At 57.3% G+C, this 54775-nt stretch carries 57 protein-coding genes and 2 pseudogenes (2 of these 59 cut by a window edge); 39 read left to right on the top strand and 20 right to left on the bottom strand.

Annotated elements, in window-relative coordinates; translation table 11 throughout:
- Positions 1–38: the start of an alpha/beta fold hydrolase gene (locus tag ACUTSW_RS11260; RefSeq protein ID WP_445584406.1), read on the bottom strand. The gene continues 808 nt to the left of window position 1, outside the view; the window shows 38 of its 846 coding nt (coding positions 1–38); the start codon lies at positions 36–38; its stop codon lies off the left edge, out of view.
- A gap of 65 nt (positions 39–103) precedes the next feature.
- Here ACUTSW_RS11260 and ACUTSW_RS11255 point away from each other — a divergent pair, with 65 nt between their 5' ends.
- Positions 104–1012 (top strand): LysR family transcriptional regulator, encoded by a 909-nt coding sequence (locus ACUTSW_RS11255; RefSeq protein ID WP_445584405.1) that lies wholly within the window; start codon positions 104–106, stop codon positions 1010–1012.
- A gap of 22 nt (positions 1013–1034) precedes the next feature.
- On the opposite strand, the gene ACUTSW_RS11250 is transcribed toward ACUTSW_RS11255, so the two are convergent.
- Positions 1035–2711 (bottom strand): alpha-keto acid decarboxylase family protein, encoded by a 1677-nt coding sequence (locus tag ACUTSW_RS11250; protein WP_445584404.1) that lies wholly within the window; start codon positions 2709–2711, stop codon positions 1035–1037.
- An 892-nt stretch (positions 2712–3603) separates the two neighbouring features.
- Here ACUTSW_RS11250 and pagP point away from each other — a divergent pair.
- The 3 genes and pseudogenes from pagP (at position 3604) to ACUTSW_RS11235 (ending at position 5215) form a co-directional block, all read left to right on the top strand.
- Positions 3604–4197 carry a lipid IV(A) palmitoyltransferase PagP gene (gene pagP, locus ACUTSW_RS11245; RefSeq protein WP_174523945.1) on the top strand — a complete coding sequence of 198 codons (594 nt, stop codon included), beginning with the start codon at positions 3604–3606 and terminating at the stop codon, positions 4195–4197.
- A gap of 172 nt (positions 4198–4369) precedes the next feature.
- Complete coding sequence (locus ACUTSW_RS11240) at positions 4370–4855, top strand: DUF2501 domain-containing protein (protein WP_062869793.1); 486 nt, start codon at positions 4370–4372, stop codon at positions 4853–4855.
- Positions 4856–4952: 97 nt separating this feature from the next.
- Positions 4953–5215: pseudogene (locus ACUTSW_RS11235) on the top strand (putative hemolysin).
- A 35-nt stretch (positions 5216–5250) separates the two neighbouring features.
- On the opposite strand, the gene ACUTSW_RS11230 reads toward ACUTSW_RS11235, so the two are convergent.
- Positions 5251–5868, bottom strand: coding sequence for a hypothetical protein (locus ACUTSW_RS11230; RefSeq protein WP_241921218.1), 618 nt, complete (start codon positions 5866–5868; stop codon positions 5251–5253).
- A 173-nt stretch (positions 5869–6041) separates the two neighbouring features.
- On the opposite strand from ACUTSW_RS11230, the gene ACUTSW_RS11225 reads away from it, so the two are divergent.
- Complete coding sequence (locus ACUTSW_RS11225; protein WP_041417696.1) at positions 6042–6824, top strand: DeoR/GlpR family DNA-binding transcription regulator; 783 nt, start codon at positions 6042–6044, stop codon at positions 6822–6824.
- A 1-nt stretch (position 6825) separates the two neighbouring features.
- A complete protein-coding gene (locus ACUTSW_RS11220; RefSeq protein WP_445584403.1) occupies positions 6826–7209 on the top strand; it encodes a VOC family protein in 384 nt (127 codons plus the stop codon).
- Here ACUTSW_RS11220 and ACUTSW_RS11215 read toward each other — a convergent pair whose 3' ends face one another.
- Positions 7210–8118 carry a LysR family transcriptional regulator gene (locus ACUTSW_RS11215; protein ID WP_062869798.1) on the bottom strand — a complete coding sequence of 303 codons (909 nt, stop codon included), beginning with the start codon at positions 8116–8118 and terminating at the stop codon, positions 7210–7212. It abuts the gene before it with no gap.
- A 126-nt stretch (positions 8119–8244) separates the two neighbouring features.
- On the opposite strand from ACUTSW_RS11215, the gene ACUTSW_RS11210 reads away from it, so the two are divergent.
- From ACUTSW_RS11210 to ACUTSW_RS11185, 6 genes are all read left to right on the top strand, one after another.
- A complete protein-coding gene (locus tag ACUTSW_RS11210) occupies positions 8245–9126 on the top strand; it encodes a pirin family protein (protein WP_062869799.1) in 882 nt (293 codons plus the stop codon).
- A 121-nt stretch (positions 9127–9247) separates the two neighbouring features.
- Positions 9248–9874 (top strand): isochorismate family cysteine hydrolase YcaC, encoded by a 627-nt coding sequence (gene ycaC / locus ACUTSW_RS11205; protein WP_004949145.1) that lies wholly within the window; start codon positions 9248–9250, stop codon positions 9872–9874.
- 444 nt (positions 9875–10318) lie between these two features.
- Positions 10319–11485: a type I restriction endonuclease gene (locus tag ACUTSW_RS11200; RefSeq protein WP_062869800.1), complete on the top strand. Its 1167-nt coding sequence runs from the start codon at positions 10319–10321 to the stop codon at positions 11483–11485.
- 309 nt (positions 11486–11794) lie between these two features.
- Entirely contained in the window at positions 11795–12127 is a 333-nt protein-coding gene (locus ACUTSW_RS11195) for a hypothetical protein (protein ID WP_445584402.1), read from the top strand.
- A 70-nt stretch (positions 12128–12197) separates the two neighbouring features.
- Positions 12198–12662 carry a thiol-disulfide oxidoreductase DCC family protein gene (locus tag ACUTSW_RS11190; protein ID WP_445584401.1) on the top strand — a complete coding sequence of 155 codons (465 nt, stop codon included), beginning with the start codon at positions 12198–12200 and terminating at the stop codon, positions 12660–12662.
- A gap of 87 nt (positions 12663–12749) precedes the next feature.
- Entirely contained in the window at positions 12750–13004 is a 255-nt protein-coding gene (locus ACUTSW_RS11185) for a hypothetical protein (RefSeq protein WP_004949148.1), read from the top strand.
- Here ACUTSW_RS11185 and ACUTSW_RS11180 read toward each other — a convergent pair.
- The 3 genes from ACUTSW_RS11180 to ACUTSW_RS11170 form a co-directional block, all read right to left on the bottom strand.
- Entirely contained in the window at positions 13001–13552 is a 552-nt protein-coding gene (locus ACUTSW_RS11180; RefSeq protein WP_445584400.1) for a GNAT family N-acetyltransferase, read from the bottom strand. The two genes, ACUTSW_RS11185 and ACUTSW_RS11180, sit on opposite strands and share 4 nt — an antisense overlap.
- A gap of 100 nt (positions 13553–13652) precedes the next feature.
- Positions 13653–14402 (bottom strand): DUF2076 domain-containing protein, encoded by a 750-nt coding sequence (locus tag ACUTSW_RS11175; protein ID WP_445584399.1) that lies wholly within the window; start codon positions 14400–14402, stop codon positions 13653–13655.
- A 125-nt stretch (positions 14403–14527) separates the two neighbouring features.
- Positions 14528–15313: a helix-turn-helix transcriptional regulator gene (locus ACUTSW_RS11170; RefSeq protein ID WP_445584398.1), complete on the bottom strand. Its 786-nt coding sequence runs from the start codon at positions 15311–15313 to the stop codon at positions 14528–14530.
- A gap of 181 nt (positions 15314–15494) precedes the next feature.
- Between ACUTSW_RS11170 and ACUTSW_RS11165 the strand changes: the two genes are divergently transcribed.
- A complete protein-coding gene (locus ACUTSW_RS11165; protein WP_063198143.1) occupies positions 15495–16265 on the top strand; it encodes a class I SAM-dependent methyltransferase in 771 nt (256 codons plus the stop codon).
- A gap of 57 nt (positions 16266–16322) precedes the next feature.
- On the opposite strand, the gene aqpZ is transcribed toward ACUTSW_RS11165, so the two are convergent.
- The gene (gene aqpZ / locus ACUTSW_RS11160; RefSeq protein WP_004949160.1) at positions 16323–17018 is read right to left on the bottom strand and encodes an aquaporin Z; all 696 of its coding nucleotides are present in this window, start codon (positions 17016–17018) and stop codon (positions 16323–16325) included.
- A gap of 446 nt (positions 17019–17464) precedes the next feature.
- Here aqpZ and ACUTSW_RS11155 point away from each other — a divergent pair, with 446 nt between their 5' ends.
- Positions 17465–18826, top strand: coding sequence for an esterase-like activity of phytase family protein (locus ACUTSW_RS11155; protein WP_445584397.1), 1362 nt, complete (start codon positions 17465–17467; stop codon positions 18824–18826).
- Positions 18827–18867: 41 nt separating this feature from the next.
- Here the strand turns inward: ACUTSW_RS11155 and ACUTSW_RS11150 are convergent, their stop codons facing one another.
- Positions 18868–20049: a low temperature requirement protein A gene (locus ACUTSW_RS11150; RefSeq protein ID WP_445584396.1), complete on the bottom strand. Its 1182-nt coding sequence runs from the start codon at positions 20047–20049 to the stop codon at positions 18868–18870.
- Positions 20050–20358: 309 nt separating this feature from the next.
- Between ACUTSW_RS11150 and ACUTSW_RS11145 the strand changes: the two genes are divergently transcribed.
- Both ACUTSW_RS11145 and ACUTSW_RS11140 read left to right on the top strand, forming a co-directional pair.
- Positions 20359–20643, top strand: coding sequence for a YdgH/BhsA/McbA-like domain containing protein (locus ACUTSW_RS11145; protein WP_006323877.1), 285 nt, complete (start codon positions 20359–20361; stop codon positions 20641–20643).
- Positions 20644–20889: 246 nt separating this feature from the next.
- Positions 20890–21447 carry a class I SAM-dependent methyltransferase gene (locus ACUTSW_RS11140; protein WP_197912106.1) on the top strand — a complete coding sequence of 186 codons (558 nt, stop codon included), beginning with the start codon at positions 20890–20892 and terminating at the stop codon, positions 21445–21447.
- Here the strand turns inward: ACUTSW_RS11140 and ACUTSW_RS11135 are convergent.
- The gene (locus ACUTSW_RS11135; RefSeq protein ID WP_445584395.1) at positions 21444–21908 is read right to left on the bottom strand and encodes a GNAT family N-acetyltransferase; all 465 of its coding nucleotides are present in this window, start codon (positions 21906–21908) and stop codon (positions 21444–21446) included. The genes ACUTSW_RS11140 and ACUTSW_RS11135 overlap by 4 nt on opposite strands.
- A gap of 212 nt (positions 21909–22120) precedes the next feature.
- Here ACUTSW_RS11135 and ACUTSW_RS11130 point away from each other — a divergent pair, with 212 nt between their 5' ends.
- The 5 genes from ACUTSW_RS11130 (at position 22121) to ACUTSW_RS11110 (ending at position 26385) form a co-directional block, all read left to right on the top strand.
- Positions 22121–23236 carry an ABC transporter substrate-binding protein gene (locus ACUTSW_RS11130; RefSeq protein ID WP_445584394.1) on the top strand — a complete coding sequence of 372 codons (1116 nt, stop codon included), beginning with the start codon at positions 22121–22123 and terminating at the stop codon, positions 23234–23236.
- A gap of 94 nt (positions 23237–23330) precedes the next feature.
- Positions 23331–23849 (top strand): GNAT family N-acetyltransferase, encoded by a 519-nt coding sequence (locus ACUTSW_RS11125; protein WP_445584393.1) that lies wholly within the window; start codon positions 23331–23333, stop codon positions 23847–23849.
- Positions 23850–23966: 117 nt separating this feature from the next.
- Complete coding sequence (aroL, locus tag ACUTSW_RS11120; RefSeq protein WP_004949177.1) at positions 23967–24491, top strand: shikimate kinase AroL; 525 nt, start codon at positions 23967–23969, stop codon at positions 24489–24491.
- A 178-nt stretch (positions 24492–24669) separates the two neighbouring features.
- The gene (locus tag ACUTSW_RS11115; protein ID WP_445584392.1) at positions 24670–25716 is read left to right on the top strand and encodes an aldo/keto reductase; all 1047 of its coding nucleotides are present in this window, start codon (positions 24670–24672) and stop codon (positions 25714–25716) included.
- 81 nt (positions 25717–25797) lie between these two features.
- Positions 25798–26385 (top strand): TetR/AcrR family transcriptional regulator, encoded by a 588-nt coding sequence (locus ACUTSW_RS11110; protein ID WP_445584391.1) that lies wholly within the window; start codon positions 25798–25800, stop codon positions 26383–26385.
- Here ACUTSW_RS11110 and ACUTSW_RS11105 read toward each other — a convergent pair.
- Positions 26342–27103, bottom strand: coding sequence for a helix-turn-helix domain-containing protein (locus ACUTSW_RS11105; RefSeq protein WP_445584390.1), 762 nt, complete (start codon positions 27101–27103; stop codon positions 26342–26344). The two genes, ACUTSW_RS11110 and ACUTSW_RS11105, sit on opposite strands and share 44 nt — an antisense overlap.
- A 98-nt stretch (positions 27104–27201) precedes the next feature.
- On the opposite strand from ACUTSW_RS11105, the gene ACUTSW_RS11100 reads away from it, so the two are divergent.
- The 3 genes from ACUTSW_RS11100 to ppnP all read left to right on the top strand — a co-directional run bounded on the left by ACUTSW_RS11100 (position 27202) and on the right by ppnP (position 28458).
- On the top strand, positions 27202–27606 hold the full coding sequence (locus ACUTSW_RS11100; protein ID WP_445584389.1) for a nuclear transport factor 2 family protein: 405 nt from the start codon (positions 27202–27204) through the stop codon (positions 27604–27606).
- A 47-nt stretch (positions 27607–27653) separates the two neighbouring features.
- Positions 27654–27854: a YaiA family protein gene (locus tag ACUTSW_RS11095; protein ID WP_062869817.1), complete on the top strand. Its 201-nt coding sequence runs from the start codon at positions 27654–27656 to the stop codon at positions 27852–27854.
- Between the two features lie 316 nt (positions 27855–28170).
- Positions 28171–28458, top strand: a complete 288-nt coding sequence (ppnP, locus tag ACUTSW_RS11090; protein ID WP_004949189.1) for a pyrimidine/purine nucleoside phosphorylase — start codon at positions 28171–28173, stop codon at positions 28456–28458.
- A gap of 100 nt (positions 28459–28558) precedes the next feature.
- On the opposite strand, the gene ACUTSW_RS11085 is transcribed toward ppnP, so the two are convergent.
- From ACUTSW_RS11085 to ACUTSW_RS11070, 4 genes are all read right to left on the bottom strand, one after another.
- Positions 28559–28762, bottom strand: a complete 204-nt coding sequence (locus ACUTSW_RS11085) for a hypothetical protein (RefSeq protein WP_071990223.1) — start codon at positions 28760–28762, stop codon at positions 28559–28561.
- A 55-nt stretch (positions 28763–28817) separates the two neighbouring features.
- Positions 28818–29159 carry a hypothetical protein gene (locus ACUTSW_RS11080; RefSeq protein WP_434462460.1) on the bottom strand — a complete coding sequence of 114 codons (342 nt, stop codon included), beginning with the start codon at positions 29157–29159 and terminating at the stop codon, positions 28818–28820.
- A 346-nt stretch (positions 29160–29505) separates the two neighbouring features.
- Positions 29506–30417 carry a recombination-associated protein RdgC gene (gene rdgC / locus ACUTSW_RS11075; RefSeq protein ID WP_006321205.1) on the bottom strand — a complete coding sequence of 304 codons (912 nt, stop codon included), beginning with the start codon at positions 30415–30417 and terminating at the stop codon, positions 29506–29508.
- A gap of 88 nt (positions 30418–30505) precedes the next feature.
- On the bottom strand, positions 30506–33118 hold the full coding sequence (locus tag ACUTSW_RS11070; protein WP_445584388.1) for an ATP-binding protein: 2613 nt from the start codon (positions 33116–33118) through the stop codon (positions 30506–30508).
- Between the two features lie 141 nt (positions 33119–33259).
- Between ACUTSW_RS11070 and ACUTSW_RS11065 the strand changes: the two genes are divergently transcribed.
- The 6 genes from ACUTSW_RS11065 (at position 33260) to ACUTSW_RS11040 (ending at position 39418) form a co-directional block, all read left to right on the top strand.
- Entirely contained in the window at positions 33260–34780 is a 1521-nt protein-coding gene (locus tag ACUTSW_RS11065; protein WP_445584387.1) for a sugar ABC transporter ATP-binding protein, read from the top strand.
- Positions 34781–34808: 28 nt separating this feature from the next.
- Complete coding sequence (locus ACUTSW_RS11060) at positions 34809–35798, top strand: ABC transporter permease subunit (RefSeq protein ID WP_330762980.1); 990 nt, start codon at positions 34809–34811, stop codon at positions 35796–35798.
- Positions 35799–35841: 43 nt separating this feature from the next.
- Positions 35842–36783: an ABC transporter substrate-binding protein gene (locus ACUTSW_RS11055; RefSeq protein WP_004949201.1), complete on the top strand. Its 942-nt coding sequence runs from the start codon at positions 35842–35844 to the stop codon at positions 36781–36783.
- Positions 36784–36845: 62 nt separating this feature from the next.
- Positions 36846–37532, top strand: a complete 687-nt coding sequence (locus tag ACUTSW_RS11050) for a D-lyxose/D-mannose isomerase (RefSeq protein ID WP_062869821.1) — start codon at positions 36846–36848, stop codon at positions 37530–37532.
- A 12-nt stretch (positions 37533–37544) separates the two neighbouring features.
- Positions 37545–38405, top strand: coding sequence for a ketose 1,6-bisphosphate aldolase (locus ACUTSW_RS11045; RefSeq protein ID WP_445584386.1), 861 nt, complete (start codon positions 37545–37547; stop codon positions 38403–38405).
- Positions 38405–39418 (top strand): carbohydrate kinase family protein, encoded by a 1014-nt coding sequence (locus ACUTSW_RS11040; RefSeq protein WP_445584385.1) that lies wholly within the window; start codon positions 38405–38407, stop codon positions 39416–39418. Before ACUTSW_RS11045 ends, ACUTSW_RS11040 begins: the two co-directional genes overlap by 1 nt.
- On the opposite strand, the gene ACUTSW_RS11035 is transcribed toward ACUTSW_RS11040, so the two are convergent.
- Positions 39393–40133 carry a response regulator gene (locus tag ACUTSW_RS11035; protein ID WP_004949209.1) on the bottom strand — a complete coding sequence of 247 codons (741 nt, stop codon included), beginning with the start codon at positions 40131–40133 and terminating at the stop codon, positions 39393–39395. The genes ACUTSW_RS11040 and ACUTSW_RS11035 overlap by 26 nt on opposite strands.
- Before the next feature lie 192 nt (positions 40134–40325).
- Between ACUTSW_RS11035 and mak the strand changes: the two genes are divergently transcribed.
- The 3 genes from mak to ACUTSW_RS11020 all read left to right on the top strand — a co-directional run bounded on the left by mak (position 40326) and on the right by ACUTSW_RS11020 (position 41952).
- On the top strand, positions 40326–41234 hold the full coding sequence (gene mak, locus ACUTSW_RS11030; protein WP_073440795.1) for a fructokinase: 909 nt from the start codon (positions 40326–40328) through the stop codon (positions 41232–41234).
- Between the two features lie 101 nt (positions 41235–41335).
- A complete protein-coding gene (locus tag ACUTSW_RS11025; protein ID WP_013811708.1) occupies positions 41336–41569 on the top strand; it encodes a type II toxin-antitoxin system Phd/YefM family antitoxin in 234 nt (77 codons plus the stop codon).
- Positions 41566–41952, top strand: coding sequence for a type II toxin-antitoxin system VapC family toxin (locus tag ACUTSW_RS11020; protein ID WP_445584384.1), 387 nt, complete (start codon positions 41566–41568; stop codon positions 41950–41952). The genes ACUTSW_RS11025 and ACUTSW_RS11020 overlap by 4 nt, the downstream gene beginning before the upstream one ends.
- 2 nt (positions 41953–41954) lie before the next feature.
- Here ACUTSW_RS11020 and licT read toward each other — a convergent pair whose 3' ends face one another.
- Positions 41955–42797 carry a BglG family transcription antiterminator LicT gene (gene licT / locus ACUTSW_RS11015; RefSeq protein ID WP_445584383.1) on the bottom strand — a complete coding sequence of 281 codons (843 nt, stop codon included), beginning with the start codon at positions 42795–42797 and terminating at the stop codon, positions 41955–41957.
- A 274-nt stretch (positions 42798–43071) separates the two neighbouring features.
- On the bottom strand, positions 43072–44439 hold the full coding sequence (eat, locus tag ACUTSW_RS11010) for an ethanolamine permease (protein WP_062793276.1): 1368 nt from the start codon (positions 44437–44439) through the stop codon (positions 43072–43074).
- A 423-nt stretch (positions 44440–44862) separates the two neighbouring features.
- Here eat and ACUTSW_RS11005 point away from each other — a divergent pair.
- Positions 44863–45171: pseudogene (locus ACUTSW_RS11005) on the top strand (helix-turn-helix transcriptional regulator); the annotation flags it as partial.
- Here the strand turns inward: ACUTSW_RS11005 and sbcC are convergent.
- Positions 45168–48422, bottom strand: coding sequence for an exonuclease subunit SbcC (sbcC, locus tag ACUTSW_RS11000; RefSeq protein WP_445584382.1), 3255 nt, complete (start codon positions 48420–48422; stop codon positions 45168–45170). The pseudogene ACUTSW_RS11005 and the gene sbcC overlap by 4 nt on opposite strands.
- On the bottom strand, positions 48419–49651 hold the full coding sequence (sbcD, locus tag ACUTSW_RS10995; RefSeq protein WP_445584381.1) for an exonuclease subunit SbcD: 1233 nt from the start codon (positions 49649–49651) through the stop codon (positions 48419–48421). The genes sbcC and sbcD overlap by 4 nt, the downstream gene beginning before the upstream one ends.
- A 224-nt stretch (positions 49652–49875) precedes the next feature.
- On the opposite strand from sbcD, the gene phoB reads away from it, so the two are divergent.
- The 5 genes from phoB to brnQ all read left to right on the top strand — a co-directional run.
- Complete coding sequence (gene phoB / locus ACUTSW_RS10990; protein WP_004949222.1) at positions 49876–50565, top strand: phosphate response regulator transcription factor PhoB; 690 nt, start codon at positions 49876–49878, stop codon at positions 50563–50565.
- Between the two features lie 24 nt (positions 50566–50589).
- On the top strand, positions 50590–51906 hold the full coding sequence (gene phoR / locus ACUTSW_RS10985; RefSeq protein ID WP_445584380.1) for a phosphate regulon sensor histidine kinase PhoR: 1317 nt from the start codon (positions 50590–50592) through the stop codon (positions 51904–51906).
- A 16-nt stretch (positions 51907–51922) separates the two neighbouring features.
- Entirely contained in the window at positions 51923–52861 is a 939-nt protein-coding gene (locus ACUTSW_RS10980; protein ID WP_445584379.1) for a PstS family phosphate ABC transporter substrate-binding protein, read from the top strand.
- Between the two features lie 212 nt (positions 52862–53073).
- Complete coding sequence (locus ACUTSW_RS10975; protein WP_445584378.1) at positions 53074–54180, top strand: cobalamin-independent methionine synthase II family protein; 1107 nt, start codon at positions 53074–53076, stop codon at positions 54178–54180.
- Between the two features lie 448 nt (positions 54181–54628).
- Positions 54629–54775 carry the 5' portion of a branched-chain amino acid transport system II carrier protein gene (gene brnQ / locus ACUTSW_RS10970; protein ID WP_445584377.1) on the top strand. It continues 1173 nt past the right edge of the window, so only the first 147 of its 1320 coding nucleotides appear in the window; its start codon is at positions 54629–54631; the stop codon falls past the right edge of the window.

Raw genomic sequence — 54775 nt, 5'->3', positions numbered from 1 at the left:
ATGTGCCGATTGAGCAGGGTAGGGAAGTCGTTCATCATGATCTCTCCATGGGTTGGCTGTACTCAACCTACGCATTCTCTTTTCATGACGCCAATGACAAGTTATGGTGAATAAATCCCACTTTTGTCATGGCGTGCTGATGACCCCGCGTTTATCCATTGATGCATTACGAGCGCTGCAAAGCGTCATTGATACCGGCAGCATGACGCGCGCCGCGCAACAGCTCAATCTCAGTCAGTCGGCGGTGAGCTGGAAAATCAAACGGCTGGAGGAACAACTGGGGCGCATTCTGATCGATCGTCAGGGCGGCATGTTGACCGCCACCGCCGACGGCGAGGCGCTGCTGCTGCACGGACGGCGCATCCTGCAGGCTCACGATCGGGCGCTGGCCCACTTTTCATCTTCATCATTGCAGGGCGTGGTGCGTTTTGGCGCCACGGAACAGATGCCGCTGGCCCAATTGGCCGCTTTGCTGACGACATTTACCCATCAGCATCCGCAGGTTGACGTGCAGTTGGTGATTGAACAAAGCCAGGTATTGCGTGCTGCTCTCGCGAAAGGGGATCTCGACCTGGTGCTGCATCAGCAGTTCCGCGATGCCCTGAGCACCGAGGATGTGGCGCTGGAAAGCGAACGCATTCATTGGTGCGTACCGCCTGGATGGCATTACCAGCCGGGCGAGAGGGTGAAGCTGGTGAGCTACGGGCCGGACTGTTTTTACCGCGGCCTGGCGGAGGAGCGCCTGAGCGCGGCGGGCATCGATTACCGGGTCTGCGTAGAGTGCCCCTCGATAGCCGGCATGCTGGTGGCCATTTCTGCGGGCATGGGGATTGGCCTGCTCAGCCAGCAATGTCTCGATCGCCGGGTGCAGGTCGATGCCGGGTTTGAACGCAGCATGCCGTTGCCCGAAGTGGTGAATGCGCTGCGCCTGGGGGCCAAACGGCATCATCCGCTGCTGCAAAGGCTGCAACAACGGATCGTACAGGCGCTGGGGAAAACAGCCGCTTCCTGAGAAGCGGCGGATAACGGCGCGGTTAGGCGCGGCGCGGGTTGGTGAGGCCGAAGTTGAAGTTATTGCAGCGGTTGCAGAACTCTTTCATCACCGGCGGAGTATCCATCATCGGCACCTTGACTTCGATAAAGGCCAGCCGATCCTGGCGTGAAGCCTGTTCCAGCGCCAGCTCCAGTTGTTGAGTGGTTTCGACCGCCACGCTGAACGGCGTAGCCTGGGTGTTGAGCACCGCCGGCAGTTTGGCGTAATCCCAGGGGCCAATGTCGTTGTAAGACGAATTCTCCCCGAGAATGTAGCGCTCTATGGTGTAGCCGTCGTTATTAATCAGGAAAATGATGGGTTTTTGCTCATAGCGCAGCAGGGTGGAGACCTCCTGGGCGGTGAGCTGGAAGGAGCCATCGCCAATAAACAGCAGATGCCGACGATGTGGCGCGGCCATCAGGGTGCCGAGCAGCGCCGGCAGGGTATAACCAATCGACCCCCAGATCGGCTGATTAACCACTTTCACGCCGTCCGGCATGCGCATGCCGCCAATCGCCGCCCCTGAGGTGCCGTTCTCCACCACCAGCACGTCATCCGCCTGAATAAAGCGCTGCATCCGTTGCCAGAAATAGGCCTGATCGAGAGCCGCTTCGCCCGGCGTCGCCAGCCTGTATTTTTGTTCGGGGAGCGGTGCCAGCGGCGGGGGCGTTATGCCTTTATCCAGCGCCAGCAGCGCTTGCAGCAGGTCCGCCGCCGCTACCGCCGGGTAGGAGGTATTGCCCAGTTTCAGCGAGAAAGGCTGAATATCAATTTGCGCGCCGGCAGGGATTTGATGCGAGAAATAACCGGTGGTGGAATCGACCAGGCGTACGCCGAAGGTCAGCACGCAGTCGGCGTTCGCCATGTGCTCGTACAACTCGGGGCGCGACAGGTCGCCGCTGTAACCACCCATCCAGCCCGCGGTGGTTTCCGGGATAATGCATTTTGCCGTCGGCATGTTGGTGAGTGGGATCGCAAATTTATGGGCAACCTCGATCACTAATTGCTGAAGCTGAAAGCGATCCACCATTTGGTCGACCAGAATAATCGGTTTTTTTGCCTGTTTGATGCGCGCCAGCAGTGCCATCGCCGCCAGTTGGACATTATATTGGTCGCTTTGCGGTAATTGTGGTGGCGTGCTCGTCTGGGCTATTTCAATTTCTACATCGCAAATATCGGAAGGCAACTGTAAATAAACCGGTTTCTTTTCCGTCCAGGCGCGGGAAATAACGCGCGGAATTTCCACTGCCGCATTTTCCGGTGTGATTAACGCTTGGGCGACGGTGAACTGTTTAAAGCAGTTCATGACGTTATCAAAGTTACCGTCCGCCAGCGTGTGGTGCAGCAGTTCATGATTTTTCATCGCATGCAGCGGCGGGGTGCCGGACAGGCAGATCACCGGTGCGGATTCGGCATAGGCGCCGGCAATGCCAGACAGCGCGGCCAGGTCGCCAACGCCGTAGGTAGTGATTAGCGCTCCGGCACCTTTCAACCGCGCATAACCGTCGGCGGCATAAGAGGCGTTCAGTTCGTTACAATTACCGATAAATTCAAGTTCGCCTTGCTGTTCAATCAGTTCCAGCAGCGCCAGGTTATAATCGCCGGGCACGCCATAAATACGATCGATGCTCAGGGTACTGAGCTGTTGCAGAATAAAGGCTCCAATAGTGATCTTCATGTGTTTCTCCGGATTTTATCTCTTTTCTTTTATCAGGCAGAAATCAGCAAAATACATTGCCGGCGATGTCGTGTGGCGAATGAGTAAATAGCCCGCTCTGGTGCAAACGGTTTTTTCTCGCTGGCTTTAACCATTATTTAAACACCCCACTTGTTCAAGTTAGGGCTGCGGTGGGGTGAACGGCGGGATTGTATTCGGGGGTTTACGTTGTCGGTAATCAATATTAAAAATAAGGTTATTGGGCGGTGGCATTTTTCATTGCATCTGATTGAACAGTAAAATCGGGATAGGGCGCGCAGATAATGGGGCGTTCGGCAATCTCTCGGTACTTTTGCCGGCAGGGGTAATCCCCTTTTTTTATTACCGCGACTTTTTTGCTTTTCTCGTTTTGTTTGCCGCAATAAATAACTCTTTTTAAGTATCCCCGGTGGGGAGCTCATTAAATTGCAGGTTGTTATCCGCAGGCGATGAAAGCGTATCTTCAATAGTGCTTTGATGTAATGGCTCCTTTACAGGGGGGCTATATTCTGGCGAGCCGTCTGTTTGCTGGGGGCAGCCCGCCCAGCGGGCTTTCAGCCGCGGTTGCAAACGGGGTGGCCATCACATTCCTGTTCCGGGCGACAGTAACGATTTCGCTACACTTTGCTTAAAGACGAAGATCGGCCAACGCGGGGGAGACCTCCATTATTGCGGAGTTTTCCGACAGACGGGGTATTGGGGGATCAGTAGGCTGAGCGCCCGTAACAGGACTCACGGAATGATATTCCTTGCCGACGGTTAAACTTAACCGAGTTGCAATGAGGTGGGAAAAAAATCTTGGATAAATAAGATACAGCTTGATCTTGCTAATGCGATCGGTAAGAATCCCCGGCCTTAATTTTACAGGAGCTTTATGATGTTTTTTAAACGGACAATTATGGCTTGCTCGATGGCGTTGATGTTTCCTGCACTACCTTCTTACGCAGAGGTTGGTGCAGGAAATAGCAATTCCGTACAGGCTGAAAAACCGGGGCTGTGGCAACGTTTCACCGATAACGTATCGGAAACCTGGAATAATTCGCCGAATAAAGACATCTATCTGCCGGCCATCACCTGGCATAACCGCTGGACTTACGATGACGAGCACATCGACAAGTACAATGAGCGGCCCTGGGGCGCTGGTTATGGCATCTCGCGCTACGATAGCGACGGTGACTGGCACGGCATCTATCTGATGGCGTTCAAGGATTCGTTCAACAAGTGGGAACCGATCGGCGGTTACGCTTACGAGAAAATCTGGCGGCCGCTGGATGACAAGGATTTCCGCCTGGGATTGGGCTTTACCGCCAGCATTACCGCGCGGGATAACTGGAACTACATTCCTATCCCGGCGCCGTTGCCGCTGGCGTCGATCGGCTATAAACAGCTGACCTTCCAGGCGACCTACATTCCCGGCACTTATAACAACGGCAACGTGTTCTTCGCCTGGCTGCGCTGGCAGTTCTGATTTCCAGCGGGCCGTTGGGTCCGCTGCTCTCCCCCCAAAATTACCTGAATTCTGAAAAACGGCTGCTGCAACAGATAAAAGGAACTTGTCGGCAACGGTGGCGTCGGAAGAGGTGACCCGGCGCATTGCGTAGAGCGCGCCGTTTTCGGGAAATAACAGGAGCTTTACCCCCATGAATACCAAACATCGTTTACTGTTGGCGCTGACCTTGACCACGGCTATGACCTGCGGGGCAGCGCAGGCTGCCGGACTGATGGATTCCATCAGCAGCGCCGCCGGTGAACTGACCAAGTCAGGGGGCAGCACTGGCGGCACCTCGCTGTCTTCCCTGACCGGCCTGCTGAATGGCGGCGATAAAGCGCTGAGTTCCGGCAGCATGACCAACGCTGCCGGCATCCTGCAATATTGCGTGAAAAACAATGTGTTGTCGGCCAATGGCACCGAAGCGGTGAAAGACCAATTGCTGAGTAAGTTAGGCATCAGCAGCACGGAAAACGCCAAAAGCCAGGACTACCAGCAAGGGTTGGGCGGTCTGTTGAAAACCGGCGAAGGCAAAAGCCTGGATCTGAACAACCTGGGCGTTTCGCAAATCACCGAGAAAGTGAAGCAAAAAGCCTGCGATCTGGTGCTCAAGCAGGGCGCGTCCTTTATTTCCTGATAGCCTGAACGGCGGGGGCTGCGGCCACCCGCCGTTTTTATTTCCCCGTCGTATTTCAAGCTGCAACGTGAAATTCATGGGGGCGATAAGAGCAAAAATGAAAAAAATTCTAATGGCCTCCCTGTTGGCAGGGGGACGCTGCTACAAGGTTGTGCGGTAAAAACGCCGGAGGCGCCGCCACCGCCGCAGGTGAAAGCGGTCGGGATGGCAAACCCGGCAGACGTTTATTGCACCGAGATCGGCGGCAAGCTGAACGCCAGGCACAACGCCGACGGCCAGTATTCCACTTGCACCTTGCCGAGCGGCCAGGAAATCGAGAGCTGGGAATTGTTCCGGCGCGATCACCCGGTGAAGAAGTAAGCCTGACGGCATCGGAGCCTTCATCTGGTGCCGTATCAGAACTCGCGATCGCTGATGGATTGGAACTCGATGCCGCTGTTCGAGCCCATCTTCAGCGGCATCCGCCAATCGCTGTCTTTGCCCAGGGTGAACGCTTTGGAGCGGAAGTTGCAGCCGCTCTTGATGTTCTTGATTTTCATCACGTGTTCCGCTGTTGAATCGATTTTGACATCGAAGTTGCCGGCGGCGGGAATAAACACCTCCGCCAGCTGTTGCGGCGCTGCGGGCGTTTCCAGCCTGACCAACACCGCAAAATCGTTGCCTTGATTGTCCAGCGTCAGACGATGCAGGCCGGCATTGGCCCGGCGTTCCGGCTGATGCAGATAGCCTGCCGAGGCTGGCCAGGCTTGCCCGGCATTGTCGTGCAACGGCCCGCCGCACTGTTCACGCGCTTCGCGCAGCGGCATTTCACGCAGGCTTGCCCGGTTGTAATCGATGGGGGTGGTCGTCACAAATTCATCGTCATGTTGATGTGCGCGCAGATAACGTTTGGCGCTGAATACCCCAGCGGCAATCAGCATAAAGAAGATAAAAATCGTCAGGCGATTCCTGAAGAGGGATCCGAACAGCCTGCCCGGTAATTGAAATAGCCACTTCGCGATTTTCAACAGCATCTTTTTCCCTTAGCGCCCAAGCCGTTACGTTCTGCGGTAACGATGCTTGCCTCAGTATAGCCAACATCTTGCCGACGAAAATCCCTCCCCGGCATTTTTCTTTCTCCTGATTGTTGTACGTTTTTGTTCGTTTGTGTACATTCGTGATCGGTTATTCACCTTTGAGCCGTAAAATGTCCAAACTGTTACCCAATGAACGTCATGACGCGATCCTCGCCACCTTGCAGCGCCAGGGGCGGGTGCTGGCGGCTGAAATGGCGGAACGCCTGAATACCACCGAAGCCACCATTCGGCGCGATCTGCGCCAACTGGCGGCGCAAAACCTGTGCAAGCGCATTTATGGCGGCGCGCTGGCGCCCACGCCGGCATCCGGGCCGATGAGTGAACGGCTGCATTTAAGCGGCGACGAGAAGCAGGCGCTGGCGCTGGCCGCGCGGGAGTTGGTGACGCAGGGGCAGATCATTTTCCTTGATGCCGGCAGCACTCATCTGTATCTGGCCGACCTGCTGCCGCGCGACCAGCGGCTGACCGTCGTCACTAACGCACTTTCCATCGCCGGTAAAATGTTGGAGCGGCCGGGGATCCGCACGATTTTAATCGGTGGCGAACTGGATGCCGAGGTGGGCGGCTGCGTGGATGCGAAAGCCGCGCAGGAAATTGACGGTTTTCATTTTGATATGGCCTTTATCGGCATCTGTGCCTACGACCCGGCCAGTGGCTTTTCGGCGCTCAATTACCAGGATGCCCAGTTCAAACAGCGCCTGCTGACGCGCTCGGGCAACGTCGCGGTGCTGTGCACCCGCGACAAACTCAACACCTTCGCCCCTTACACCTTTCTGCCCGCCGGGCGAGTCGATTATCTGGTTACCCTGAGCGGCGGGCATCCGCAACTCGAACAGCAGGTGATCCAGGGAGGCGGCAAGGTGTTGTATGGCGATTCACCTAACGGAGACTGAGATGAAAATAGCCCATGTTGCACTGTGGACCCGCGATATCGATGCCCAGATGGCGTTCTGGCAGCGCTATTTCAACGGCGTTGCCGGCGAGGAATATGTTAGCCGCAACCGCCCAGGTTTTGTTTCCCGCTTTGTCAGCCTGGCTAGCGGTCCGCAGTTGGAAATTATGCGCCTGCCAGATCTGCTGCCGGCGGAACAGGCCAACGAGCGCGTGGGCTGGGCGCATATCGCGCTGTCGGTCGGTGGCGAGGGCCAGGTCGATATGTTGGCGCAGCGCGCCCGGCAGGAGGGTATCCTGCAGGCACCACCGCGCTGGACCGGCGATGGTTTTTATGAGGCGATCATCCGCGATCCCGACGGTAACACCATCGAAATTACCGCCTGATCACTCTTCCTCGAGGATCGCGAACTGCCGGGACAAATAATCGAGCAGCAACCGAACCGCCGGCAGCAGCCCACGGCGCGACGGATAGACCGCATGCACAACGCCGCCCTGCGGTTGCCAACCGGGCAGCAATGGCACCAGCTCACCGCGCAGCATGTTGTCGCGCATCATCATCGACGGCAACTGCACAATGCCGACGCCGGCAATCGCCGCGGTACGCAGCATCAGCATATCGTCGGTAACCAGCCGCGGCCTGTGCTCCCATTCCACTTTCTCACCGGCCGGCCCGGTCAGTTGCCACTGGTGCTGTGCCCGCGCCGGCCCAAGATCGAGCGTCGGGTATTTATCCAATTCGTCAGGCCGTTGCACCGGGCCAAGGGTCCGAACCAGCGCGGGGCTGGCGGCGATGTACCAGATGCGTTGAGCCAGGATCTTCAACACCAGATCGCTGTCTTCCAGCGGCGGCGGCCGCACGCGGATCGCCAGATCCAGGCCTTCGCCCACGACGTCCACCCGGCGATTGGTGGCTTCCAGATGGACCGTCACTTTGGGGTAATCGGCCATAAAGGCCGCCACCATACTGCCGACGCGGGTATGCAGGAGCGCCACCGGGCAAGACATGCGCACCGTTCCGCAGGGCTCCGCGCGGGTTTGCTCAATGGCCTGCTGCGCGGCGTCGGCCTCCACCAGCATCGCCTTGCAGTGAACATAATAGTTCTGACCGACTTCGGTGACGGAGAAACGCCGGGTTGAACGCTGGATCAGGCGTACGCCCAGGCGCTCTTCCAGCAGCGCCACGCGGCGGCTGAGCTTGGACTTCGGAATGCCCAACGCCCGGCCGGCCGGTGCAAATCCCTGATGATCGACCACGCTGGCGAAATAAAACAGATCGTTCAAATCGGTGAACATCGCCCGTCCCTATCGTTCCATATGTAGAACGCTGAGTGTACATCTTGCCTACTACTGCGGCAAATGGCGTTCAATTAGACTTCTGACATCAACCTAAGGTCGCGAGACCTGAAACAGGAGTTCAAGATGAAAAAGATCCTCGGCATTTACGACAGCCCTGAAGCTCATTGGGTCGGCAACGGTTTCCTGGTGAATTCGCTGTTCTCCTACAACGATTTGGGGGCGGAAATGAGCCCGTTCCTGCTGTTGGATCATGCCGCACCAACCAAATTCCGTTCCGCCTCCGGCACCCGCGGCGTTGGTCAGCACCCGCATCGCGGGTTTGAAACGGTGACCATCGTGTATCAGGGGGAAGTGGAGCACCGCGATTCCACCGGCAGCGGCGGGGTGATTGGCCCCGGCGACGTGCAATGGATGACCGCCGCTTCGGGTATTTTGCACGAAGAGTTTCATTCACGGGATTTCTCGCGCAACGGCGGCACCATGGAAATGGTGCAACTGTGGGTCAATCTGCCGGCCAAGGACAAAATGGCCGAGCCGGGTTACCAGACGCTGCTGAATGCGGATATTCCGGTGGTTCCGCTGGCGGACGGCGCAGGGCAGGTGCGGGTGATTGCCGGTAACTTTGGCGGCCACGCCGGCCCGGCACGCACCTTCAGCCCGCTCAATGTGTGGGACATGAAGCTGAACGCCGGCCACACCACTACGTTGACCGTGGAAGAAGGCCATACCCTGGCGTTGGTGATGCTGCACGGTGCCATTCATGTTAACGGCGAGGAAGTGGTGCGCGAAACCCAAATGGTCAGGTTTGACCGTGCGGGCGATTCGATCACTATCGAAGCCAACAACGATGTCGCCTTGCTGGTGTTGAGTGGCGAACCTATCGATGAGCCTATCGTCGGCTACGGCCCGTTCGTGATGAACAGCGACGCTGAGATCCAGCAGGCTTTCAGCGATTTCAACGGCGGCAAGTTCGGCACTATGGCGGCTGAGTACGGGGCGAGTTAAACCATCCCTGCTGGCCCGGAGCAAGTTCTCCGGGTCAGACACTACACTTAAACCTTTGCGCTCCCGGCGTTGTGGCCGGGGCGCTATATCCGCAATAATCAAAACCCAACAGGAGTAAACCATGGCTGCAAATTACAAACGCCTCGACAAGGATCAGGCCGCCGTATTGCTGGTGGATCATCAGGCAGGGCTGCTTTCGCTGGTACGTGATATCGATCCCGATCGTTTTAAAAACAACGTACTGGCGCTGGGTGATTTAGCGAAGTATTTCAACCTGCCAACCATCCTGACTACCAGTTTCGAAGAGGGACCGAACGGCCCGCTGGTGCCGGAACTGAAGGCACAATTCCCTGACGCACCTTTCATTCCTCGCCCGGGGCAGATTAACGCCTGGGATAACGACGACTTCGTAAAAGCGGTAAAAGCCACCGGTCGCAAACAGTTGATTATCGCCGGCGTGGTCACCGAGGTATGCGTGGCGTTCCCGGCGCTGTCCGCCCTCAGCGAAGGCTTTGAGGTGTTTGTGGTCACCGACGCCTCCGGCACCTTCAACGAGCTGACGCGTCAGTCGGCCTGGAGCCGAATGGAAGCCGAAGGCGCGCAACTGATGACCTGGTTCGGCGTGGCCTGTGAGCTGCACCGCGACTGGCGCAACGATGTGGAAGGGCTGGGCGCGCTGTTCTCCAATCATATCCCGGACTACCGTAATCTGATGACCAGCTACAGCACGCTGACTCGCGGTAAATAAGATCTGATGGAGCGCAGCTGTAAGCTGCGCTCCACGCAGGAAATAAACTTTGTGATGTTGAGTTATTGAAATATTTTATTAAATAAATCTGTCTGTTATCCCTTCCATTTAGCTTATCTCCTTCCTGATACCGATGAAATTTGACAAAAAACGCGTAAAAAAAACGGCATTTAATTGTCTTTGGAATTATTAATTTGCTATAGATTTATTTGGTTAAAATACATAGCCGATTATTTCTGTTCGTGCATCAATTTTTTCAAAATGGCTTTGCTCAAAGTCTGGCCCTTCTGCTATATATTTAATGTTTAAAGATTAATGTGATTTTATTTCAGAAATAAAAATGAGTGGGCAGCCTATTAGGCGGTTCATGTGAAAGTAGTAAATTTTTCTGCAGATGTCATTTTAAGAAATGACGGACTTTTCACACAGCAAGAGGGATGGTTGATGAATGCATTCAGAGATAAACTCAAAGCACATGTGAATCATGTGGCTACGGTCGGCCAACATTGCAATACGGAAGAAACAACAAAGCAGGCACTGATTTTGCCACTATTAGAAATTCTTGGTTTTCATCCTTATGACCCAACGAAAGTGAAGGCAGAGTATGGTGCTGATTTCCCAGGAGTAAAGGTGGGTGAGCGGGTTGATTACTCTCTTTTCTGTCATGCGGTGCCTGTTATGTTTATTGAAGCTAAATCCTTCAATCAAAACCTAACAAACCATAGCCCACAGCTTTCACGTTACTTTAATGCTACCCCAGAAGTCACCGTGTCTGCGATCACCAACGGAAAAGAGTGGCGTTTTTTCACCGATCTTAAAGATAAAAATATCATGGATGACGCGCCATTTCTGAAGATAGATTTTAATGATTTGAATGATTCTGATATTGAACAGCTTTATAGGTTTAGGCATGATCAATTCCAGCCTGAGGCTCTCAGAACGTTGGCTGAGGAGAGCATTTACTTAACATCATTCACAAAAACAATCAGTGCAAGCTTAAGGGATGTGGACATGGATTTTGTCAGGTATGTGGCAAATCGATCTAATGTTCAGCGTCAACTTAACCAGCGTTTTCTTGAAACTATAACGCCTTTGGTTCGTTTGGCGGTTGAGAAGGCGGTGAGTGCAATGGTTGTTTCCGGTCTGTCTGTAACTTCTGAAAGTGCAGCCCTCTCTGAAAGCGGCCCGAAAAGTGAGGAAAAGAACAACACTGACCCACTGGCGCCGATTATTGATCCAGAAAACAGCAAGATTGTTACTACCCATGCTGAAAGAGCTTTATTCGACAATGTGGCGATGATTCTCGGAGAGAGCGCAGATCTGACAGCAAAAGACACTGAGAGTTATTACAGTATCTTGTTCCAGGGGAAGACTACTCGATGGATTCTACGTTATTTTGATAGTAAACAAAGGCCTACCATTTTACTCCCTTTGGAGATCAATGAAGAGAGGCATGCTGAAATCATCCGCGCCGGTTTAGAACTCGCTGCTGGGGGACATATCATCATTGATAGGCCAGAGAATATTTTGCGACTGACGGGGTTGATCATCGATTCTTATCATTATTGTATTGACGATGAAAACTTCCGGCAGAAGAAAAAATCACAGTAGTAATAACCCGTTAGGCTAGATTTATCCGTTAATAACAAGCGGTCTCAGCCTGTGCATATGAGTGGTAGGTGCTTTATAAATCCGGTTTAACTGACGAACCCTTTTTCTAGTGTTTGCAATTTCTAGTGTTTGCAATAAGGAATGATCAAATAAATTTCCCATGATCTTTACAAGATCCTTAAGCTTTGATCACGTTGGCGTCAGGATGTAAGCAAAGATCATCGGTGTGAAAAGGTCGTGAAAAGCGGCTTTCTCATCTGCCGGGGGCGGGGTAGGTTAAACCTAATCCCGGCAAATGAGGTCAATATCATGAAAAATGCACGCAAAGTACTGGCACTGCCTTTCCTGGCCGCCGCGACGCTGTTCAGCGTCAGTGCGCTTTCCGCTCCGGCTCCGACAGATAAAAATGCGCCGCCAGCAGGACAAGACTTCCGCTTGCCGTCTTTCCCTGAGGGGCATATGCCCAAACCTGGCTTCTGTCACGGTGGGGAGGTGTTCTGCGCCACCTCTGCCAGCGACAACCCGACCGAAACCATCAATAAGCTGACCTCGGTGATCCCGGCTGGCAGCGCCAAGCATTATGAGGTACGAATTTCGGTCGTGGCATTGCCGGATACGCCGCCAGCACCGCCGGCCCCTTAAAGACCGCATCAGTCTGCTGGCTCTGGGGGGGAATGCGCGCTAGTCTGGGGTGATCACCTCAGGAGGCAGGATGAATTCGCCAAAGCTCCCCCCTAATCTCTCTTCTTATCTACAGCCTGGCGATCGGGTGCTGTTATTCGATGGCGAATGCAATCTTTGCCATGGGTTGGTGAGATTTCTGATCCGCGCCGATCGACAAGCCAAAATCCTGTTGGCGACGGTGCAATCGGCGGAAGGGCAGGCGATCCTGCGCTGGCTGGGGTTGCCCACTGACTCTGTCGATTCCATCGTTTATCTTGAGCAGGGGCACCATTGGCTGCGTTCGGAGGCGTTTTTTCAGGCGTTGCGCCAGCTTGGTTGGCCAGTTCGCCTGTTGGCGTTGGCACGCTTTCTGCCGCAACGGTTGGCCGATGGGGTTTACAATGCGGTGGCGAGCAATCGCTACCGGCTATTTGGCCGCAATGACGGCACCGCCTTGCCCGGCGCCGATCTGCCGGGGCGCTATCTGCATTCCGGCTCCCGCCGCTCCCGCTGAGCTTTACGCTTCTTTACCCTTTAATTGCTTGAAATATCAGCATACTGGCTCCATATAATGGAACGTTCAGCCAAAAAAGGAGTGCGTATGGGAATCAGTGAAGAAGAGCATCTCCGCCGTTTAACCCACGAAAAGAACGCTGTGGGGAATTCGGCGAAATGGGTAGCGATAGTTTCAGCCGTTTACTTTGCCCTGATGGTGTTTTACGGCCACCCGATTGGTGTGATGGCCATGTCCGGGGTGATCTTTATCGTTTCTACCGCCATCTGGTTGAAGAAGCGCAAGAAAGTGAAATCCTATCGTCGGGTGCTGGCGGAAATCAACGACGACGCCTCCGTTTAACCGCCCTGATAGTCGCTGCGCATCAGGGTATAAATCAGGCTTGGCTCGGCGCCAGGCACGTCGTTTAGCGTATCCACCAAGCGCAGTCCCGCTTTTTCCAACACGTGACGTGAGGCCTGGTGGTTTGCACGCACGGTGGCGGAAATCTCATTCAACCCCAGGAGTTCGAAGCCATATTCGAGCGCAGCCAGCGCCATCTCCGTGGCCAATCCCATTCCCCAGACCTGCGTATCGAAGCGGTAACCCAGATTCACCGTGCGCTGCGCGCCGAGCGGATGCCACGACAGCCCGCCGAAGCCGATGATCCACTCCGGCCGTTCACGTAGCGCAATCGCCCAAGAGCCATAACCGTGTTGCCGCCATGTATTTATGCGTTCAGTAAGCACCTGCTTAGCCTGCTCTTCGCTGACGACGGGGCCGGCAGGGTTGAAGCGCTGGGTTTCAGGATCGCCGAAAATGGCGTAAAACCTGGCCAGATCGTCGGCCACCGGTGGGCGCATTACCAAGCGGGTGCTGATATAGGGATCGGTAGGGGACATCTTCGGCATGGATTCTCGTAACCTGCTGTGATTGGGCAGGTTTAACTGTAGACCAACTGCGCGGGGGAGAAAACATAAACCCCCTCTCCGGGCGGAGAGGGGGGCAGAATCAGATAAATGAATCGTCGTCGCTGTAGTCGTCATCCGCGAAATCGGCGCTGTCGTCGGCTTGATAACCTGCGTTCTGGAAACCGTTGTCCTGATTCAGGAAGCGGCTGTCGCCGTTGTTAAAGGTGTCGAGGTTGTTGGATGCGTCAAACTCCCTCATTGCGCTGTCGTCCACCGGCTGTGCCGGCGTTTCGTCGATAATGTTCACAATCTCTTGCGGCTGCGAATGGCGGAACATGCCGGTCAGCATGTCGGCCAACACCACGCCACCCGCCACACCTGCCGCAGTTTGCAATGCGCCGCCGAGGAACCCGCCGGCCCGAGAAGGCGCAGCCGCTTGCTGTGGTGCTTGTTGTGGCTGCTGCTGCGGGGCATAACCCGCCTGCGGCTGATTATTCCAGGCTGCATTATTCTGCTGTTGCGCCTGGTACTGATCGCGCGGGCTTGGCGTATTGCGGCTGCCACCGCCGAACAACCCGGCCAGGAAGCCGCCGCTGCTCTGTTGGCTGGCGCTATTTTGCTGCTGCTGAGCGATCTGGTTCTCCAGATCTTTTACCCGCTGGTCCAGTTGCTTCAGCGCCGCTTCCTGAATGATCATCGCCTGCGCCATATAATAAGGCGCAGAAGGTTGTTCACGGATGTGCTGGTTGATGAGCTGCTCTGCCTGGAGATCCCTCTGGCCCGTCTTGGTCTCGGCTTCTTTCAAGCGGCCAAACAAACCATCGATAAGGCGTTGTTCTTCAGATTGCATAGGGTTACCTCAGGAGATAAATAACAAAGCTTGATGATGATTATCATCGGTAGCTATCACCCTAGCGCGTTTGTGTTAACCAATAAATAAATGGTGAGTAAACCTGTTTATGAATTTGTTACCAGTTACGCCAAAGGGATCAGCATGACCAGCTTCAGCGCGCTGTTTTCCGCCGGATGAAAGGTCAGTTGCCGATAGTGCAGCGCCCCCTGCTGCGGATGAGTGAACCCCCGTTCGCCGCCCTCGCGCGCCATCACGTCATGTTGCTTCCACCAGTGATTAAAGGCTTCGCTGTTGTGCGTCATGTTGCGCACGAAGGCGCGCATCGCTTCGGTATTCTGGTGATGGCTGGTTTCCGCGCGAAACTCGGCCACCACGCGCCGAGCGCGATCGTCCCAGTCGCAGACCAGGGTCTTCGCCAGCGGGTGGAAAAACATAAAGTGCAGCAGATTGGGCGTCTTGGCCTGGCCCAGCCAGCCGCTGAACAGGGTTTCCGCTTGCGAATTCCAGGCAAGGATATTCCAGGTGAGATCCAGCAGATAACAGGGGACTGCCACTTGGTAAACGCTTTGCAAAACGGCGCTGTTGGCGATGTCCTGATGCTGTTCCTGCTCGGGATCGGCCACCCGTGCCAGGGTAAACAGGTAGTGACGTTCGGCATGCCCCAGTCGTAACGCTTTGGCAATACGCGCCAGCGTATGCGGAGAGATGGACACCTCGCGCCCCTGCTCTATCCAGGTATACCAGGTGGCGCTGATGCCGCTGATTTGCGCCAACTCCTCACGCCGCAGGCCGCTGGTGCGGCGGCGTGGTGCGCTGGGCAGCCCCAACATGTCTGGTGTGATGCGCTCGCGGTGGGCGCGCAGAAAGGCGCCGAGGGCTTTGGGGCCGGATAAGGCTTCGGATTGCATAGGGGGGTACCTGCTCATACTAGGATAACTGCTTATATTGTACCCGTATATCAGCCTGATTATAGTGGGTTGTATCCCGTAATTGTTTGTGGCCGCCAGCGGCGCTCAGGTGCAATGACGGAAACACCCTAATAGAAAGCCATCCGGCACGGGCGCAAGCCCGACAATAACAGGAGCAAACATGAGCATCAGCAACAGCCATAAAAATGCGGTCGATCGTCAGTTCGGCGAGCAGGCCAGCGCCTACCTGACCAGCGCGGTGCACGCGCAGGGCAAAGATTTGCAACGCCTGGCAACATTGCTGGAACCCCATGCCGATGCCAGGCTGCTCGATCTGGGCTGTGGGGCCGGGCACGCCAGCTTTACCGCGGCGGCGAAAGTGGCTCAGGTCGTGGCCTATGATTTGTCCGCACAGATGCTGGAAGTGGTTAGCCAGGCGGCAGTGGATAAAGGGTTGAGCAATATTCAGGTACAGCAGGGCGTGGCGGAATCGCTGCCGTTTGACGATGCCGGCTTTGATCTGGTGATCAGCCGTTACTCGGCGCACCACTGGCATGACGTGGGCCAGGCGCTGCGCGAAGTTAAACGCGTGCTGAAACCGGGCGGCATGGCGATCTTTATGGATGTGGTGTCGCCGGGGCACCCGCTGTTGGATATTTATCTGCAAACCGTTGAAGTGCTGCGTGACACTTCGCATGTGCGCAATTATTCGCCGGGTGAATGGCTGAGCCTGCTGACTGAGGCTGGGCTGGTGGTGCGGGAGGTCACTTCGGATCGGTTGTATCTGGAGTTCGGCAGTTGGGTGGCGCGCATGCGTACGCCGGAGCATTTTGTTACCGCCATTCGCGCGTTGCAGCAGGGCGTTTCTGAAGACGTGCTTCAGCACTTCGCCATTCAACCGGACGGATCCTTCACCAGCGACATTATGATGTTTGAAGCGGCGAAAGCCTGAAAACAGCAGGGCAGCCGATAAGGGCTGCCCTGTTAGACGCAATCAAATACCGCTTAATTACTTCTTGTCTTCCAGCAGGCAGCGATAAATCAGGCCGCCGACGACACCGCCGATTAACGGCACCAGCCAGAATACCCAAAGTTGTTGCAATGCCCAGGTGCCCTGGAATATTGCCACGCCGGTACTGCGCGCCGGGTTAACGGAGGTATTGGTTACCGGAATACTGATTAAGTGAATCAGCGTTAATGCCAGACCGATAGCCAAAGGGGCAAACCCTGCAGGCGCACGCTTATCTGTCACGCCGTGAATAACAATCAGGAAGAATGCGGTCAGGACCAATTCAATAACGATGGCGGATTGCAGAGAATAGCCGCCCGGTGAATGTTCGCCGTAGCCGTTGGAAGCAAAGCCGCCGCCGGTTGGATCAAAGCCCGCTTTGCCGCTGGCAACCAAATACAGCACGGCCGCTGCAGCGATACCGCCGATGACCTGAGCGATCACATAGGGGATGACGTCTTTGGCCGGGAAACGGCCGCCGGCAAATAATCCCACGGTAACGGCCGGGTTAAAGTGCCCGCCAGAAATATGCCCAACGGCATAGGCCATTGTGACTACGGTCAGACCAAAAGCGAGTGCCACACCGGCAAAACCAATACCCAGTTGTGGAAATGCTGCAGCTAATACCGCACTGCCACAACCACCAAACACCAACCAAAATGTGCCAAAAAATTCAGCAAATAGTCGCTTTGACATAAACTCCATCCTACGGAAAATACTAACGATCGTTAGCACTAAAAACTATAGAACACCTTTCTCAATTAATGCAGGTTTCTATCAGCATTTTCTTAATGCACCTTAATGACGGCGGGTATTAAATCCCCGTAAATTAGTTTTGTCTATGCGACTTCGGCTATATTTTTTCGAGTTTTGGCGCGTTTGATTATTTTTTTATCTTTCTTATAAGAATTTACCCTAAGCTTAAATGTTGGAGCTGTTGTTAGCGGGATCCGACCCTTGGTAAATTTAATTTTCCATCTGCTTTTTCCATTCAATTCGCCGATGTTAATTGTTAATTTCTATTTGCCATGTTTAATTAGCACTATGATTCATGACATTAGCGGGGCTGTCATCAGAATGTCACGCTAGGTTAATACCTTAGCAAGCTGCAAACTTCACTCCCTTAACTCTGAGCCATAACCATGAAAATAAAACCGGTTTCGCTGTTAATTACCTCGTTGTTTCCTCTGATCTCTTATGCCGCCGACGTTGAGGTAGAGCGCTATGTCGTCAGCTTCCCCGGCGGTGAGCACGTAAGCTATCAGGGCGCTTTCGCCAAGCATTTTCCGCAGGGATTACCGGTAGGTATCGGCTCCGGCCTGGTGTTCAATGGCCGTGAGGGCAATGATCTGCTGCTGACCACCGTCACCGATCGCGGTCCTAACGCCGATGCGCCTGCGGTCGGCGAACAGGAGGCCAAAATCTTTGCCAACCCGAAGTTCGTTCCCTTGCTGATGGATATTCGCGTTGGCAGCGGGAAAGCCGTTGCCGGCAATCAGCGCCCATTGCATGACGAACAGGGGCCTGTCAGCGGGCTGCCGCTGCCGGGCGGACTGATTGGTTCCACCAACGAAGTGGCGCTGAGCGATACGCTCAAAACCTTGCCGAGCGATCGGCGCGGGCTGGATACCGAAGGCATCACGGCCGACGGTAACGGCGGCTACTGGTTGTGCGACGAATACGGCCCGTTCCTGATCCATATCGACAATAAAGGCAAGATCCTCGCCAAATATGGCCCTGCGCCGCAGAAAGGGGAGCAGGGGGTGGCCGGCGGCTTGCCGAATATTATCAAGTGGCGCCAGCCTAACCGGGGCTTCGAGGGTATCACCCGCCTGCCGGATGGCCGCATTTTGGCGGCGGTGCAGAGCACGCTGGACGTTGACGGCAAGAGCAAGAACAAGGCGCAATTCACTCGCCTGGTCAGTTTTGATCCGGCCAGCGGCAAAACGGCGATGTACGGCTACCCGATTGATATCGACAGCTATAACAAGGCCAAGGATGCCAAAGTCGGCGACATCGTGGCGGTGGACAACCAGCATATCTTGCTGATTGAACAGGGCAGCGATAAAGACAAGCAGATGATTAATAAAATCTACCTGGTCGATCTCAGCCAGGCGACCGATCTGACGGCCTTCGACGGCAAGGACAAAGCGCTGGAGTTTGACGATGCTAAGGATCTCGCCAAGCGCGGCGTGAAGCTGGCGCAAAAGCGCGAAGTGGTGGATCTGCGCAAATTGGGCTGGCAGCAGGAAAAAGTGGAAGGCCTGACGCTGATCGACGATCGCACGCTTGCGGTGATTAACGATAACGATTTTGGTCTGCAGGCCAAGCTGGTGAACGCCGAGCCTAAGGGCAAGAAAATCGGCGATTACCAGTTGGATAAGCAGGGCGGCTTGACCCTTGACGGTAAAGCGGTGTCGACGAGCATCGAACTGCGGCCGCTGGATAAGCCGGAATCACTGAGCGAACTGTGGGTGCTGAAACTGCCGCAACCGCTGAAATAACTGCCGTGACAGGGGGCATAGCGTACCCCCTGTCCGCCTTCTTATGTTGCCGCGCCGTTCTGTTGCTGCGGCGTTCTGCCCCGCGAGATGCTTTCCCACACCGCAACCACCACCATAATCAGCGTGGTCAGTCCGTTCACCATCAGCAAATCGGTCAGGTAAGCTATCGGCGTCAGCACGGCCAGCGCGATCAGGCCCACCAGGTGCGACAGCGGGAAGCGGCGATACACCAGCCGTTTGTACAAGGCGTTGGCGAGCAGGTAAATGGCCGGACCGAGGAGCAACACCGCCGCCGTCGCGTTGCCGATAGGGCCGTCGGGATGGGCGATCACCAGTTCGTTGGCGACGGCGCAGACGATAATTGCCCCGACCAGCACTACGTGCACATAGTGGAAGTTGGCACCCAACTGGCCGGGATTTTCCGCCTGGCTGATGGCGTGGCTTCCGGCTTTGCTGCTGGTATCGAAATAGACCCACCACATCGCCAGACTCCCGATAAAGGCTACCAGCGAGGCGATCAGCACCGGCGCTGTCCAGGTTTCCATTTCGCTGAGGGTAGAACCGGTAATCAGAATGGTTTCACCCAACGCCACGATCACGAACAGCTGGCAGCGCTCTGCCAGGTGATGGCCTTCTATGGTCCATTCACTGCTGCTGTCGGAACGACCCAGCACCGGCAGGCGGAAGCCGAACATCGGTGAAACGTATTCGCACAGCACCGCCAGCGCCCACAGCAGCAGCCGACTATTGCCTTGCGCCAGTCCGCCCAGGATCCAAAATATCGCCGAAATGCACAACCAGCCCAGGATACGGCGGAAGTTTTGCTTCAGCGGGTGATTGGCTTCCAGCAGGTTCAGGACCACGCAGGAGCGACCCACCTGGATCGCCACATAGAACAGCGCGAAAATTAACCCGCGTTCGCCAAACGCCTGCGGCAGCGCGGAGGCGGCGAACAGCCCCAGCAGCATGATGGCAAACAGCAGGATACGAATGGGGCGGGTATCCGGATTGAACCAGTTGGTCACCCAGGCGGTGTATTGCCACGCCAGCCAGACGGCAAACCACAGCAACAGGGTTTCCAGCGCGCCGGTCAGCGTCAGATGGTGCAGCAGGTAGTGGGAAAGTTGAGTAACGGCAAAAACGTAGATCAGATCGAATAACAGTTCCGAGAACGAAACCGAAGCGCCTCGACCATCGCGCACGCGCAGTAAGGTTTGCGACATAGAGAGTCCTTCTAAAGTGATAACCTTCAGAAAACAGCGTAGTTCAGGGGGTAACCGAGGGTGGAAATTTCTTAAAAACGAAGGTTTTTATATTACGGAGAGCACCGGGCTTTTAATTGGCTTCGGACAGGGGTAAAGTTTTCTCAGCAACTGCAGAATTATCCTGTCATGACATCGATGTACGCACTTCCTCCTTATTTACCTCACAATGATTGATGTTCTTTACATTGAATGACGTCGCTTTGCACTGCCAGGCGGATAATTAACTCCACTGATAGAGAAAATAAACAAAAACATCTGGAGTTAATCATGAAACTATTACCTGGCATCGCAGCAGTCCTGATCGCAACCGCTTCTTTTTCCTCTCTCGCCGCGCCACTGTCAACGGTAAAACAAATTGACAGCGAGCAGGCAAGCAACCTGCAGAGCATCGGCGTGGTGTCGGTTTCCGGCATCAGCGGTTCACCGGGCGACGCGGTTCATGCGCTGAAAGAAAAAGCCGCGGCGGATGGCGCAAGCCATTACCGTATTATTGCTCTGGACACCCCGGGAGATTCCAGCAACTGGCGCGGTAATGCAGAAATCTACCGTTAAAAATAGGCTGAAAATAATTGCCTGGCCGCCGACAGGTGGCCGGTAAAATAAGCGGTTGCGGAAGATAATCTGACCGGTAATGCTGTCGTTTGATTACCCTAAGATTATTACCGCAACCGTTTCGCGTTTTTGGCGCCCGCCGGTCGCATTTTATTACAACTGTTTCGATGGCTTTCGGATTCATGTTAATGAATACTTAAGAAATTGAGGGCAGATTGGTGGCTACTCAACCCAACGGAGGCCCCAATGTTAAATGCGACACGGCTGCAACTGAAGAACCACTTTTCCTATCTCCAGCAGTTTATGGCTTCACCGCGCACCATTGGCACCCTAGCGCCTTCTTCCCCCTGGTTGTGTCAGGCGATGTTGAATCAGATCGAATGGACTGGCGCCTTGTCGATTGCCGAGTTGGGGGCCGCGGATGGCGTGCTGACCAAACGCATATTGGGACGCATGCGCGCAGATGCCTCGCTCGAAGCGTTTGAGATCCAGCCTAATTTTGTGCATCAGTTGCGCAAGATTGACGATCGCCGCCTGCAGGTTATGGACCGTTCCGCGGAAGAGATGGACCGCGACTATGACGTGGTGTTCTCCTGCCTGCCGTTGTTGTCGATCCCGGTTAAAATCAGCATCCGTATTCTGCAGCAAGCCCAGCAGCGGTTGCGGGCACGGGGCGGCACTCTGGTCTTGTTCCAGTACAGCCACCTGTCGGAAAAGCTGCTGTCTCGCTATTTTCATTGGAAGCGGGTGCGGGTGGTGCGTAACTTCCCGCCGGCATTGGTGTATATCTGCACGCCGCGTTAGCTACAGTTTTTCTCCATCACCACCACTTCGCCATCATATTGCCGGCGGCGTTCGATAGTGTGCCAACCCCAGCCCGCATACAAAGCCTCTGATTTGTCGGTGATCAGGTGCAAGACGGGGTGGTTATGTTGGCGAGCCAATTGCACGATAGCGGCTTCCAGACGCTGCGCAATCCCCTGGCGCCGGTGATCGGGATGAACAAAAACCCCCGCCAGCCAGGGAGACAGATCCTTTCGCTGATGATCGTCGCTCGGCCACAGGCTGGCCATGCCCAACGGGCGTTCGCCATCGAGTATCAACAGGGTGACATAGTCTTCACTTGGTTGAGTGCACAGGGCAAAACGCTGGCGCGTGCGCTCCAGCGAGCCGCCGCGCTGTGACCCCCACTGGCCAAAGGCCCATGCGGCGCAAACATCGCTGTACTGCGGGCATTCCGTTAGCGAAACAATACGTTGGTTCATCTGTGCTCCTTTGGTTTTTCCCATCTCGCCATTTTTATCGATTTATCGGCTGATTTTTACTGTAGACAATCACATTTACGGCGGTTTTGCATTTATCGGTGCCGAAACACCGTGATTCAGCGGATTTGTCCTGTCCTGCGCGCGTTATCAATTGAAACTGTTAATGAGAGTAATTATCATGCACCCATCTTTTAGCTGCCCCCGGCCCACTCATGCGCAATCCTTTCGTTTTACTGCTGCTTTCCCTGTTGTTCGGCGTTTTTAGCGCTCAGGCGAAAATGGTCACCGACATTACCGGCCGACAGGTCGACGTGCCGGATAACCCGCAGCGCATCGTGGTGGGCGAAAGCCGCATGCTGTATACCCTGGCGCTGCTGGAGCCGGGCAATCCTGCTCAGCGCGTCGTCGGCTGGCCGGAAGATATGGCGCGTTATGATGCGCAAAGCTGGCAGCTCTATACGCAAAAATTCCCGCAGATCAAAGCGATCCCTTCCATCAGCAAGGGTAATTTCCGCCAGGTTAACGTCGAAAACCTGATCCAATTGAAGCCGGATCTGGTGATTCTCGCCCGGTACGCGCGTGAAGAGGGCGACAGCGATTTTCTGCTAACGGCGCTGAACAAGGCCGGTATTGCGGTTATCTACGTCGATTTACGGGTTGATCTGCTGAACAATACCGTGCCGAGCGTGCGTCTGCTGGGCGAAGTGCTCAATCGCCAGCAGCGGGCGGAGCAGTTCATCAGTTTCTATCAGCAGCATATGGCGGTGATTCAGCAGCGGCTGGCCGGCTACCGGGGGCCAAAACCCAAGGTGATGCTGCATCTGCACCTCGGACGGCGCGAAACTTGCTGTACCACCGCGGCGCACGGCAATCTTGGCGATCTGGTGGCCTTTGCCGGCGGCGATAATATCGCCAACGCCAGCATCAAGGGCGTCTTCGGCGATCTAAACCCGGAAACCATCCTGACCGCCAACCCTGACATCTACATCGCTACCGGCATGGCCGGGTCGGAGGGCAAGCGTTTTTCCGATCTGCGCCTTGGACCACGGGTTACCCAGCAGGAGGCCGATGAAAGCTTCCGCATGATCATGCAAAAACAGCCAATGCTCGCCAACCTGAAAGCGATCAAGAACCACCAGGCCTGGAGCATTTGGCACAATTTCTATCTCAGCCCGTATCACGTCGTGGCGGTCGAGATGCTCGCCAAAGCTTTCTATCCGGATTTGTTTGCAGACATCAATCCGCAGCAGACCTTTAAGCAGTTATACCAACAATTTTTGCCGTTACCTTTTTCAGGCACCTACTGGAGCCAACTGAATAACCCATAACGCCAAACGTGGTTGCTGGGGGCACAGCCCCTGGCGGCTTGCGTTCAACACCGACGTTGGGTTACAGAGCCGCCCGGTCGTTAAGGAGAACCCGATGAGCCCGCTTGTTCGTTTAGCGCAACTGCAGGATATCCCCCAACTGATCGCCATTGAACGCTCGGCGGCGCAGCTGTTTCTTCAGCAACCGGCGTGGCGTTTTCTTGCCGATGGCCCGGTGATGAGCCGTCAGCAGCATGCTGATTTTATTCAGCAACAGCGGGAGTGGGTGGCTGAAAGCGCGTCGGGTGAGGTGGCCGGGTTTATCGCCGTATTGCCGCAGCAGCAGGATTGGCACATCGCCGAGCTGTCGGTAGCCGCCGGCTGGCAGCGGCGCGGCATTGGCCGGCGTCTGATCGCCGAGGTTGCCATGCAGGCAAAATCGCAGGGCGCGCAGCGCCTGACGCTGACCACCTTTATCGATGTGCCCTGGAATGCGCCTTACTACCGGCGGTTAGGGTTCCAGCCGATCGCAGCCGTTCGGCTCAACTTGCCGCTGCGGCAACGGCTTGCTGAAGAGGCGGCGCAGGGATTTGTTGCCGGTAGCCGCTGTGCAATGGAATTTACACTATCGTAAATATTGAAATACAGGCTGATGGCGGTATGATGCAAGCAACCACGCCATCGCAGGATCTGCGCGCCGATCTCCAGGCGTACAAATGCAATCAAGTCACCGTATAAGGGACAACCCGTAATGACACAAACCATTTTCATGGTAGGCGCTCGCGGAGCCGGTAAAACCACGGTGGGCAGCGCATTGGCGCAGACAATGGGCTATCACTTCACCGATACCGATCTGTTTATGCAGCAGACCACGCAAATGAGCGTGGCGGAAATGGTCGCCCATGAAGGCTGGCTGGGCTTTCGCCGCCGTGAAAGCATTGCGCTGCAAACCGTGACGCAGCCGTCAACTGTAGTTGCCACCGGCGGTGGCATGATCCTGGCGGAAGAGAATCGTCGCTTCATGCGCCAGCACGGCACTGTGATTTACCTGCGTTCGCCTGCGGACGTGTTGGCGCAGCGGTTGGAAGAGTATCCGCAGGACGCGCAGCGCCCAACGCTCACCGGCCGCCCAATTGCCGAAGAGATGCTTGAAGTGCTGGCGGCGCGCGAAGCGCTGTATCAGGAGGCCGCGCATTTCGTCATGGATGGTACTGGCAGCCCGCAGCAGGTGGTCGAGCAAATCCTCTCGGCGCTGCAGCGCGAAACGGTAAAATAATCCACCGCGAATTTTCCTTTGGGCACAGTGCGTTGTGCCCAATACTCTGTTTTTCTCCCCTGATTTTGCCGGTCTGACGACAAATCGCGCTTGCCTTTATAAATGACGAGTGACATATATAAATAAATGACAACCATCATTTATGATGTTTAACTCAAGCTTATTGCGAGGCATCTGTATGAAATACACTCCCTTTGGTCGCAACACCGGCCTGCGCGTTGCCGAATTGGCTCTGGGCACCGGCAACTTTGGCACGGGCTGGGGCTACGGCTCGGAGAAGGAAGAGGCCAGACGGGTATTCGATCGCTACGTCGACGCCGGCGGCAACTTCCTCGACACGGCTGACGCTTATCAGTTTGGTCAGTCGGAACAGCTGGTGGGGGAATTTATTGCCGCCGAGCGCGATCGCTTCGTCGTCGCCACCAAGTACACGCTGGGCGCTGCGCCGGAGGCAAGTGTTGCGCACACTGGTAACAGCCGTAAAAACATGATTGCTTCGGTGGAGGCCAGCCTGAAGCGCCTGAAAACCGATCGTATCGACCTGCTGTGGGCTCATTTCTCCGACAATCTGACCCCGATTGAGGAGATCGTACGCGCGTTTGACGATCTGATTCGCGCCGGCAAGATCCAGTATGCCGGGTTATCCAACTTTCCGGCCTGGCGCATTGCCCGGGCGGATACTCTGGCCGAGCTACGCGGCTGGGCGCGCATTGCCGGCATTCAGGTGGAATACAGCCTGGTGGAACGTACCGCCGAGCGTGAACTGCTGCCGATGGCCGAAGCCTTGGGGATGGCCGCTACGCTGTGGTCGCCGCTGGGCGGCGGTCTGTTGACCGGGAAATATCGCCACAGCAATGCCGGGCGTCTGACCGAGCTGGGGCGCCTGGTGCATCGCGAGAAAGATACCGCGCTGCTGGATGAAGTGCTGGCAATAGCGCAGGAGCACGGTGTCCAGCCGACCCACGTCGCCATCGCCTGGCTGCGCGACCGGGCCGCGCACTCCAGCACCAGCCTGATCCCCATTCTGGGGCCGCGCACCTTAGCGCAACTGGACGATACGTTGTCTGCGCTCAGTCTGACGCTGAGCGAAGAGCAAGTGGTGCGTCTGGATCGGGTAAGCGCTATTGAGCCAGGCACGCCTCACCGGCAGATTGCCGACACGCTGGCGCGAGCGCAGGGCGGTGACAGCGGCCGTTTTGCCGCACCGAGCCCCCCGCGTGCCTGAGTCTTTTCATGAGAGGCATCATCATTGAGTACGGTCAGTGGATGGCCTAAGATGATGCCGGATTGATAAGGAGAAAACACCATGGCGCGGGTATCAAAGCAACAAATGGAACGCAATCGCGAGGCGATTGAACAGGTGTCTTCACAACTGTTTCGTGAACGTGGCCTGAACGGCGTCAGCGTTAACGATCTGATGGCGGCGGTGGGGCTGACCCACGGCGGTTTCTATGGTCATTTTGCCTCCAAGGATGAACTGGCGGCGGTAGCCAGCCGCAGAGCGGCGGAGGAGTCGGACCAGCGTTGGGAAGCGTTGAGCAGCCAGCCCGGCAAACACACTTTGCAAACCCTGATTGATGGCTATCTGAGCGTGAAACACCGTGACTGTCCCGCCGAGGGTTGCGTGGTCACCGCGCTGGCCGCCGACGTGGCGCGGGAAGGGGCCGATAAACCCGTACACCAGGCCTACCTGAGCGGCGCAAAATCGATGCTGGCGCGGCTGGAGTCGCTGTCGCCATTGGAAGATGAACAGCAGCGGCAGCAGCAGGCTTTGGCGCAGATGGCGATGCTGGTGGGGGCACTGACGCTGGCGCGGGCGACTCGCGGCGACGCGTTGTCGGAACAGTTCCTCAACGCGGCGCGTCAGGCGCTGTTGCCGGCGGACGCTGAGTAAAATACCGCCCCGGCGTGGTGCCGAAACGCTCGCGGAAGGCGGCGATATAGGCACTGACATTGTCGTAACCGCAGTCAGCGGCAATCTGGCCGACGGATTCCCCCCGTGACAGCGCTTCCAGCGAGCGGAGCACCCTGGCTTGCTGGCGCCAACGCGAAAAAGTCACGCCCGTTTCGCCGATAAAACGGCGGCTCAGGGTACGGACGCTCAACCCGGCCCAGTCGGCCCATTCACGCTGAGTGCGCTCGCCGGCAGGTTCGTTCAGCAGTGCGCGGGCGATTTTCAGCAGCCGCGCATCTTGCGGCAGCGGCAGTTGCAGCGGGGGGCTTTCCTGAACGTGCATTTCATCCAGCAATACCTGCAACATCCGCTGTTGCGATGCACTCAGCGGCTGCCCGGCAAACTGCGCGATACGCTCGACCAGCGCCTGAATCAGCGTTGAGGCGACGCTCAGCCGGGGGTGCTCCGGCAGTGCCGCACCGTGTTGTTCTCCCAGATACAGGATCCAGCCCGCCACGTTACCGCAGGCCAACGCCTGGTGTGCGTAGTGTGGCGGCAACCAGCCGATACTGCCTGCGGTCATTGCCCATTGCCTCCCTGCGGTTTCCAGCGCCATCATGCCGTGCGTTAACAGATAGATCTGCCCGTCGGCATGGTGGTGCCAGGGCGTGAGGTGTTTTTTCTCATGCAAAAGCCGTTCGCTGCGCAGGATCATCATGTTGGCCGATTACCGGTATAAAAAGTCCAGGTACGGTTATTATGCCACCCTCTGCCTTCGCTATGATCCCCGTCTCATTCCATTTTTGGAGATCCTCTATGAACGAAAATCCCTCAATAACCGTGGTACTCGACGCCTTGCAGCGGGTGGTTGCCTGCTCGCAACACCAACCGGCGCTGATAGCTGAACTGTTCAGCGAAGATTACCGCCAGCAGGTGGACGGCAAAGTACTCGATTATGCGCAATTTATGCAGCATATGGCCCTGTTGAAGCAGCTCACCCGCAGCATGGCGTTGGAAATTATTGCCGTCGCCGGACAGGGGGAGGCGGTACTGACGCATCATCAGGTGCGAGTGGAAAAGCGCGACGGTGGCCGCAGCCTGGTCAAGGTGCTGGCGCATTTCACCGTACGTGACGGCAAGATCTGTGCCTGCGATGAGCTGACGCAGCTGTTGGAAGGCGAACATGGCGATCGCGATCTGGGATCGCGCGTGTCGGCATAAACTCGGCTGCTATACTTAACCCTGTGTGATTCACACGGGAGAACAGCATGCGCGAAAATAACCGACCAGGCTATCCGAGAACCGCTCGGGTGGTCGAAGTTGACCGGGGCGACCCCAGCTTGCATATCCATCGTTTTGAGGTGCGCACCGACGACATTGAGCCGAATACGCTGCTCAGTGAGCATTCGACCGAGCAGGAAGCGCTCGACGCCAAGCATCGCTACGAGGATCCGGCGTTGGAAGATTAACCTGTACCCTACGGAAGCCGGCGCGATGCCGGTTTCTTTTTTGTCTTTTGCTGAAGGCCACTTAGTGCGCATTGATCTTGCCGGCCGCTGAGTTAATTATCTGATTCGAATACGAATAAAATGCCATGACGCTAACTGTCCGGCGGTGGCCTGGCGCTATTTTTGTTGCGGATTCAGAACGGAAGGCCGACGACCGATCGCCGGGCAGAATTTTACTCTGCGCCACGATCGCATTTCGCGTGAAAAACCAGTGACAGATCAAGCGCAATCCCCCAATATGGATTTCTCATAAAGTTGATTATGCGGGTGCCAGTCTATGCTGAAAGTGAACGAGTATTTTGCCGGAAAAGTGAAGTCTATCGGTTTCGATAGTAGCAGCATCGGCCTTGCCAGCGTCGGTGTGATGGAAGAGGGTGAGTACACCTTCAGCACCGCCCAGCCGGAAGAGATGACCGTGATTACCGGCGCGTTGAAAGTGTTGCTGCCGGGCTCGCCGGATTGGCAGGTGTTTATGCCGGGTGAGAAGTTCTTCGTACCGGCTCACAGTGAGTTCAACCTGCAGGTTGCCGATGCAACTGCCTATCTGTGCCGTTATTTAAGTTAGTAGTTTCCTCTTTTGGCGGGAAATCAGGGCTCTGCATGCAGAGCCCTAAGGCACCATGCAAAGTGAGATATTAGTGAGAGTGTGGCGGTAGAAGGTGCGGTTATTCATCATCTTTTATTTTTAAAACATATTTTTTCCAGAGACGGCTGGAAAGAAATGCATAAATTAATGTGAAGATAATAGACGCAAAAAACGCTTTGATTAATGAAGCCGGGAAAGCAAGTGCTCTGATGTTTACGATCAAATAAGTAGAAAAAGAAATTCCTGATATGAATACCAATCTTCTTATTCTTTCTTTTTTCACGACACACTCCTTTTACTTAAAAAGGAGAGATTGTAATCTCTCCTCATGTAACGACTTACCAATGACATTGACCGTTTACACTATTCTTATTGCTGTCTCCGCCAAAAGCGCCACGTCCGTTACCGCCATTATTTCGAGGATCATTTACTGCATCTACCGCTGCATTATAACCAGCTTCGCCGATAACACCACCGATCCAGCCCCCAATAGCTGCCCCCAGAGGTGCTCCTGGCCCGGTAACGAGAGCTCCGATATACCCTCCCGCTATAGCTCCCGCCCCTGCAGCTGCAGTTTTTCCTGCGCTATTAGCCCGGCCACTATTGTCAATCCGGTCACCGCCATTATTACCGCGACCACCAGAAATATGATCGAGCATCGATGAATCAATAATTTTCATAAATAATTCCCTTTCATTATGTAATTGATGTGAATATATATCAGTGTGTGAAGCTATTTATAAATAGATTGTTTTTTCGACAAGATCAATGCAGAGAGGTAAAAGCATAATAAAAGGTAGCTATCGATTCGCCTAAAATAACGTGGAAAGGTGAATGGGGGCACTGATTGGTATATGGTCACATATTTGTTCGGTGATTGTATACGCAACAAATTGGCAGTTATAAAAATGAGAGAGTGAGCCTAATTTTTATCGGCTACTGGAGTATTCGGATGTGTTCTTGGTAAAGGACGTTGCAGCAGTCCAAGGGCTCTGCATGCAGAGCCCTTGGTATTTTCAGGCTGAGTTAACGCTGGGCTTCGCCGCCCAGGGCTTCGATGGTGTTCTTGATTAACGCCGCCAGTTCGCTGGTCATCAGGATAAAATCGGCGTCAAAACGTTGGGCGAAGTCGTCGCGATCGATATCGTCATTCTGCTCACGCAGCGCGTCGGCAAACTTCAGGCGCTTGAGCGAGCCGTCGTCCGCCAGCACCAGTTGAATGCGTTCCTGCCAGTCCACCGCCAGTTTGGTCACCAGCTTGCCGGCTTCGATATGCACCGCAATTTCGTCGCTGATCAGGTTCTGCTTCTTGCAGCGGATCACGCCACCGTCTTCCAGAATCGCCTTCAGTTCCGCTTCGTCCTGAATGATAAAACCGGCCGGCAGCTCGCCGGAGCGCACCCACTCGGTCAACGTCAGCTCGATCGGGCTTTCCATGGTCAGCGGCACCACCGGCAGCGAACCCAGGCTTTTACGCAACAACGCCAGGGTATCTTCCGCGCGTTTGGCGCTGGCGGCGTCAACCATGATCAGGTCATTGACGGTGTCGATCCACATAAAGGTCTGGTTGAAACGGCTGAAGGCGCGCGGCAGCAGGCTGTGCAGCACCTCATCTTTCAGCGCGTCCTTCTCGGTTTTTTTCAGTTTGCGGTGCTGTTCGCCTTCCAGGCGCTCAATCTTGGCCTGCAACTCTTGCTTGATGACCGGCGAAGGTAGGATTTTTTCTTCTTTGCGCGCACAGATGACGATCTGGCCGTTAACCGCGTGCGTCAAGGCGTCGCTGTGGGAACCCATTGGGGAGACCCAGCCGGTTTTCGCCATGTCCTGGCTGCCGCAAGGGGTGAAAGCAAAAGCGCTGAGCTGTTTTTCCATTTCATCCGCGTTTAGCGCAACTTCGCGGCTCAAACGGTAAACCATCAAATTCTTAAACCACAGCATAATGTTGTCCCTGGCTGGGCGTGCAGTCGGCACGCTTGTTCATCAAAAGCAGGGCGGCATGATAACGAATCAGAGGCGAAAAATCGCCTCATTCCCTCTGAATTGCGTCGCCGACCGCGTTTCTTCTCCGCGCCCGTTGCAGCGCCAGCGCCAGTTGCCGCTGGCTGAAAGGCTTGCGCAGCAGCTCAAGCTCAGGCAGATCTCCCTGAGAGTGGCGGCGCATGTCCTGGCCGCTGATCAGCAGAGCGCAGAGGTGGGGATTGATCTCCCGCGCCTGCTCAATCACCTGCGCGCCGTTCAGTTCGCCCGGCAGCATCAGATCGCTTATCAGCAGCGCGATATCCGGCGTCTGGCGCAGCAGCGCCAGCGCTTCCTGGCTGTCTGCGCTGTCCAGCGTCAGGTAGCCGAGCTGGTGCAGGTGTTCGCACAGCGTGTGGCGCACGTCGTTCTCATCTTCCAGTACCAGCACCAGATTGTCGGTGCCGTCACTGTCGTCGAGTGGCAACAGCGGCGTTTCCGTTACCGCCTGCATGGGGGCTCGGGGCAATTGCAGGCGCACCAGCGTGCCTTTGCCCGGCGCGGTTTCAATCTGTACCCGCCCGCCGGACTGGCGGACAAAACCGTAAACCATCGACAGGCCAAGCCCGCTGCCGCTACCGACCGCCTTGGTGGTGAAGAAGGGCTCGAACACCTGCGCCTTGACCTCCTCCGACATCCCGCAGCCGGTGTCGATCACTTCCAGCGCCACCATGTCCTGTTTTTTGCCGCTGCTGCGCACTACCCGCTGGTTATAAATGCGGATCTTCACCACCCCGCTGCGGCCTTCCATCGCATCCCGCGCGTTGACCACCAGGTTGATCAGCGCATTTTCCAACTGATTGGCATCGATCCACGCCGGCCAGCCGGGCTGTTGCGCCTCAATGGTCAGCGATAGCGTGGCGGGCAGCGAATGGCGCAGCAGTTCCTGCAGGTTTTCCACCAGCGCACGCAGCGCGATGGCTTGAGGGTGCAGCGCCTGTTTGCGTGAGAATGCCAGCAGCCGCTGAGTGAGTTGCGCGCCGCGTTCGGCGGCTTTCAGCGCGCGGGCGATGCGTTGTGCGGTTTGCGCGTCCTGCGTTTGCCCGGTTGTCAGTTCCAGGCTGCCGATAATCACCGCCAGCAGGTTGTTAAAATCGTGCGCCAGGCCGCCGGTAAGTTGACCGACCGCCTTCATTTTCTGGCTGTGCAGCAGCGCCTCTTCCAGCGCCTTGCGCTCGGTGCGTTCCAACACCACGTTCACCACACCGCGGTTGGGCACCGGGCTGAAACGCAGTTCGACGGTGCGACCGTCATCCAGACGCAGCTCCTGCGGCTGCGGCAGTTCACTGGACAGATTGGCCAGTACCGCCTCCCAGCGCTGGCCCTGTGGCGGCGTTACGTGTTGCAGCAATTCGCGGTAGTGCTGGCCGCGGTGCAACTGGTGTTCGTTCAGCCCCAGCAGCAGCGGGTATTGCGGGTTCCACACCACCAGCTGTCCGTCGTTATCAAACAGGGCAAAACCGTCGCGCATTGCCAGGAACGTGGTTTCCAGCTGGGTGCTTTTTTCTTTCAACAGGCGAGAGGTTCGTTCCAGTGAGGCGGTATTGCGGGCAAACACGTTGAAAGCGCGCGCCAGTTCGCCAAGTTCATCGCGGCGTTGCAGCGCCGGCACGCTGACGTCACGCTCACCGCGCGCCAGTCGCGTCATGGCATTGGCGATCGCCGTCAGGTTAGAACCGAGATTGCGGTAGATATACAGCCCGGCGAAGCCGGTGATCACCAACGCCAGCAGGGCGAACAGGCCGATAAATACGCTGATGGAACTGAGCTCACGGTGCGTCTGGTGGGTACGCAGCTCCGACTCGTTCGCTACCTTTTGCACGTACAGGTTGATGTCGCCGTTGAGCATCTCGACTAACGCTTTGATATGGTAGGTATAATAGGCCAGGGCCAGGTCGCTTTGCTCCAGTTCCAGCGTTTCGGGCAGCAGGCGTTGTTCGCTGATGCGAAACTGTCGCATTTTCTCATCCACCAATGCATTCGAGCTGCGCTGCGGCCAGTAGACCATCACGCTGTCGAGTTGCTGGGCGGCCGCCTTGGGCGTTGGGGTCTGAATGGCGATCGCCAACAGCCGGTCAATCTGGCCGAGCAGCGGTTGCGAAGGCTGGTCCAGATTGTCGCGTTGGCTCAGGCTGGTGATATGCCGCAGCGTACTCTGTGTCTGGTAAAGCCCGCTGAGCAGGATGTTGCGTTGCAGGTGCCGCGCGTGACCGAGTTCCAGCATGCGGGTGACGCTGGTTTCCAGTGCGTTGCTGCGGCTGATGATGCGCTTGACCAGCGCCGGCTCGCTGTGGGCCAGCGGGGCGTCCGCCAGCCGGTTGAGAGATGCCTGCAGCGCCAACTGGGTCTGTTTCAATCGGGCGGATTCGCTCTGGTACTCCAGTGCGCCAACCACCTGCGAAAGCCGGATGGCGGCGGTGGCGACGTTCGACGTATCGCGGCTCAGCGCCATGCTGCCGTTCATCTCTTTCAGCGTTTGCGCCTGCACCTGTTCCTGCAGCTTGCCCGCATGCATAAAGCCGACGATCGCCACGCCGCTGACCATCAGCGTCACCGCCACTACCAGCAGGTTGAACATCAGCAGGCGCCCACGCGCACCGGCAAGGAAAGGTAGTCTGCGCATCGTATCTCCCGTAACTGACTGTTCGCATTATAAATCCCCGTTCCATTAACAATATGACAAACATGAACGGGCGCTGACATTTTGCATTTATTTATGCGTGGTTAACTGCATGTAATCCGAACCGCAGCCTGAGGTATGACGATGAGCGTGACCCCGATTTTGGAAATGCACAACATCGCCAAGAGTTTTGGTCAGTTTTATGCGCTGAAAGGCGTCGACCTGACGGTATATCGCGGTGAGATCCACGCGCTGATGGGTGAAAACGGCGCGGGTAAAAGCACGTTAATGAAAATATTGGCCGGCGCGTATATCGCCAGCAGCGGGGAAATTTTTATCGATGGGCAGCCGTTCGCCATCAAAGGGCCAAAAGACGCCCTGGCGGCAGGTATCACGCTGATTTACCAGGAAATGAATCTGGCACCCAATCTGACGGTGGCGGAGAACATTTTTCTGGGCAGCGAGATCCAGCGCGGTGGCCTGGTGAAACGCCGGCAGATGTTGCTGGAAGCGCAGAAGGTGATCGACAGGCTGGGCGCGCAGTTCAGCGCCGGCGATCGGGTCATGAAATTAACCATCGCCGAGCAGCAGCAGGTGGAAATCGCCCGCGCGTTGCATCGCAATAGCCGCATTCTGGTGATGGACGAACCTACGGCGGCGCTCTCTTCGCGTGAAACGCATCGGCTGTTCGAGCTGATCAAGCGCCTGCGCGATGAGGGAATGGCGATCATTTACATCAGCCACCGTATGGCGGAAGTGTACGAACTGTCGGATCGCGTCAGCGTGCTGCGTGACGGCCAGTATGTCGGTAGCCTGACGCGCGACAAGCTGTCCGCCAGTGAGCTGGTGCGCATGATGGTGGGCCGCCCGCTGAGCGATCTGTTCAATAAGGAACAGGGGATTGCGGTGGGCGAACCGCGTCTGACGTTGCACGGGTTGACCGACGGCAAGAAAGTGAAGCCGGTCAGTCTGCAGGTGCGCGCCGGCGAGATTGTCGGCCTTTCCGGGCTGGTGGGGGCCGGGCGCTCCGAACTGGCGCAGCTGATTTTCGGCGTGCGCAAGGCGAGCGGCGGCACTGTGGAGATTGACGGCAAAACGGCCAATATCCATTCACCGCGCGACGCCATCGCTCTGGGCATCGGTTTTCTCACCGAAAACCGCAAGGAGCAGGGTCTGTTTCTCGATCTGGCGGCGCATGAAAATATCGTTATGGCAACGCTGGAGCGCGATGGCCGCTACGGCCTGCTGAATCGCCGCAAGGCGCAGATCATTTCCAGCGACGCTATCGGCCTGCTGAATATCCGTGTGCCGCATGCTCAGGTGCGCGCCGGTGGTCTGTCCGGCGGCAACCAGCAAAAGTTGCTGATTTCACGCTGGGTGGCGATCGGCCCGCGCATTCTGATCCTCGATGAACCGACGCGCGGCGTTGACGTCGGCGCCAAGAGCGAAATTTACCGCATCATGAGCCAGATGGCGCAGCAGGGGGTGGCGATCCTGATGATCTCCAGCGAACTGCCTGAGGTGGTCGGGATGAGCGATCGGGTTTACGTCATGCACGAAGGCAGTATCGCCGGCGAACTGAGCGGCAGCGACATTACTCAGGAAAACATCATGACGCTGGCCACCGGCGTCGAAACCGCCGTGGAAATCGCCGACCATGAATAATTCAATCCGTACGCTCAAGGAGCCTGCCATGACTTCGAATCCGCTGCCGCCTGGCGCAAAAAATCCCACGCTGAAACGGGCGTTTATGGGCGATATGATGCAAACCGTCGGCATTCTGCCGATTCTGATCCTGATCGTCGCGGTTTTCGGCTTTGTCGCGCCGAATTTTTTTACCGATGCCAACCTGCTGAACATCGCCCGTCAGGCGTCGATTAACATCGTGCTGGCCGCGGGCATGACCTTTATCATTCTTACCGGCGGCATCGATCTCTCGGTCGGTTCGATGCTGGGCACCACGGCGGTGGTGGCGATGGCGGTTTCCCTGATGCCGGGCATGGCCGGGTTGTCGATCCCGCTGGCGCTGCTGGCCGGGCTGGGGATGGGGCTGTTCAATGGATTTCTGGTGGCCTACGCCGGTTTGCCGCCGTTTATCGTGACGCTTGGCACCTATACCGCACTGCGCGGCGCGGCTTATCTGCTGGCGGACGGCACCACCATCATCAACTCGAATATCAGTTTTGAATGGATCGGCAATGCTTATCTGGGGCCGATTCCCTGGCTGGTGATTATCGCCTTTGCGGTGATCGCGCTGTGCTGGTTCATCCTGCGCCGCACCACGCTCGGGGTTCATATCTACGCGGTGGGCGGCAATATACAGGCCGCACGTCTGACAGGCATCAAGGTGGGCGCGGTGCTGCTGTTCGTCTACGGCATGAGCGGGCTGCTGTCCGGGCTGGGCGGGGTGATGAGCGCCTCCCGGCTCTACAGCGCCAACGGCAACCTGGGCATGGGCTATGAGCTGGATGCCATCGCCGCGGTGATCCTCGGCGGGACCAGTTTCGTCGGCGGCATCGGCACCATTACCGGCACGCTGGTGGGGGCGTTGATTATCGCGACCCTGAATAACGGCATGACGCTGATGGGGGTTTCTTATTTCTGGCAATTGGTGATCAAAGGGGCGGTGATCATCATAGCGGTGCTGATTGATAAATACCGTACCCGAAACTATCAACACTAATCGCAGTGCTTCATAACATCTGGATAATAATGAGGAAAACACTATGCGTTTCAAGCCATTGATTACCGCTTTGTTGGTTACCGCCGCGCTCGGCAGCGCCTCTGTGGTCCAGGCGAAAGAATTGAAATCGATCGGGGTGACGGTGGGCGATCTGGCCAACCCGTTCTTTGTGCAGATCACCAAGGGCGCCGAGCTGAAAGCGCGGGAGCTGGCCGGTGACAAGGTGAATGTGACGCTGGTGTCGAGCGGTTACGATCTTGGCCAGCAGGTGGCGCAGATCGACAACTTCATCGCCGCCAAGGTCGATATGATCATCCTCAACGCCGCCGATTCCAAAGGCATCGGCCCGGCGGTTAAACGCGCCAAGGACGCCGGCATCGTGGTGGTGGCGGTAGACGTGGCGGCCGAAGGGGCCGACGCCACCATCACTTCGGATAACACCCAGGCGGGTGCGATGGCCTGTAAATACATCAGCGATCGCCTGAAAGAGAAAGGCAACGTGGTGATCATCAACGGGCCGCCGGTTTCTGCGGTGCAAAACCGGGTGGAAGGCTGTATGACCGAACTGAAGAAACACCCGGATATCAAGCTGCTGTCCTACAACCAGAACGCCAAGGGCAGCCGCGAAGGCGGTCTGGAGATCATGACTTCGTTGCTGGCGGCCAATCCGAAGATCGACGGTGTATTCGCGATTAACGATCCGACGGCGATCGGCGCCGATCTGGCGGCCAAGCAGGCGCAGCGCAGCGAGTTCTTTATCGTCGGCGTAGACGGCTCGCCGGACGGTGAAGAGGCGCTCAAACGCGACAACTCGCTGTTTGTGGCGACGCCGGCGCAGGATCCGCAGGTGATGGCGGCCAAGGCGGTCGAGATCGGTTACGACATTCTGCAGGGCAAACCCGCGCCAACCGGCCCGGTGCTGATCCCGGTGACCATGATCGATAAAAATAATATCGGCAGCTACAAAGGCTGGACGGTGAAATAACCTTCTGCCGCCAGGGGCCAGCTCAGTCTGGCCCCTTATTGATAACCACGCCCGGAGGTGCCATGAACCGTTCCGCCGTGAACCGGATCCTGCAGCAAACCCAGCACTTTTTTGCCCGCTTCGACGTCCATCTGCCGCCTTTCGCTCATTTTAGCCCGTCGGCCTGGCGGCAGCTCGATCGCCAGCCGTGGCAGGAGGTCTTCGATCTGAAACTCGGTTGGGATGTCACCGCGTTCGGCGGCGATGACTTTGCGCACCGTGGCCTGACGTTGTTTACGCTGCGCAACGGTTCGCCCGGCGGCCAGCCCTATGCCAAATGTTATGCGGAGAAGATCATGCACTGCCGCGAAGCGCAGGTGACGCCAATGCATTTCCACTGGCGCAAACGCGAGGACATCATCAACCGCGGCGGCGGCAATCTGATCGTCGAACTGCACAACGCCGATGCCGATGAACGGCTGGCTGAGGGAGCGGTGACCGTTACCCTGGACGGTTGCCGGCAGACCCATGCCGCCGGTTCGCGTCTGCGGCTGGCGCCGGGAGAAAGCATCTGTCTGACGCCGGGCATTTATCATAGCTTTTGGGGTGAGGAGGGCTTTGGTGACGTGCTGGTGGGCGAAGTCTCGACGGTCAACGATGACGACAACGACAACCGTTTCCTGACGCCGCTCAGCCGCTTTGGCCAAATAACGGAAGACCAGCCGCCGCAGTGGCTGCTGTGCAACGAATATTCGCGCTTTATCGATTAAAGGAGAACAGCTATGGCACTGATTTCACTGGCGCAGGGATTGGCGCACGCTCGTCGGCACGGCTATGCGCTCGGCGCGTTCAACGTGCTCGACAGCCACTTCCTGCGTGCGCTGTTTGCCGCCGCAGAGGCGGCGCGATCGCCGTTTATTATCAACATTGCCGAAGTGCACTTTAAGTACGTCTCGCTGGAGTCGCTGGTGGCGGCGATTAAAAGCGAAGCGGCGCAGCACGCTATTCCGGTGGTGCTGAATCTGGATCACGGTTTGCATTTCGAGGCGGTGGTGCAGGCGCTGCGCCTGGGGTTCAGTTCGGTGATGTTCGACGGCTCCGGCCTGAGCTATGAAGAGAACGTGCGCCAGACGCAGGAAGTGGTGCGCATGTGCCACGCGGCCGGGGTTTCGGTCGAGGCTGAGCTGGGCGCGGTCGGCGGCGACGAGGGCGGCGCGCTGTACGGCGAGGCCGACAGCAATAAATTTACCGATCCGCAGCGGGCGCGCGAGTTTGTCGGGTTGACCGGCATCGATGCGCTGGCGGTGGCGATTGGCAATGCGCACGGTAAATACAAGGGCGAGCCGAAGCTCGATTTCGACCGGCTGGCGGCGATCCAGCAGCAGGCCGGCATTCCGCTGGTATTGCACGGCGGTTCCGGTATCAGCGACGCGGATTTCAAGCGGGCGATTGGCTTGGGCATTCGCAAGATCAATTTCTACACCGGTATGTCTCAGGCGGCGCTGGGCGCGATTGAGCAGCGGATGACGCAGCGCCACGCAATTTACGATGAGTTCGCCGAAGTGCTGCTGGCGGTGGAGCAGTCGATTAGCGAAGTGGTGCAGCAACAGATGCATATTTTCGGCAGCGCCGGGCGGTTGTAATGACCCGGCATGGCATTGTCTCGGCCGGCAATATGCTGGTGGATCACGTACATCACATCGCTCACTGGCCGCAGCCGGGCTGGTTGGTTGAGATTGAACGCAGCCAACGCGCCACCGGCGGCGCGCCGCTTAACGTGCTGCTGACGCTGGCGCGGATGGAAACCGGGCTGCCGCTGGCGGCGATCGGGCTTATCGGCTGCGACGCGGACGGCGATTACATCATGCAGATGCTGGCGCAACACCGGGTTGATGGCCGCTGGGTGCAGCGCAGCGAAGGGGCGATGACCTCCATGTCGCAGGTGATGACCGAACCGGGCGGGCAGCGAACCTTCTTCCATGCGCCGGGCGCCAACCGGCTGCTGGATCTGGACGCTTTCGACGAGCTGTACAGCGAACACAAAATTTTCCATCTCGGTTATCTGCTGCTGCTCGACAGCCTGGATCGCCCGGATGAGGCGTTCGGCACCCGCAGTGCGCGGCTGCTGGCGCAGATGCAGCAGCGCGGTTACCGGACGTCGCTGGATCTGGTGTCGCGTCAGGGCGATCCGCGCTACCGGCCGCTGGTCTTGCCGGCGCTGCGCTGGCTGGATTATCTGGTGATCAACGAGCTGGAGGCAGGGGAGTTTACCGGGCTGGCGCTGCGATCAGCCAACGGCGCTTTACAGCAGCATTTGATGGCGCAGGCCGCACAGCAGCTGTTGCAGGCCGGCGTGCGCCGACGGGTGGTGATCCACTGCCCGGAAGGGGCGTACGGGCTGGAAAACGGCGGTGATGCGCGCTGGCAGCCCTCATGGCGCCTGAGCGAGGGCGAGATTGTCGGCAGCGTCGGCGCCGGGGATGCGTTCTGTGCCGGGGTGTTGTACGCCAGCCATGAAGACTGGCCTTTGGTGGAGACATTGCAACTGGCGCATGCCTGCGCGCGTTTCAATCTGCTGTGCGCCAATGCTATCGACGGCGCACGGCCGTTATCGGAACTGCAGGCGTATATCAGGCGGCAGCCACCGGTTGGCTGACGTCGGCGGCGAACACATAACCCAGCCCGCGAATGGTGCGGATCAGTTCGGGTTGATGCGGATTGATCTCGATCTTGCGCCGTAACCGCATGATCAGCACGTCGATGGTGCGATCGAAGACCTCCAGCGTTTCGCTGTGGGTCAACTCCAGCAGGCGATCGCGGGTCAGCACTTTGCGTGCATGCTGCACCAGCGCCAGCAGCAGGCCATATTCGCCCTGAGTCAGATCGACAGGTTGTCGCTGCGGATTGTGCAAGGTGCAGCGGGCGGCGTCCAGACACCAACCGTTGAACTGCCAGCCTTCGGGCTTGCCCTGGCCAACCGCTACCGGCTCGAGCGCCAGCGCGCCGGTACGCCGCAGCACCGCTTTGGCGCGGGCCACGACTACGCGTGGGTTGAAGGGCTTGGCGATGTAATCGTCGGCGCCCATTTCCAGGCCGACAACCACGTCAGACTCGGAACCGAGGCCGGTCAGCATCACCACCGGCAAATCCGGGCGCAGGCGGTGGATCTGTTGCAGTACCAGCAGGCCGTTGGTATCCGGCAGGATCAGGTCGAGCAGCACCAGAGCAATGTCCGGTTGCTGGTTGAGTAAGGCAAGCGCTTCGCTACCCCGGTGGCAGGCATGAACGGTAAATACGTGTTCATTGAGCACGTCGCAGAGCACGTCACAGATAGCGGGGTCGTCATCGACGATCAGTACGGCAGGTTTCATCGCTGCTCTCCGGATTTATTATGTGGAACTGTTTAAAAACAGTGTACCTGATGGCTAATTAATAAGCGGCAGCCGGCAGGGGGTCTGATGCGGAAATTGCCATCGCCGTCACATTCGGCGGCAAGGGGATGATCCCGCATGCCGGTTACAGTAGTCTGTAGCAATGTTGTTGTGCATTGAGGAGAAAAAATCGTGCGCATTGGTATCGATCTGGGTGGCACCAAAATTGAAGTGATCGCGCTGGCCAACGACGGACATGAGCTGTTCCGCCATCGTATCGCGACGCCGCGTCATGACTATCAGCAAACGCTGGATGCAATCACCGGCCTGGTGAAGCTGGCGGAAGAAAAGACCGGGCAGCAGGGTTCTGTCGGCGTCGGCATCCCCGGCACGCTGTCGCCCTATACCGGGCTGGTGAAAAACGCCAACTCGGTCTGGCTCAACGGCCAGCCTATGGATAAGGACCTGTCGACGATGTTGGCGCGTGAAGTGCGCATCGCCAACGACGCCAACTGTTTGGCGGTCTCGGAAGCCACCGATGGCGCGGCGGCCGGTCAGAAAACCGTGTTTGCGGTGATTATCGGCACCGGCTGCGGCGCGGGCGTGGCGATTAACGGGCAGGCGCATTCCGGCGGCAACGGCATTGCCGGCGAATGGGGGCACAACCCTTTACCCTGGATGGATGACGACGAGCTGCGTTTTCGCACCGAGGTGCCTTGTTACTGCGGCAAGCAAGGCTGCATCGAGACCTTTATCTCGGGCACCGGTTTTGCAACCGACTATGCGCGCCTGAGCGGCAACCCGCTGAAAGGCCATGAGATCATGACCCTGGCGGCGCAAGGTGATGCCCTGGCGGAGCGGGCCATCGGCCGCTATGAACTGCGGCTGGCGAAATCGCTGGCGCATGTGATCAATATATTCGATCCGGACGTGGTGGTGCTGGGCGGCGGCATGAGCAATGTGGACCGCTTGTATCAGCACGTGCCGCAATTGGTGAAATCCTGGGTATTCGGCGGCGAATGCGAAACGCCAATTCGCAAAGCGATCCACGGCGATTCCAGCGGCGTGCGCGGCGCAGCCTGGTTGTGGCCGCAGAGGTAACCCTTGCAAAAAAGCGCGAGCCTGTTCGCGCTTTAATCAATTCCCTGTACAAAAACTGGACGCCCCTCTATGCTTTAGCTAACTTAGCTAAGGAGACGCTCATGCCTATTCAGGCCAATATGCACGAAGCAAAATCGAACCTGAGCCAGTTGGCGGATAAAGCCGCAGAGGGAGAGACAGTGATCATAGCGAAAGCAGGGAAGCCTTACGTTCAGTTGATGGCGATTAAAGGTGAAGCGCGCAAACCCGGCGCGGCCAAAGGTAAATTTACCGTACCTGAGGATATTAATGCCGGCGATGCGGACATCACCGCATTGTTTGAGGGAGAAAAATGAGGCGCTTGCTGCTGGATACCCACGCGCTGCTGTGGTGGCTGGTGGACAATGCCAGCCTGGGGCCGCGGACCCGCAATCTGATCGCCGATCCCAATAATCTGGTTTACGTCAGCGCGGCGAGCGTATGGGAAATCTCGATCAAGCAGGCGTTGGGCAAGCTGCCGGTGCCAGAGGACATTTTTGACATCATTGAGGCTGAGGATTTTCTGTCGTTGCCGATAGCCGCTTTTCATAGTCAGCAGGCGGGGCAGTTACCGCAACACCACGGCGATCCTTTCGATCGCATGCTGATCGCCCAGTCGCAGGCCGAAGGGCTGACGCTGATCACCGCCGACGGCGTTTTCCCGCAGTATGGCATTCGGGTGTTCGACGCCCGGCGCTGATCCTATTTTACCTCGCTCTCACTGCGCACCCGTTCGATATGAATGGTCAAAAACATCATCTCTTCGCTGGTTAACTGGTGTTGGTAATGTTTTTCGATGTGCTGATTGATCTTGCCGGCGCAGGTGAATGACTCGCGGTATTTCTCTTTCACCACCTGGTAGAGCGAATCATCGTCGCTGTCGACGTAGTTTTTCCCCAGCAGGCGCTGAGCGAAAAATTTCAGGTGAGTGACAAAGCGATGGTAACTCAGCGCTTCTTCGTTGTAATCGAAGCGGAAGTGGTATTTGACGATGTTAAGGATCTCCTGCATCACGCGGGTGATGTGCAGGGTGTTGTGCATTTCGTCGTTCAACTGGGCGTTGACCAGGTGCAGGGCGATAAACCCGGCTTCGTCCTCCGGCAGGGCGGTGCCCAGCCGCTGGGTGATAAGGTCCAGCGCTTCCAGCCCGACGGCAAATTCGGCCGGATAAAGCTTTTTGATTTCCCACAGCAGCACGTTTTTGATGTCCAACCCCTGGTCGTGGCGCTGCAGTGCAAAGTGAATGTGGTCGGTCAGCGTGATATAGACGATGTTGTGCAGCTTGCCCGGTAGGCGCTGGCGGGCAAGGGTGATGATTTTGTCGGCGGTGGTCACGCAGGCCAGCGGGATCTCCGCCAGCAGCTCTTTGTAGCGTTCGCCCATTTCGCCGCCGTTGGGGGTGAAGATCTTCTCGATCAGGTTTTCGTCCAGCAGATCGCCGGCCTTCTTTTTAAACCCTACGCCGCGACCCATCACTACCGTTTCTTCCTGACGGTCGTCCAAGGTAATCACCGCGTTATTATTAAGTATTTTTGCGATTTTCATGGTTGTTCCCTGCTGTTTCAGCGCGCTGAAAACGAAAAAACCTGACGCACGGGAGCGATCCCCTGCGTCAGGTTTTGCCTGTATTCGGATATCTCTTCTCCCTGGTATGCCAGGGACGCTGCATATTGCGCCCGCATGAGTTTGATTCATCGGGCAAGGCTGCAGCTTGAAATTCTTAGGTATACAGTAGCAATCCTGTTATCAGCAGCATCATAACCCTTGTCAGCGGCGGCTCAACGCTTTTTGCCAGGGAGTGCCGCTGTGGTCACACTTCTCAGTCGCTGCCGGACAACATCAGGTCCTGCGGCGCATTTCGGCGCTGGGTTTTGGTCAGCAGGAAATAGAGATAACCGCAGGCCATCAGGGCGATAAATACCCCGCCGATCACCGGGTTAAACCACAGCATGGCGATCAGGCATACCAGCGCCAGCACCAGCGCGATGGCCGGTACCAGCGGGTACCCCGGCGCCAGGAAGCTGCGCTCCAGCTCCGGCGCAATGCGGCGCAGTTTGAACAGGCTGAGCATGCTCATCAGGTACATCACGATGGCACCGAATACGGCCATGGTGATCATGGCGGCGGTGAGGCTCATGCCCTGAAGGTTGATCCAGCTGTCGCTGAAGATCGCGGCGATGCCGATCACGCCGCCGGCCAGGATCGCCCGGTGCGGCGTCTGGAAGCGCGACAGTTTCGCCAGTGAGGTCGGCAGGTAACCGGCGCGCGCCAGCGCGAAGAACTGGCGCGAATAGCCGAGAATAATGCCGTGGAAGCTGGCCACCAATCCAAACAGGCCAATCCACACCAGCATGTGCATCCAGCCGGAGTTTTCGCCTACCACCATTTTCATCGCCTGCGGCAACGGATCGTTGATGTTCGACAGTTTGCTCCAGTCGCCTGCGCCGCCCGCCAGCAGCATCACGCCCAGCGCCAATACCACCAGCGTCAGAATGCCGGAAATGTAGGCACGCGGAATGGTGCGTTTCGGATCCTTGGCCTCTTCCGCCGCCATTGCCGCGCCCTCGATGGCCAGGAAAAACCAGATCGCGAACGGAATGGCGGCGAAGATACCGGACAGCGCCGCGCTGCCGAAATGATCGCTGCCCGCCCAGCCGTTGAGCACGAAGTTGCTGAAGCTAAAGCCCGGCGCCACTACGCCCATAAACACCAGCAGCTCAAAGACCGCCAGCACGGTGACGCAAAGTTCGAACAGCGCCGCCAGCTTAACGCCGAGGATATTCAGCGTCATAAAAATGGCGTAGGCGCCCACCGCCGCCCACTTGGGGTTAAGCGCCGGGTATTGCACGTTGAGGTAAGCCCCGATCGCCATGGCAATCGCCGGCGGTGCGAACACGAATTCCACCAGCGTCGCCAGCCCGGCGATCAGGCCGCCGGTTTCGCCAAAGGCGCGGCGGCTATAGGCGAAAGGCCCGCCTGCGTGAGGGATGGCGGTGGTCAGCTCGGTAAAACTGAAGATAAAACAGCCGTACATGGTCGCCACCATCAGGGTGGTGATCAGGAAACCGAGCGTCCCCGCCACGCCCCAGCCGTAGCTCCAGCCAAAATATTCCCCGGAAATCACCAGCCCGACGGCAATGCCCCAAAGATGCAGGGTGCCCAGGGTAGGTTTAAGTTGCATTGTCATGTTGCTCTCCCGATCGAAAAAACCGCCTGCGCAGATAAAGAAGGTATCCACTCACGACGCTGCAGGTTTTATGCCATGACGACGCCTCTCTGCCAGCACGGGGGGGTGGCTTAAGGGCCGCTTGAGCGCGCACCAAAAGTGGGCAGCGTGGCGACGAAATTGTGCTTTATTGGTGATTTTTTGACCGATACGGCGGCGGGAGGCGGACCGGTAAGCTGGTACGGAAGTTGCTTACCTCCCTGCACCGTTACAGCCACAGTGGAATACATCATGCCGACAGCGCTTTCCTGCCAGCCGGAAGCATGCACTCAGTTGGAAGCCGGTCTGACGCGGCGGGAGAACAAGAGGGAAGGCTATCGTTTCGACTATTCGGTGGAGCACGGCGTGATTTTGTGCCAACGGCGCAATGCCGAACTGACGCTGGTGGACCGTACCCGCGCCCAGGTGCGCCAAGCGCTGCTGAGCGGAGAACCGGTGTTGGAAATCATCGCCGAGAAAATGGGCCTGTCCGCCGGTTCGTTGCAGCGCCGCCTGCGTGAACAGGGGGTGACTTTTACCGCGTTGGTGGACAAGGTACGCTGCGACCTGGCGACTCATTATTTGCAGCAGCGCCACCTGCCGATTGCCGAGTTGGCGCTGCTGCTGGGGTATTCCGACGTCAGCGCGTTTTCACGCGCTTTTCGCCGCTGGTTTGGCATCAGTCCACGTCAGTGGCGGCAACTGCCGGCCTAACTTTCCAGCCGAAACTGCGGCTCCAGCCGGCTGATACCCAGTCCGTTGACCTTTTTCACCTTAATCTGCACCGGAATGCGTTCTTTCATCGCTTCGACATGGCTGATCACGCCGATGGTTTTACCGGAGGCATTCAGGCTGTCGAGCGCGTCCAGCGCGGTATCCAGGGTTTCCGCATCCAGCGTGCCGAAGCCTTCGTCGAGAAACAGCGAGTCGATGCTGGTCTTGTGGCTGACCAGGTCAGACAACGCCAGCGCCAATGCCAGGCTGACCAGGAAACTTTCGCCGCCGGACAGGGTGCGGGTGTCACGCAGCGCGTCCGCCTGCCAGGTATCTACCACCTGCAGTTCCAGCGCGTCGCTGGTTTTGCGTTGCAACAGGTAGCGCCCATGCAGCCGCCCAAGCTGGTTATTGGCCAGGTACACCAGATGATCCAGCGTCAGCCCCTGGGCAAATTTGCGGAATTTATCGCCTTCTTTGGAGCCGATCAACTGATTGAGGTAGCTCCAGTCGTCGTACTGCTGCTGGCTCTGGCTGATTTGCTCAAACAGCGATTGCTGATTGAGACGGCGTGCGGCGTCGCTTTCCAATTGGTTGCGCACTTCACCCTGACGCAGTTGCAAGGCTTTCAACTGCTGCGCCAACGCCTCCAGGCTCTGGCTCAGGGCTTGCGCGTCGGCCTGGGTTTCATCCAGCCCTTCCGGGCGCTGTTGCCGCTGTTGTTCCAGCGTATGAACCGCCTGTGCCAGCAGGGCGCTGGCCTCCACCTGCCGCTGGTGCAACCGTTCTTTATGCTGCTGCAATTGCCGGCGCTGTGCGTCATCCAACAGCGCGGCGCTGAATGCGGCTTCGTCGCTGAATTCGCTGGCGGTCAGGGCTTCCAGCCAGGTTTGTTCCGCCTGTTGCAGCCTCTCGCTCTGCCGTTGCTGCTGTTGTTGCAGGCCGGCAAGCTGGCCGGCCAGGCGATCGCGCTGCTCCTGAGCTTTCTGCCATTGTTCCGCCGCCTGATGGCTGGCCTGCTCGCAGGCGGCCAGTTGGGCACGCAGCTGTTCGCGCACCTGCGGAATCTGTTGTTCGCCAAACAGCGCCAGCCGCTGCGCGCGGTGTTCGCCCAGGGTTTTCTCGCCCTCTTGCCACTGTTGTTGCAAGCGCTGCTGTTGCAACTGCGCATCGGCGTGGTTTTTTTCCAGCAGGGTGAAGCGCTCGTCCAGCAGCGCTTGTTGCTGTTGCGCTTGTTGTTGCTGCGCCTGGAGCTCGGCCAATGCATCTTTCGCCTGCTGTACCGCCTGTGCTGCCTGTTCGTGCTGCGCCAGCCCTTGCTGGCCCTGGCGTTCTTCGCTGTCGCAGGCGTTCAGCCACTGGCTCAGGCGCTCGGCATCTTGTAGATCGAAATCAAACGCCAGCGGCGCGCTGAGGGTTTGCCACTGTTGGCGCTGGGCGGCGAGTTGCTCCTCGTCCTGCGCTATTTGCTGTTGTTGGCGCTGTTGCTGCTCCTTCAGGCTTTCGCAACGGGTGCGCAGTTCGGTGCCCTGGGTGTACAGCGCCTCGGTTTTGACGCGCATTTCCGCCAGGCGCAATGCCGTCTCGGACGGTTTTACCGCCTGATATTGCTCAATGGCCGGATGGCTGGCGGAACCGCATAACGGGCAGGGCTCGCCGCTTTGCAGCAGTGCGCGCTCGGCTTCCAGACTGACGATGCGCTTTTCCAGCTCAAGGGCTTTTTCCACGTCCAACTGATGCGCTTTTTGCTGCTTGTAGTGCCGCCGCGTTTCTTCCAGCTGTTGCTCATGTTCGCCAAGCTGCGCCTGACGGGCGGAAAACTCTTTGCGCTGTTGTTCAAGCCGCTCGCTGGTCTGGCGGAACAGCGAGGAGAGGGTGAACAGCTGCTGGCGTGCGGGGCGCAGCTCGGCCAACGCGGTCTGACGCTGGCGCAACGCCGCCAGCGGTGACTGCGCTTCCAGCGCATTTTGCTGCTGTTGCTGCGCCATCAACGCCGCGTTAAGACCGTTAAGCTTCTCCTGATGTTGCCCGGCCTGTGCGGTCAATTGGCTGCGTTGAACGTTTAACTGCTCCAGATCCGTTTTCTGCTGATGGCACTGCCGGGCGGCGTTGTCGCACGCCTGCTGCAATTCCGTCTGCGTTTTTTGCAGTTGAGCAATCTGGTGGTCGAGCGGGACGATCTGCTCGTCGATCAGCCGCTGCTGGATCTGCTGGCGTTCGGCCTGCGCCTGCTGCTCGACGCGCGCTTTTTCCACTGCCTGCTGCAATGGCGCCATCTGCGCAAGCTGATGCTCTTGCTGCTGCGCCATTTGGGCGATCTGCTGTTGCAGCGCCTGCTGCTCACTGCGGCAGCGGTGACGGTCGTTATGCAGCGGCCGCAGTTTCTCCGCCGGTTCGCTGCGCGCCAACTGTTGCAACTGCGGTTCGGCCGCGGCCTGCTCCTGTTGCACGACGCTCAACTGGCGTTGGTATTCCTGCTGCTGGTGCTGCGTTCGCTGCCACTGTTGCAGCCAGTTCAGCGCCTGTTGCTGTTGCCGGGCCTGCCCGTTGAGGGCGGTTTCCTGCGCGCTCAGCTCAGCTAATTGGCTTTCCAATTGCTGACGCTGTTCGTCATTCAGCAGCTCAATGCCGCTGGCGCGTTGATGCAAGGCGTCCAGATCGGCTTTGGCCTGTTTGTGCTGCTCGAAAACCCGTTCGGAAAGCTGGCCGTAGATCTCGGTGCCGGTCAGCTCTTCCAGCAGTTCGGCCCGGTCATTGGCATCGGCATTGAGGAAGGCGGCGAACTGCCCCTGGGACAGCATCATCGATTTGGTGAAGCGGCCGAAATCCAGCCCGGTGATCGCGGCGGTCAGATCCAGCTTGTCGCGGACTTTATCCGCCAGGATTTTGCCGTCTTCACGCAGCGCCAGCTCCACCTTTGGCGCTTGCAGGTTGCCGTCCGGCGCATTTTTGGCGCGGCGTTGGCTCCAGAAGGCGCGGTAGCCGATGCCTTTGACCTCAAATTCGACCTCCGCCAACGACTCGGCGGTGTGGCGCGTCATCAGTTCGTTTTGGCTCGGTGTCACGTTAAGGCGCGGTGTCTGGTGGTACAGCGCCAGGCAGATGGCATCCAGCAGGGTGGTTTTGCCCGCGCCGGTTGGCCCGGTGATGGCGAACAGCCCATTGCTGGCAAAAGGCTCAGCGGTGAAATCGATCTTCCACTCGCCCTGCAATGAATTGAGGTTCTTCAGCCGCAGGCTCAGGATTTTCATTGGGTCGGCTCCTCGTCGTTGTGCCGTACGGCCTCGACCACCTGATGGAACATTTGGCGCATCCGCTGCTGGCGAGGCTCTGTGATTTCCGTCTCCTGCGCCAGCCGCCGCTCGAAGACCTCATCGACGCTCAGTTCGTTGAGCGTTTCCTTGTCCTGCTGTTCAAGGGCCTGGCGGCGCTGCTCTTTACTGCGGCGCAGCAATACCACCTCCACCGGCAGTTGATCCGCCAGCAGTTGAATACGGCGCTGAATGTCGCTGAGGTAATCTTGCGTGGCCACTTCGATATCCAGCCATACCGGCAGTTCCCCTTGATAATCGGCGAACTGCCGCAATTGTTGCTCGATTTGCGCCAAATCACCTTTGATCAGTTGCATCGGCTGGAAGCTGGGGATATCCAGTGCGGTGACCTGTTGCAGGGCGCCATCGGCAAAATCCACCATAAACACGCTCTTGGGTTTGCCCAGCTCATCGAAACTGAGCGGGATAGGCGAACCGCTGTAGCGGATATGCTCGGATTTGGCGACGTTTTGCGCCCGGTGAATATGCCCCAACGCAATGTAGTCGGCAGGCGGAAACGCCTGCGCCGGGAAGGCATCCAGCGTGCCGATGTAAATATCGCGCACCGAATCGGAGGCGGTAACCCCCACCGTGGTCAGGTGGCCGGTGGCGACAATCGGCAAGGTTAGCCCCAGTTCATCGCGGCGTGCGCAGGCCGCCTGGTAGAGCTGTTGATAGTGTTGCGCGATGGCCTCTTGCAACGCCTGCTGCTTTTGCGCACCCGATTCGCCGGCGCGGCTGGTCGTCAGATCGCGCGGGCGCAGGAACGGGATGGCGCACAATACCGCACCCGGTTGGCCGTCGCGCTGGTTAAGCACCAGGATCTGCTGCCCGATGTCGCTTTGGGCGTTGGCGATCACCGTTGTATTCAGGCAAGAAAGCAATTCGCGCGATTCATTCAGGGTTGCCACGGAGTCATGGTTACCGCCCAGCACCACCAGTTGGCAGCCGGTACGCTGCAGCTCCACCACGAAGCGGTTATACAGCTCGCGGGCGTAACTCGGCGGCGACCCGGTGTCGAACAGATCCCCGGCGACGATCAGCGCATCCACCCGTTGCTGTTCAATTTGCTCGATCAGCCAGCGCAAAAAAGCCTGGTGCTCGGCGGCACGGCTTTTGGTGAAAAAGTACTGGCCAAGATGCCAGTCAGAGGTGTGGATCAGGCGCATGACACTCCCGGGGCGATAAGCTAATGGCAGTGATTATAAAGGGGGCTGACTCTCCTGTCGTGACGCAATGATTATGACAACTGAATGATTTTTCTTTGAAGCTGGAAATAATCGCTATGCTTACTGGCTATAACAGGCTGGTTTTTTCATAAAAGTGTCACAAAACTGACGCATAATGGCGCCCGCAATCAACTGTGATCGCTAACACATTGGCAGGATTGACGATGGCAAGACGCATACTGGTGGTGGAAGACGAAGCGCCGATCCGTGAGATGGTGTGCTTTGTGTTGGAACAGAATGGTTACCAACCGTTGGAAGCCGAGGATTATGACAGCGCCGTGACGCGCCTGTCTGAGCCGTTCCCTGATTTGGTGTTGCTCGACTGGATGTTACCCGGCGGTTCCGGTATCCAGTTTATCAAACATATGAAGCGTGAAGCGCTGACCCGCGATATTCCGGTGATGATGCTGACCGCACGCGGTGAAGAAGAAGACCGGGTGCGCGGCCTGGAAGTGGGAGCGGACGATTACATTACCAAGCCGTTCTCGCCGAAGGAGCTGGTGGCGCGCATCAAGGCGGTAATGCGCCGCATTTCGCCGATGGCGGTGGAAGAAGTGATTGAAATGCAGGGGCTGAGCCTGGACCCTTCCTCACATCGCGTAATGGCTAATGAGCAGGCGCTGGATATGGGGCCGACCGAGTTCAAACTGCTGCATTTCTTTATGACCCATCCGGAACGTGTTTATAGCCGCGAACAGTTGCTTAATCACGTCTGGGGCACTAACGTTTATGTGGAAGACCGCACCGTTGACGTGCATATCCGCCGGCTCCGTAAGGCGTTAGAGACCACTGGTCATGACAAAATGGTTCAAACCGTTCGGGGCACCGGCTACCGATTCTCAACGCGTTACTGATCGCGTCGCGCTGGAGAATATGCTGTGCTAGAACGCCTTTCCTGGAAGAGGCTGGCCCTGGAGCTGGCTCTTTTCTGTTTACCTGCCTTGCTGCTGGGGCTGATTTTCGGCTATCTGCCCTGGCTGCTGCTGGCCGCCGTGCTGGCGGCGCTGGTCTGGAATTTCTACAACCAACTCAAACTTTCCCACTGGCTGTGGGTCGACCGCAGCATGACGCCGCCGCCTGGGCGCTGGAGCTGGGAGCCGCTGTTTTACGGCCTGTACCAGATGCAACAGCGCAACCGTCGTCGTCGTCGTGAACTGGCGCTGTTGATCAAACGTTTTCGCAGCGGCGCGGAATCGCTGCCCGATGCGGTGGTGATGACCACCGTCGAAGGCAATATCTTCTGGTGCAACGGGTTGGCGCAGCATCTGCTGGGATTCCGCTGGCCGGAAGACAACGGCCAGCACATCCTTAACCTGTTGCGTTACCCGGAGTTCAGCCACTATCTGCAACAGCAGGAATTCACGCGGCCACTGACGCTGCAACTCAATAACGAGCACTACGTCGAGTTCCGTGTGATGCCCTATTCGGAAGGGCAACTGTTGATGGTGGCGCGCGACGTCACCCAAATGCGCCAGCTTGAAGGCGCGCGCCGCAACTTCTTCGCCAACGTCAGCCATGAATTGCGTACCCCGCTGACGGTATTGCAGGGTTACCTGGAGATGATGAGCGACGAGGAGCTGGACGGCTCGTTGCGCGGCAAGGCGCTGGGTACCATGCAGGAACAGACTCGGCGCATGGACGGGCTGGTCAAACAGCTGCTGACGCTGTCGCGCATTGAGGCGGCCCCTAACGTCGATATGAACGAGCGGGTCGATATTCCGCTGATGTTGCGGGTGTTGCAGCGTGAGGCGCAGTCGCTGAGCGGCGGCAACCACGAGATTACCTTCCGGGTGAACGAGCAGCTCAAGGTGTTCGGCAACGATGACCAACTGCGCAGCGCGGTGTCGAATCTGGTGTATAACGCCGTCAATCACACGCCGAAAGGCACCCATATTGAGGTGAGCTGGCAACAGACTCCAAACGGCGCGCAGTTCCAGGTCAGCGACAACGGGCCGGGCATCGCCGCCGAACATATTCCGCGCTTGACCGAGCGTTTCTACCGCGTCGATAAAGCCCGTTCACGCCAGACCGGCGGCAGCGGGCTGGGGCTGGCGATCGTCAAGCATGCGCTCAGCCACCACGATGCGCGGTTGGAGATCCTCAGCGAGCAGGGGATTGGCACCCGTTTCATCTTTACCTTGCCTAACCGGTTGATTGTTCCTGCAGCTTTATCAGAGAATGCGGTGAAAAATTAACGCGCGAGAGGCTGGCATGATCCGAATTACCCGATGGTTGTTGCTGTGCCTGGCGCTGCTGGCGAGCCGCGGCGCACTGGCACAGCCGGACGGTATGCTGTCCGGCAACCTGTCGAGCGTCGGCTCCGATACGCTGGCGAATCTGATGGCGCTGTGGGCGCAGGACTTCAGTCAGCACTACCCTAACGTCAATTTGCAGATCCAGGCAGCCGGTTCTTCAACCGCGCCTACCGCACTGGCGGCGGGCGCAGCGCAGCTTGGGCCAATGAGCAGGCCGATGAAGGCGGCGGAAGTGTCGGCGTTCGAACACCGTTATGGTTATGCGCCGCTGGCCGTGCCGGTAGCGGTGGATGCGCTGGTAGTGCTGGTGCATCAGGACAATCCGTTGCGCGGTCTGAACCTGCAGCAGCTCGACCGCATTTTCTCCGCTACCCGGCGCTGCGGCGAAAGCCGACCGCTGATGCGTTGGGGCGAATTGGGGTTGACCGGCAGTTGGCAACAGCGCGACCTTCAACGTTTCGGGCGTAACTCCGCCTCCGGCACTTACGGCTATTTCAAACTGCGCGCCCTGTGCGGCGGCGATTTTATGCCGCGGGTCAATGAGCTGCCCGGTTCGGCCTCGGTGGTACAGGCGGTGGCCGGCTCGCTGAACAGCATTGGCTATGCCAGCATCGGTTTTCGCGCCAGTGGCGTGCGTCTGCTACCGCTGGCGGAATCGGGTGAAAATTATGTTGTCCCCAATGATACCAACGTGCGCAACGGCAGTTATCCGCTGTCGCGCTATCTGTATATTTACATCAACAAGGCCCCCAACCAACCGCTGGAGCCGCTGACCGCCGCTTTTCTCGATCGCGTGCTGTCCGATGCCGGGCAAAAGCTGGTTAATCATGACGGTTACCTGCCGCTGCCACCCGATACGCTGCGCAAAACCCGGGTGGCGCTGGGTCTGAAGTAATCCTCCAACGGGCGCCGAGTGGCGCCCAACATGAATTTCTCTCAACACCAATGAAAATTATTCTATTGCCGCCCGACAAGCGGCGTGACAGGATGCTCCCCAATAGGTTATTTAGACGTCTGGATGTCCAAAGTAACTCGGCGTAATAGTTCACACTGTCAATCATTGAAGCAAAGAGGCCCGATCCTTTGCCTGTCACCGGGAGTCATAATATGTGCGATTGCAACCACGCCTTTCACGCTGACGTTGTCGGCAGCCTGTTGCGCCCTGCGGCGCTGAAAACTGCTCGCCAGCAGTTCCAGCAAGGCGAAATCGATGCCGCCCGGTTGCGCGCGGTTGAAGACGAGCAGATCCGTTTGGCGGTGGCAAAACAGAAAGACCTCGGTTTGGCGGTGGTGACGGACGGCGAATTCCGCCGTGCGTGGTGGCACTTCGACTTCCTGGAAGGACTGGACGGCGTGGAAGGTTATGATGCGGAGCAGGGGATCCAGTTCAACGGCGTGCAAACCCGCGCGCGCAGCATCAAGGTGGTCGGCAAATTGGGTTTTAATCCCCAGCACCCGATGCTGGCGGATTTTCGCTTTCTGAAGGCGACGGCCGGCGATGCGGTACCGAAAATGACCATTCCCAGCCCGAGCGTGCTGCACTTTCGCGGCGGGCGTAAGGCCATCGACAACCGGGTTTACCCGGATCTGAATGTCTATTTCGACGATCTGGCGCAGACCTACCGTGATGCGATCAAGGCGTTTTATGACGCAGGCTGCCGCTATCTGCAGCTGGACGACACCGTCTGGGCTTATCTGTGCTCGGACGATCAACGGCGGCAGATCCGCGAGCGCGGTGAGGATCCGGATCGTCTGGCGAAGATCTACGCCGACGTGCTGAATGCGGCGATCGCCGGCAAGCCGGACGATCTGACCATCGGCTTGCACGTGTGTCGCGGTAATTTCCGCTCTACCTGGATCTCCGAAGGCGGTTACGAGCCGGTGGCGGAAATCCTGTTCGGCCAGGTGAATATCGACGCTTTCTTCCTGGAATACGACAACGAGCGCTCCGGGGGCTTCGAGCCGCTGCGTTTTATCAAACCCGGTAAACAGCAGGTGGTGCTCGGCCTGATCACCACCAAAAACGGCGAGTTGGAGAACCCGGAACAGGTGAAACAGCGTCTCGAGGAGGCCGCGCAGTTTGTCGATCGCCGCCAGTTGTGCCTCAGCACCCAGTGCGGGTTTGCCTCGACCGAAGAGGGCAATAGCCTGAGCGAACAGCAGCAGTGGAATAAGCTGCAAAGCGTGGTAAATATTGCCCGAGAGGTTTGGTAAGCGCGCAGATCCCGTTCAGACCACGCGAAAACCGATCGTTTATTGGCGTTTTCGCGCGGTCTCAAGCCAAATGTTTCACGGTTTGTGAATGCGGCGCTCAAAAATGATACAAATCATGTAGTGTATATTTATTGATAGCCAATATGATCGACTGGTGGCAAAAGATTATCTGGTCGATAGCTCTGGTTTTTATCGCACGACTTGCCTTTCAACGCTATAAACGTTTAACTTAGCCCCCGTTGTCGGACTAAACCTCCATTTATAACTCCTAAAACTCTGTCCATCATCATGAGTGGTTAATTTCGAATAAGGGCAAAACGCCGGACGTTATGCGTTTTCTGCTCTTATTGATCTCGCGATGAAAGGGCAAGCCGACAACCGGGTGGGGGCATTACGTCACCACGATATCGGGTACTTTTTTTCATTTGAACAGGCAACACGACATCGTATGAGTCATCGTTTAACGTCAAAAGATATTCTGGCACTGGGTTTTATGACCTTTGCCTTATTTGTCGGCGCCGGGAACATTATTTTCCCGCCAATGGTCGGCTTACAGTCCGGTGAGCACGTCTGGACCGCAGCAATCGGCTTCCTG

Source organism: Serratia sp. TSA_198.1, from assembly GCF_052686505.1.
The sequence above is the reverse complement of the archived record's forward strand: the minus strand, read 5'-3'. Positions and strand labels throughout refer to the sequence as shown.

Bases quoted from the DNA above. Each gene is read 5' to 3' on its own strand.
- ACUTSW_RS11255 (WP_445584405.1), top strand. From the start codon at position 104: ATGGTGAATAAATCCCACTTTTGTCATGGCGTGCTGATGACCCCGCGT.
- ACUTSW_RS11250 (WP_445584404.1), bottom strand. From the start codon at position 2,711: ATGAAGATCACTATTGGAGCCTTTATTCTGCAACAGCTCAGTACCCTG.
- pagP (WP_174523945.1), top strand. From the start codon at position 3,604: ATGATGTTTTTTAAACGGACAATTATGGCTTGCTCGATGGCGTTGATG.
- ACUTSW_RS11240 (WP_062869793.1), top strand. From the start codon at position 4,370: ATGAATACCAAACATCGTTTACTGTTGGCGCTGACCTTGACCACGGCT.
- ACUTSW_RS11230 (WP_241921218.1), bottom strand. From the start codon at position 5,868: ATGCTGTTGAAAATCGCGAAGTGGCTATTTCAATTACCGGGCAGGCTG.
- ACUTSW_RS11225 (WP_041417696.1), top strand. From the start codon at position 6,042: ATGTCCAAACTGTTACCCAATGAACGTCATGACGCGATCCTCGCCACC.
- ACUTSW_RS11220 (WP_445584403.1), top strand. From the start codon at position 6,826: ATGAAAATAGCCCATGTTGCACTGTGGACCCGCGATATCGATGCCCAG.
- ACUTSW_RS11215 (WP_062869798.1), bottom strand. From the start codon at position 8,118: ATGTTCACCGATTTGAACGATCTGTTTTATTTCGCCAGCGTGGTCGAT.
- ACUTSW_RS11210 (WP_062869799.1), top strand. From the start codon at position 8,245: ATGAAAAAGATCCTCGGCATTTACGACAGCCCTGAAGCTCATTGGGTC.
- ycaC (WP_004949145.1), top strand. From the start codon at position 9,248: ATGGCTGCAAATTACAAACGCCTCGACAAGGATCAGGCCGCCGTATTG.
- ACUTSW_RS11200 (WP_062869800.1), top strand. From the start codon at position 10,319: ATGAATGCATTCAGAGATAAACTCAAAGCACATGTGAATCATGTGGCT.
- ACUTSW_RS11195 (WP_445584402.1), top strand. From the start codon at position 11,795: ATGAAAAATGCACGCAAAGTACTGGCACTGCCTTTCCTGGCCGCCGCG.
- ACUTSW_RS11190 (WP_445584401.1), top strand. From the start codon at position 12,198: ATGAATTCGCCAAAGCTCCCCCCTAATCTCTCTTCTTATCTACAGCCT.
- ACUTSW_RS11185 (WP_004949148.1), top strand. From the start codon at position 12,750: ATGGGAATCAGTGAAGAAGAGCATCTCCGCCGTTTAACCCACGAAAAG.
- ACUTSW_RS11180 (WP_445584400.1), bottom strand. From the start codon at position 13,552: ATGCCGAAGATGTCCCCTACCGATCCCTATATCAGCACCCGCTTGGTA.
- ACUTSW_RS11175 (WP_445584399.1), bottom strand. From the start codon at position 14,402: ATGCAATCTGAAGAACAACGCCTTATCGATGGTTTGTTTGGCCGCTTG.
- ACUTSW_RS11170 (WP_445584398.1), bottom strand. From the start codon at position 15,313: ATGCAATCCGAAGCCTTATCCGGCCCCAAAGCCCTCGGCGCCTTTCTG.
- ACUTSW_RS11165 (WP_063198143.1), top strand. From the start codon at position 15,495: ATGAGCATCAGCAACAGCCATAAAAATGCGGTCGATCGTCAGTTCGGC.
- aqpZ (WP_004949160.1), bottom strand. From the start codon at position 17,018: ATGTCAAAGCGACTATTTGCTGAATTTTTTGGCACATTTTGGTTGGTG.
- ACUTSW_RS11155 (WP_445584397.1), top strand. From the start codon at position 17,465: ATGAAAATAAAACCGGTTTCGCTGTTAATTACCTCGTTGTTTCCTCTG.
- ACUTSW_RS11150 (WP_445584396.1), bottom strand. From the start codon at position 20,049: ATGTCGCAAACCTTACTGCGCGTGCGCGATGGTCGAGGCGCTTCGGTT.
- ACUTSW_RS11145 (WP_006323877.1), top strand. From the start codon at position 20,359: ATGAAACTATTACCTGGCATCGCAGCAGTCCTGATCGCAACCGCTTCT.
- ACUTSW_RS11140 (WP_197912106.1), top strand. From the start codon at position 20,890: ATGTTAAATGCGACACGGCTGCAACTGAAGAACCACTTTTCCTATCTC.
- ACUTSW_RS11135 (WP_445584395.1), bottom strand. From the start codon at position 21,908: ATGAACCAACGTATTGTTTCGCTAACGGAATGCCCGCAGTACAGCGAT.
- ACUTSW_RS11130 (WP_445584394.1), top strand. From the start codon at position 22,121: ATGCGCAATCCTTTCGTTTTACTGCTGCTTTCCCTGTTGTTCGGCGTT.
- ACUTSW_RS11125 (WP_445584393.1), top strand. From the start codon at position 23,331: ATGAGCCCGCTTGTTCGTTTAGCGCAACTGCAGGATATCCCCCAACTG.
- aroL (WP_004949177.1), top strand. From the start codon at position 23,967: ATGACACAAACCATTTTCATGGTAGGCGCTCGCGGAGCCGGTAAAACC.
- ACUTSW_RS11115 (WP_445584392.1), top strand. From the start codon at position 24,670: ATGAAATACACTCCCTTTGGTCGCAACACCGGCCTGCGCGTTGCCGAA.
- ACUTSW_RS11110 (WP_445584391.1), top strand. From the start codon at position 25,798: ATGGCGCGGGTATCAAAGCAACAAATGGAACGCAATCGCGAGGCGATT.
- ACUTSW_RS11105 (WP_445584390.1), bottom strand. From the start codon at position 27,103: ATGATGATCCTGCGCAGCGAACGGCTTTTGCATGAGAAAAAACACCTC.
- ACUTSW_RS11100 (WP_445584389.1), top strand. From the start codon at position 27,202: ATGAACGAAAATCCCTCAATAACCGTGGTACTCGACGCCTTGCAGCGG.
- ACUTSW_RS11095 (WP_062869817.1), top strand. From the start codon at position 27,654: ATGCGCGAAAATAACCGACCAGGCTATCCGAGAACCGCTCGGGTGGTC.
- ppnP (WP_004949189.1), top strand. From the start codon at position 28,171: ATGCTGAAAGTGAACGAGTATTTTGCCGGAAAAGTGAAGTCTATCGGT.
- ACUTSW_RS11080 (WP_434462460.1), bottom strand. From the start codon at position 29,159: ATGAAAATTATTGATTCATCGATGCTCGATCATATTTCTGGTGGTCGC.
- rdgC (WP_006321205.1), bottom strand. From the start codon at position 30,417: ATGCTGTGGTTTAAGAATTTGATGGTTTACCGTTTGAGCCGCGAAGTT.
- ACUTSW_RS11070 (WP_445584388.1), bottom strand. From the start codon at position 33,118: ATGCGCAGACTACCTTTCCTTGCCGGTGCGCGTGGGCGCCTGCTGATG.
- ACUTSW_RS11065 (WP_445584387.1), top strand. From the start codon at position 33,260: ATGAGCGTGACCCCGATTTTGGAAATGCACAACATCGCCAAGAGTTTT.
- ACUTSW_RS11060 (WP_330762980.1), top strand. From the start codon at position 34,809: ATGACTTCGAATCCGCTGCCGCCTGGCGCAAAAAATCCCACGCTGAAA.
- ACUTSW_RS11055 (WP_004949201.1), top strand. From the start codon at position 35,842: ATGCGTTTCAAGCCATTGATTACCGCTTTGTTGGTTACCGCCGCGCTC.
- ACUTSW_RS11050 (WP_062869821.1), top strand. From the start codon at position 36,846: ATGAACCGTTCCGCCGTGAACCGGATCCTGCAGCAAACCCAGCACTTT.
- ACUTSW_RS11045 (WP_445584386.1), top strand. From the start codon at position 37,545: ATGGCACTGATTTCACTGGCGCAGGGATTGGCGCACGCTCGTCGGCAC.
- ACUTSW_RS11040 (WP_445584385.1), top strand. From the start codon at position 38,405: ATGACCCGGCATGGCATTGTCTCGGCCGGCAATATGCTGGTGGATCAC.
- ACUTSW_RS11035 (WP_004949209.1), bottom strand. From the start codon at position 40,133: ATGAAACCTGCCGTACTGATCGTCGATGACGACCCCGCTATCTGTGAC.
- ACUTSW_RS11025 (WP_013811708.1), top strand. From the start codon at position 41,336: ATGCCTATTCAGGCCAATATGCACGAAGCAAAATCGAACCTGAGCCAG.
- ACUTSW_RS11020 (WP_445584384.1), top strand. From the start codon at position 41,566: ATGAGGCGCTTGCTGCTGGATACCCACGCGCTGCTGTGGTGGCTGGTG.
- licT (WP_445584383.1), bottom strand. From the start codon at position 42,797: ATGAAAATCGCAAAAATACTTAATAATAACGCGGTGATTACCTTGGAC.
- eat (WP_062793276.1), bottom strand. From the start codon at position 44,439: ATGACAATGCAACTTAAACCTACCCTGGGCACCCTGCATCTTTGGGGC.
- sbcC (WP_445584382.1), bottom strand. From the start codon at position 48,422: ATGAAAATCCTGAGCCTGCGGCTGAAGAACCTCAATTCATTGCAGGGC.
- sbcD (WP_445584381.1), bottom strand. From the start codon at position 49,651: ATGCGCCTGATCCACACCTCTGACTGGCATCTTGGCCAGTACTTTTTC.
- phoB (WP_004949222.1), top strand. From the start codon at position 49,876: ATGGCAAGACGCATACTGGTGGTGGAAGACGAAGCGCCGATCCGTGAG.
- ACUTSW_RS10980 (WP_445584379.1), top strand. From the start codon at position 51,923: ATGATCCGAATTACCCGATGGTTGTTGCTGTGCCTGGCGCTGCTGGCG.
- ACUTSW_RS10975 (WP_445584378.1), top strand. From the start codon at position 53,074: ATGTGCGATTGCAACCACGCCTTTCACGCTGACGTTGTCGGCAGCCTG.